This window comes from Nonomuraea insulae (genome assembly GCF_042656245.1).
On the sequence record NZ_JBHSPA010000047.1, the window covers coordinates 169115 to 226785 of the forward strand.

The following is a 57671-nucleotide window of genomic DNA, read 5'->3' on the forward strand; positions in this document are numbered from 1 at the left end:
AGGTCGACCGGGTCGAGCTGCTCGACGCCGAGGCGAAGTCGTACCACTCCCCCGGCACCTGCACCTTCTACGGCACCGCGAACTCCAACCAGGCGCTGATGGAGGTCATGGGCCTGCACCTGCCGGGCTCGACGTTCGTCAACCCGCACACCGAGCTGCGCCACGCCCTCACCGAGGCGGCCGGGCGGCGGGCGACGGAGATCACGGCGCACGGCTCGGAGTACACGCCGATCGGCGAGCTGGTCGACGAGAAGTCCATCGTGAACGCCTGCGTCGCCCTGCTGGCCACCGGCGGGTCCACGAACCACACGCTGCACCTGGTGGCCATGGCGGCGGCCGCGGGCATCGTACTGACCTGGGACGACCTGGCCTGCCTGTCGGAGGTCGTGCCGTCGCTCACCAAGATCTACCCGAACGGCCAGGCGGACGTGAACCACTTCCGCGACGCCGGTGGCATGCAGGTGCTCATCGGCGACCTGCTCGACGAGGGGCTGCTGCACGCCGACGTGCTGACCGTGGCGGGCCGCGGCCTCGACCGCTACCGCGAGGCGCCGTCGCTGATCGACGGCGAGCTGGTCTGGGAGCCCGTCAAGGGCGGCAGCTCCGACCTGGACGTGCTGCGGCCGGCCGCCGACCCGTTCTCGGCGGACGGCGGCATCCACATGGTCGAGGGCAACCTCGGCCGCGCCGTGAGCAAGGTGTCGGCGGTCAAGCCCGAGCACCTCGTCATCGAGGCGCCGGCCAAGGTGTTCGACGACCAGCTCGACCTGCTGAAGGCGTTCGAGGCGGGCGAGCTGAACGGCCAGGACTTCGTGGCGGTCATCCGCTACCAGGGACCCAGCGCGAACGGCATGCCCGAGCTGCACAAGCTCACCTCGCCGCTGGGCGTGCTGCTCGACCGCGGGCAGCGGGTGGCGATCGTCACCGACGGCCGCATGTCGGGCGCGTCCGGCAAGGTGCCCGCGGCCATCCACCTGTCGCCGGAGGCGGCCGACGGCGGGCCGATCGCGCTGGTGCGCGACGGCGACGTGATCAGGCTCGACTCGGCGGCGGGCACGCTGGAAGTGCTGGTGCCCGCCGAGGAGCTGGCCAGGCGCACGCCCGAGGGCCGGCCGCTGAGCGACGCGCAGTGGGTCGGCACGGGGCGCGAGCTGTTCGCCACCTTCCGCCGGATGGCCGGGCACGCCGAGCAGGGCGCGGGCATCTTCGGGGTGAGCGGCGCCGAGTCGCCGCACCACGGCCCCGGCCTGGGCTTCCCCGCAGAGGCGGGCTCCTCGCACCTGGAGACGGGCGCGCCGGTCGGCGCACCGGCCGGACTGGCCCGGTGACGCCCGCGTGGAGAACGTGAACGACCATGGCATCCTTCGGATGATGGCGAGCGATCTTGACGCCGCCCTGACAGCCGGAGGTATGCGGTGAGTGCCCTGGACCTGCCGTGGCTCGTCGCCGACATCGGGGGGACCAACGCCCGGTTCGGCCTGGTCACCTCGCTCGGAGCGCGCCCCTCGAACGTCGCGGTCCTGGCCGGCGCCGACTACGCCACCCTCCCCGAAGCCGTAGCCGCCTATCTCGCGGAACACTCGGGCGGAGTGCGGCCGGGGGCGGCCTGCCTGGCACTGGCGGGGCCGATCGACGGCGACCGGTACCGGCTCACGAACTCGGCGTGGGCCGGGTCCGTACGCGACCTCGGCGTGCCGTACGTGCGGCTGCTGAACGACTTCGAGGCGCTGGCCGTGTCGCTGCCCCACCTGGACGGCGACGACCTGATGTCTCTGGGCGGGCCGATGCCCTGCCACGGCGTCAAGGCGGTGCTCGGGCCGGGAACCGGGCTCGGCGTGGGCGGGCTGGTGCCCGCCGAGCACGGCTGGACGCCGATCCCCAGCGAGGGCGGGCACGTCACGGTGCCGGTGGTGGAGCGGCGGGAGGTCGAGGTCGTACGGGCGCTGCAGTCGCAGGGGCTGCCGCACGTGGTGGCCGAGCACGTGCTGTCCGGGCCTGGCCTGGTACGCCTGCACCGGGCGCTGGCCCAGGTCAACGGGGTCAGCGCGCCGGACCTGAACGCCTCCGACATCGTGGCCCGGGTGGACGACTCGTTGTGCGCGGAGACGGTCGAGGTGTTCTGCGGGATGCTGGGCAGTTTCGCCGGCGACGTGGCCCTGACCCTGGGGGCCCGGGGTGGGGTGTACCTGGGCGGCGGAGTGCTGCCACGTATCGTGGAACGCGTGCGTACCAGTAGCTTCCGGACGCGGTTCGAGGACAATCCCGACATGGCCGCCTATCTCGCGGCCATCGGAACCGTGCTGATCGTCGCGCCCCAGCCCGCCCTCACGGGCGCGGCGGCCTGGCTGAGCCAGCATGCGCGGCGGGAGCTGGTGGGGTGAACCCCGCCGCGACCCGCACCGGACGTCGCGCGGCGGCTCTCGGGCGCGTCCCGCGAGGCGGGCGCCCCGGAAGAGCGCCGGTCGCGGACATTTTGCGTTGTACATGACTAGACGGCCGTAAGCCTGGCCGACGAGGAGAAACCCATGAGCCTGCTCGATCTCGCCCCAGTGATCCCCGTCGTGGTGATCGAGGACGCCGGGACGGCCGTTCCGCTGGCCCGGGCGCTGGTGGCCGGTGGGTTGCCGGTCATCGAGGTGACCCTGCGCACGCCCGCCGCACGTGAGGCCATCGCCAGGATCGCCGAGGAGGTGCCCGAGGCGACCGTGGGCGCGGGGACGATCCGGACGACCGACGACATCTCTGCGTCCGTGGCGGCGGGGGCGAAGTTCCTGGTCTCGCCGGGCACGACCCTGTCGCTGGTCGAGGCGCTGGACTCGAGCGGTGTCCCGTACCTGCCGGGCGCGGCCACCGTGTCCGAGGCGATGGCGCTGGCCGAGCGGGGGATCAAGGAGCTGAAGTTCTTCCCCGCCGAGGCCGCGGGCGGCATCCCCTACCTCAAGGCGATCGGCGGCCCGCTGCCGGACGTACGGTTCTGCCCGACCGGCGGCATCCGCGTGAACACCGCCCCCGACTACCTCGCCCTGCCGAACGTGGGCTGCGTCGGCGGCACCTGGCTGACCCCGGCGGACGCGCTGAAGGCCGGGGACTGGGGCCGCGTGGAGAAGCTGGCCGCGGAGGCCGCGGCCCTCAAGTAACGCAGCATCTTGCACATGCCATGAGCCGGGTAGTCCTATGTCTCGGCTCATGGCATTATCTGCTCAGGAACGGCTTTGGGGGATTAGGTCGACCCGCGTGAGTCCACAGGATCGCAGAGTCTCGTCCAGTTGACGGACGTAGGTGGTGTTCGCCCAGGGCTCCAACTGGAGCTTCGCCTGACCAATCTCGTGGGCCAGACCACTCCATGATCCCTTTGAACTTCGTGCTATACCTGCCAGATAGGACTCGGCAGCCGCTATGACGTCTCGGGGCTGATTCAGCTGGACCAGCAAACCGGTCCTCCTTGATTCCACAGCCGTGGGCGAAACCCAATGCAGGAACGCCGGTTCGTTGTCCTTGGGCGCTTCCGCCGACGCGAGTGCTCTTTCGTGCGCGCGGACACTCCTCGCAGCATTTCCCTCGGCAGCGTGGGCGAGAGAGAACAGCGATTCGCACAACGGTGTCAGCAGCTTGCTCGGAGATCTGGCGGCCCAGCTCTGAACAGCAAGGGCGTGATCCCAGATGGCAGCCGTCCGGTTCTGGTCGGCGGCCATCCTGCCCATCCAGTAGTGCACGTATCCGACCAGCGTCGGGTCCCCGAGATCGAGTGCCGCGCGCAGGCCATCAGACAGTCGTTTTTCCGCTGCCGCGTAATCGCGCAGATCGTAGGCGAAGTAGCCAGACAACTGCGACATCTGGGCGTAGTTGTTGAGAAGCCTGTCACGCAGGCCCGGCAGCATCGCCTCCCGGGCCAACAGCCTTTCGACAGCGGCCCGCTGCCCGTGGATCGCGCTGGACAACGTCGCCGGGCCGGACACTTCGTCCACCTTGCGCGCGTGCGAGGTCAGCTTCTCGAACGTACTCACCGTGGCCTCGTCCAGTCGCCGGCTGTCGCGCAGCACTCCGGCCAGACGCTCTTCCTCCTCCGAGGTGAGCACCCTCAGCAGTTCGAGCGCCCCGCCCCCGCCGAACACCAGCGCCAGTTCGAAGAGCAGTTCCCTTCGCCTCATGTCGGTCTCCTCAACGTCGATGGCGCGCAGCAGCCGGACGCAGGCGGGCGCGTCCACTGCGGTCGTGCCCGGGAACGTGCTCCATTCATCCCCCTCCGCGGTGACACGACTGTCCCGGTCCGGCTTTGCGGGCCGGTTGACATCGAGGTGGTGGAAGTCCGCGCCGCTGATCAGTCCGCGATCACACTTCTTGTACGAGGCCACAGCCTCTTCGGGCAGCAGCCTCTGGGTGGCGGTCTGATAGATCCTCGCCAGCTCGACGAGCAGCGGTGCGGGCGGCCGGCGCCCCGCCTGCGGCCACCCCTCATAGTCGTAATGTCGCGAGTCCCGCAGCGCGGCCGTGCCCGCCGGATCGGCGTCGTTGACCACTCCCACCACATCAGCGGCGGTGCGGCCATGCGCCAGCCGGTAGAGCCGCAACGGATTCACATGGTGGGTGAGCGCGATCACATCGGCGATCTGATCCCATGTGAAGCCCTTAGGTCGGAGCTCACGACTCCAGGAACGAGCCTGAAGCAACACCCGATAGCCCTCACCGGACATCCGTATCACCCTTCCACGACCCGTTCCGCACTGGCGATCAGAGAGATCGACCAGGACCACAACGGTGATCCCGGCCGCCGGATGTTGCCCACGCCTCTTCGTGACCCTGTTGCGGCGACGCCGGCCAGCTCAAAACCGGTATGCGACTTCAAACCACCGCAGGGGCTTACGTCCAGATCACGGCTGCTGACGCCGCAACACCGATCGTCCGGACCAATTCGAAAATCCGGCGACCCGCCACATAGGCGGCGCATGACTGCATCCTTGCCATTTAATGCACATTAATCGCCTTTGTCTTAATAACTGCCACAGTTGCCGCAAATGGAAAACTTCGAATGACAGGAATTAAGACACGCCCCCAGCGACCATCATCTCGGCACGCAAATATCCTCCGCGTTGACACAGCGAACGCGATGTGTGAATTTACAGACGGAAGTGCTCCGGCAAGGCAAGGCGATTTGAGGGCATTGGTGGAAAAATACGCGTTCTTTTCCCGAGCGGTCGGCGCGGTGGCCGCCGCAGCCATCATCATGCTCGCGGGACACGTTGCCGTACCTGCATCCGGTTACGCAGTGGGGCCGAACGGGCAGCGCATCACCATCAAAAGCGGACGGGAACAGAGCCAGGCGAAAGTGTGCGGCAACAACGAACGCAACAAGCGTGTCTGCACGAATGCCTTCGCCCTCAACTCGGCAAATGGGAAAATACGCTGGACCCGCGTCCACGGCTATTACTGGAAGGGGAAGGTCGACATCGAGGTCGGGACAATCATGAGCCCCAGCGACCCGTTGGAATGGGGTACGTACAAACGTGATATCCCAGTCAGTTGGAACGGCGACTGGTACCCCATCGACGTCAGCTGATGTCGCGAATGGTCCACTGCACATTAAGCTGATGCCTCCGTGACGGTCGGCCGCCTCCAACACCGTGTGATCGCTCCACGGGTGATAACACACCTCCCCGGCGGCCGGTCCACATTTCCCCATCTCGACCGGAGGTAGTCACCGTGCGTGGGAAGGCCAGGCGGCGGGTGACCGTACCAGGGCGGCGGACGCCGATCCGGCGCCTCCTGCCGGTCGTGGCCTGGACGTGCGCCGTCCTCGTCACCGTCGCCGCGATCGCCCCGCTGGTGCTGCACTGGCTGACCAACCCGGACGATCAGCGACTGGTGGACCTGGCGGTCTACCGCGAGGGCGGGCAGAGCTTCTTGCAGGGCCGGGCGATCTACGACTACCTCACGCCCGCCCCGCAACTACTGCCCTTCACCTATCCACCTGTCGCCGCGCTGCTGGCCGCCCCGCTCGCCGCGCTGCCCTGGCCGGTGGTGCAGTGGCTCTGGACGGCGGGGATCTTCGCGTGCCTGGCGGTCGTCCTCGCCGTCGCCTTCCGGCCGTTCCTGCGCAAGGCCGGGCAGTGGCGGCCGGCGGCGTTCGCGGTGCTGTTCATCGCCTCGGCGTATCTGCTGCCCATGCAGTATCAGGTGCGCTTCGGCCAGGTCGGCATCCTGCTGACCATGCTGTGCCTGCTCGACTGCACGATCAAAGCCCCCTGGTGGCCACGCGGCGTGCTCATCGGCCTGGCCACCGCGATCAAGCTGACCCCCGGGCTGTTCATCATCTACTTGTGGATCACCGGCCGGCGGGCCGCCGCCGCGGCGGCGGGCGTCACCACAGCCATGCTCATGCTCATCCCCTTCGTGGTGATCCCCGACGACACGGCCCGCTTCTGGTTCGGAGCCCTGCTGGACAGCGGCCGCGTCGGCGCCAACAACGCCACCACCAACCAGTCGATCCGCGGCATGCTCCTGCGGCTGTACCTGGACAGCGGCCTCACCAGCATCCTGTGGACGATCCTGGTGACGGTGGTCGGCGTGATCGGCTTCCGCGCCGCCCACCTGCTCTGGTCCACCCGGCAGGAGATCGCGGCGGTCTCCGTCGTCGGACTGCTGACCGCGCTGCTGTCGCCGGTCGGATGGATCCACCACTACACGTGGATCATCCTCACCATCGCGGCACTCCTGCAAGACGGCACCTCCGCCAGACGCGACCTGGGCGCGGCCTCCCTCTGGCTCGCCTTCACCATCCCCATCCCCTACCTGGGCGTCGCCGTGCTGGCCGCGCAGCCGACGCAGGTGCCGGCGCTCGTCCTCGGGAAGATCGTGCAGGACGGCTACGGGCTCATCGCCGTCGGCCTGGTGGTCGTCACCTGGTGGCGGCTGAGGCCGGGGTTCCACGGCGACCGGTCGGTCACGTCGGCTGGGCTCACGGCGTACTAACTCCAGATCGACACGTGCACCGGAGGGCGGAAGCGGCTGCGGGGGATGCCGTCGTCCGGGGTGCGCATTGTCTGGGTGGCCGCCGGTGTGGTGAGGAAGTCGAGGAAGGCGCCCGCCACCGCCGACCGGTTCGGCGGTTCGAGGGTGGTGGCGTACCAGTACGCGGCCAGCGGGGTCGCGGGGGTCTCGATGGGGACCAGTGAGCCCTTGCGCAACTGGGAGGCGACCAGGTGAGCGGTGGCGGGGGCGACGCCGACGCCCTCGGCGGCCGCCTTCCAGGCCGCCGTCTGGTTCGCGAAGACGCGTACCTGGGACTCCTGCACCCGTAACAACCGCAGCAACCGGCTGGTGTCGCTGGCCGGGTCGGTGCCCGAGGGGCCGACGAGCCAGTGGTCGCGGCTGCCACGGGGGGAGCCGACGACGATGAGGCGGCAGCGCAGGATCGGGCGGCTGGCCAGCCCCTCCCCCGCCGTCTGCGCCCCGAGCGCGACGTCGGCCAGGCGGCTGGACAGCAGGAGCGGCACCTCGGCGGTGGCCGCGACGCCCGTGGTGGCGTCCACGGGCTTGCGCTGGGTGAAGAGGCAGAGCAGGGGGCCCGCGACGTACTCGGCCAGGCCGGCGTCCATGACCACGTGCAGCCGGGCGGGGTGGCCGGGCTGGACGGCGGCGACCGCCTCCGCGCCGAGGGCGACGATCTGGGAGGCGATGCCGAGCAGGCGGCGGCCGCCCTCCGTGAGCACCATCCGGTCGGCGGAGCGGGTCACGAGCGGGTCTCCGAGATGTCTGCGGAGCTGGGCCAGCGACTGGGAGACGGCGGGTTCGCTGACGCCGAGCGCGCGGGCCGCGGCCTTGACGGAACCGAGGCGGGCGACGAAGACGAACGCGCCGAGCTGGCTGAGGGTCACGCCTCTTTCATAGTTCTCCGGACCGTATTAAGGAATCCCTTATTTGTGGATTGTCGCGACAAATCGGTAACAGCAATGTGCTGTCATGCAGGTTCCCGCGAGATTCGAATACGAGAGAGCGGACAGTGTGCCGCACGCGCTCGAACTACTGGAGCGCTACGGCCCCGAGGCCAGGGTCGTCGCAGGCGGGCACAGCCTCATCCCGATGATGAAGCTGCGCCTGGCCCAGCCCGAGGCGCTGATCGACATCAATGGTCTGGCCCCTGAGCTGGGGCGGATCGCGGTCGAGGGCGACGAGCTGGTCATCGGTGCGCTGGTGCGGCACGCGGAGTTGCTAGAGAGCACGACCGCGACCGACCTTTTCCCGATATTTCGGGATGCTGAGCGCGTTATAGCTGACCCAATAGTACGAAATCGGGGGACCGTTGGCGGCTCCTTGTGCCAAGGGGATCCTTCTGAGGATTTGTCGGCCGTGTTCGCGGCCCTGCGGGCCACCGCGGTCATCCAGGGACCCGGCGGCACCCGTACGGTTCCGGTCAGACAATTCCACCAGGGTCCTTACGAGACCGCCGTCGAGCCCGGCGAACTCCTCATCCAGCTCCGCGTGCCCGTCGCGCCCGGCACCGGCAGCGCCTACGAGAAGGTCGAGCGGCGCGTCGGCGACTGGCCCGTGGCGGCGGCCGGGGCGGTCCTGCGGATCGCGGACGGCCTGATCGCGCAGGCGGGCATCGGCCTGACGGCGGTGGGGGCCGAGCACTTCTGCGCCCCCGAGGCCGAGACGTACCTGGAGGGCAGGCCCCCGGGTGAGGAGGCGTTCGCGCAGGCGGGCAGGATCGCCGCCGAGCACTGCGCACCGCACCCCGACCAGCGCGGGCCCGCCGACTACAAACGCCACCTGGCCGCCGAGCTGACCCGGCGCGCGCTGACCGACGCAGCGGGAAGGATCTGACATGCGGATCACGGTCACGGTGAACGGGCAGCCGTACACCAGGGACGTCGAGCCGAGGCTGCTGCTCGTGCACTTCCTGCGCGACGAGCTGGACCTGACCGGCACCCACTGGGGCTGCGACACCTCCAACTGCGGCGTCTGCACGGTTCAGCTCGACGGCGTGCCGGTCAAGTCGTGCACGGTGCTGGCCGTCATGGCCGACGGGCACGAGGTGACGACGGTGGAGGGGCTGGAGCGGGACGGCGACCTGGACGCGGTCCAGAAGGGGTTCGTGGAGTGCCACGGGCTGCAGTGCGGGTTCTGCACGCCGGGCATGCTGCTGACGGCGCGCGCGCTGCTGGACCGCAATCCCGACCCCGACGAGGGCCAGATCCGCGAGGCCATCTCGGGCCAGCTCTGCCGGTGCACCGGCTACGAGAACATCGTCCGCTCGATCAGGTGGGCCGCCGAGACGGAGGCGAAGTCATGAGCTATGGGCGAATGCACCGCAAAGAGGACGCGCGGTTCATCCGCGGTCGCGGCAACTACACCGACGACGTACGCCTGCCCGGCATGTTGTACGGAGCCATCCTGCGCAGCCCCCACGCCCACGCCGCGATCGTCTCCATCGACACCAGCGCCGCCGAGGCCCACCCCAAGGTCAAGGCCGTCATCACGGGCCAGACCCTGGAGGGGCTGAACCTGGCCTGGATGCCCACGCTGTCGCAGGACACGCAGGCGGTGCTGGCCACGGACAAGGTGCGCTTCCAGGGGCAGGAGGTCGCGTTCGTGGTGGCCGAGGACCCCTACTCGGCACGTGACGCGCTGGAGCTGATCGACGTCGAGTACGACCCCATCGACGCGGTCATCGACGCCAGGCGGGCCCTCGACCCGGACGCCCCGGTCATCAGGGACGATCTCGAAGGGCGTACGGGAAACCACATCTTCGACTGGGAGGCCGGGGACAAGGCGCGGACGGGCACGCTCTTCGCGCAGGCGGAGGTCACGGTCGCGCAGGACATGCTCTACCCGCGCGTGCATCCCGCCCCGCTGGAGACGTGCGGCGCGCTGGCGGACTTCGACAAGGTCACGGGCAAGCTGACCATCTGGTGCCCGACGCAGGCGCCGCACGCCCACCGGACGTTGTACGCGATGGTGGCCGGGCTGCCCGAGCACAAGATCCGGGTGATCTCCCCGGACATCGGCGGCGGCTTCGGCAACAAAGTCGGGATTTATCCAGGATATGTCTGCGCGATCGTCGGCTCGATCGTCACCGGCCGCCCGGTCAAGTGGATGGAGGACCGCTCCGAGAACCTGATGAGCACCTCCTTCGCCCGCGACTACCACATGCGCGGCGAAGTGGCCGCGACCCGCGACGGCAAGATCCAGGCGATCAGGGTGAAGGTGCTGGCCGACCACGGCGCGTTCAACGGCACCGCGCAGCCGACCAAGTTCCCGGCCGGGTTCTTCCACGTCTTCTCCGGCTCCTACGACATCGAGGCCGCCCACTGCGAGGTCACCGGCGTCTACACGAACAAGGCCCCAGGCGGCGTCGCCTACGCCTGCTCCTTCCGCGTCACCGAGGCCGTCTACCTGGTCGAGCGCATGGTGGACGTGCTGGCAGCCGAGCTGGGCATGGACCCGGCCGAGCTGCGCATGCGCAACCTGCTCAGGCCGGAGCAGTTTCCCTACACCTCCCCCACCGGCTGGGAGTACGACTCCGGCGACTACCCCAAGGCGCTGCGCCTGGCCATGGACATGATCGGCTACGACAAGCTCCGTGCCGAGCAGGCCGACAAGCGGTCCAGGGGCGAGCTGATGGGCATCGGGGTCAGCTTCTTCACCGAGGCGGTCGGGGCGGGCCCGCGCAAGCACATGGACATCCTGGGCCTCGGCATGGCCGACGGGGCCGAGCTGCGCGTGCACCCGACGGGCAAGGCGGTGCTGCGGGTGTCGTGCCAGTCGCAGGGCCAGGGGCACGAGACCACGTTCGCCCAGATCGTCGGGCAGGAGCTGGGCATCTCGGCCGACGACGTGGAGGTGGTGCACGGGGACACCGACCAGACGCCGTTCGGCCTGGGCACGTACGGCTCCCGCTCCACCCCCGTCTCCGGCGCCGCCGCGGTGATCGTGGCCAGGAAGGTACGCGACCGGGCCAAGATCGTGGCGGCGGCCATGCTGGAGGCGTCGCCGGACGACCTGGAGTGGGCCGACGGGAAGTGGTCGGTGGTGGGCGACCCGGGCACCGGCAAGTCGCTGGCCGAGATCGCGCTGGCCGCGCACTCGAACCTGGAGCTGCCGGAGGGCGTCGAAGGTCACCTGGACGCCGTCACCGTCTACAACCCGCCGAACCTGACCTATCCGTTCGGGGCCTACATCTGCGCCGTGGACGTCGATGCCGGCACCGGGCAGGTCAAGGTACGCAGGTTCGTCGCGGTGGACGACTGCGGCGTGCGGATCAACCCCATGATCGTCGAGGGGCAGATCCACGGCGGGCTGGCCGACGGGGTGGGCATGGCGCTCATGCAGGTGATGGCGTTCGACGAGGACGGCAACCACCTGGGCGCCTCGTTCATGGACTACCTGCTGCCGACTTCGATGGAGTGCCCGTCGTGGGAGCTGGGCGAGACCGTGACGCCCTCGCCGACGCACCCGATCGGGGCCAAGGGCGTCGGGGAGTCGGCCACGGTCGGGTCTCCGGCGGCGGTGGTCAACGCCGTGGTGGACGCGCTGGCGCCGTACGGGGTGCGGCACGCCGACATGCCTCTCACGCCCGCGAACGTGTGGCGGGTCATCCAGGGCGACCCGTTCCGCACGGACCTGGCGATCCCGTGAGCGACCCAAGGGAGCGAGCCATCAGACGCCGCGCCTCGGTCACAGGATCGACGAAGGAGGGCCTGTGACCGAATTCCTCGGTATGCCGTCTCGGCCGCGGCCGGTCGCCGACCTGGACACCCGGGTGGCGCGGCTGCGGTCGGGGCGGGAGCCGTACGTGCTGGCCACGGTCGTGCGCGCGCAGCGGCCCACCAGCGCCAAGGCCGGCGACCGCGCGCTGGTGCTGCCCGACGGGACGATCGAGGGTTTCGTCGGCGGCACGTGCGCGACCGACACCGTACGCGCCCAGGGCCTGCGCCTGATGCGCACCGGGCAGGCCACGCTGCTGCGGATCACCCCGGAGGCCGACGAGCCGCACGAGGAGGAGGGCCTGGTCGCGGTGGGCCAGCCGTGCCTGTCCGGCGGCACCCTGGAGATCTTCCTGGAGGCGGTGCTGCCGCCCACGCTCGTCCGCGTGCACGGCGACAGCCCCATCGCGCGGGCCTTCGCCGCGGTCGGGAAGGCGCTCGGGTACACGGTCGAGACGGGCACGGGACCCGGCGCCGAGCCCATCGCCGACGACACCGCGGCCGTGCTGGTCGCCTCGCACGGCGTGGGCGAGGAGCCGGTGCTGCGGGAGGCGCTGGACAAGGGCGTGCCGTACATCGGGCTGATCGCCAGCCGCAGGCGCGGCACGGCGGTGCTGGCGGGCGTGGAAGGAGGCGAGCGGGTGCACGTTCCGGCGGGTCTGGACATTGGGGCCAGAACGCCGGGCGAGGTGGCGGTCTCCGTGTACGCGGAGATCATCGCTCGTCACTGAGCGGGTATCACCGCGCGGCAGCCGGGTAGGCCAGCAATTGGAAAACCGCAGCCCCGGGAAGCCCCTTCCGCTACTCGGAGAGCGAAAGGGACATTGATGCCGACGGAAACGGCCAGCCAAGCACACATGGTTCCTGACGAGCGCCCCGCGTCCCAGCCAGGCAGCCTGGAGAGGGGGATCGACATCCTCCTCGCGCTCAGCGCGGCCTCCCGTCCGGTCACGCTGTCGCAGCTCTGCCGGAGCACGGGGCTGCCCAAGTCGACCGCGCACCGGATCCTGGGCGTGCTGTGCTCACGAGAGCTGGCCCGGCGGGTGGGGAACGCCTACCTGCCGGGCGAGCTGCTGGAGTCGATGGCGGGCATCACCCGCGCGAGCGTGCCGGGCACCCGCAAGGGGGTGCTGCCGTACCTGCTCTATCTGTACGAGACCACCCGTCAGACGGTGAACCTGGCCGTGCCCTCGGGCCTGGAGGCCCGCTACGTCGAGCGCCTGTACGGCCACAACCGCGTCGACTCGCGCTCCGACGGCCTCGACCGGGCGCCGCTGCACTGCACGGCGACCGGCAAGGCGCTGCTGGCCTTCGACCCGAAGCTGCGCCAGGAACTGCTGGCGCGCGGCACGTTCGAGCGGCTGACCCGCCGCACGATCACCACCCTGGCCGGGCTCGAACGGGAGCTGGCCCAGGTCCGCAGGTACGGCATCGCCTACTCGCAGGAGGAGTACACCGAGGGCGTGGCCTGCGTGGCCGCCCCGGTGTTCGGCCCCAGCGGGCGGATCTGCATGTCGCTCGGCGTGGCCGCGCCCGCCCACCTGGCGCCGCTGGCCAAGCTGGGCATCTCCGTACGCGGCGCCGCCCAGGCCATCTCGGCCAGCCTCCTGAGTGTGTGAGGCGTTCCGGTCATCGGAACACCGGCCGATCTTGAAGCCGGAAGTGTTCCATTGACCGAAACCCCGGATTGCGGTCGCGGGTCCCTGAGCGATCACATCGAGGCATGAACGTCCCACCCGCTCAGCGGGAGGCTCCGCGTGCCTAGGGGGTTGCCCAGGGCCACCGTGCTGGAGAGCCTGCGCCTGGCGGCCACCCTCGTCCCGCCGGGCACGCCGCACGCCACGCACGGCCGCGACCCGATGCGCGCCCGCGCGCTCCTGGCCGTACTGGAATCCCGCTTCGGCGGCCGTCCCGTGCTGGTGCGCGGCCTGCGCGGCCCGGCCCTGCTCGTCATGTCCAAGCGTGACGCCCTGCGCGTGTTGTCCCAGGACTCCTACGCGCCCACGCTGGAGGAACGCCCCTTCGGCCTGCCCACCGACGTGCTGCGCCCGCGCTTCATCGAGATCGCCGGGCAGGAGGCGAAGGAGCTGACCGGCGGCGTGGTGGACCACGCGCGGGTCAGCGCGTGCTGGCAGCGCGTGGCCAGGCGCTGCGTGTACGGCGAGGGCGCCGCCGAGGACGAGGAGCTCAGCCGGCTCCTGCGGCGCGTCACGCGGGCCGGCCGCTGGCGGGCGCGGCGGCGCAGGGAGATCCTCTCGGGCCGCTACGACACCCGCATCATCGACCACCTGCGCCGGGCGGAGCCGGGCAGCCTGGCCGGGCTGATCGCGGAGACGCCGGAGGCCGAGTCGCGCGGGCTCATGCAGGCCGCGTACTGGCTGATGGGCCTCGGCTCGACCGCCGCCGGCATCACCCAGACGCTGGCGCTGCTGGCCGCCCACCCGACGCACCGCAAAACGGCCCGCCGCGACCCGGAACACCTGCGCGCCTGCCTGCGCGAGGGGCTACGCCTGTGGCCGCCGGTGCCGGCGGTGTCGCGGGTCACGACCACCGAGACCGAGTGGTACGGCACCGCCCTGCCCCCCGGCACCACCGTGGTCGTGCCGATCGCGGTGCACCAGCGCAGCCCGCGCCTGCCGTACGCGAACACCTTCACCCCCGAGATCTGGCTGGACGGCACCGCTGCCGACGAGTGGTGGGCCAGGCCCGGCTGCGACGGCATGCACCTGACGCTCGCGGTCGGCACCGCCTTCCTCTCGGCCATCCTGCGCGCGGCCCGTCCCAAGCCCGTCGGGCGGCTGCTGTCACCCCACCGGCCCCTGCCGCACACGATCGATCTTTCGCGGCTCCGGGTGACGATGCGCCCGCCGCGGCGCGACCCTGCTCAGGGCTAGTGGCCGACGGGCAGCCCCTTCCTCCGTTAGAGTCTGGGGGTACAAACGGGATGCCGGGCGGCGGAAAGATGCGGGTTGCCACCCAGGCCGGGCCGGCAGGAGGAACGGTTCGGATTGAGACGGGATGACGACGGCGAGAGGACGGCGACGTTGGGGCGCTCCGGAGGCACTCCTCTGCAGCCGGAAGATCCGCCGGCGATCGGCTCCTATGAGCTGATCAGCCGTCTCGGCTCCGGCGGCATGGGGGTGGTCTACCTCGCCAAGCCCGCCGAAGGTCCCCGGGTGGCGCTCAAGGCCATCCGGCGCGACTTCACCGCCGACCCCGTCTACCGGGCGCGGTTCAACGAAGAGGTGTCCAACGCGCGCAAGGTGGCCTCGTTCTGCACGGCGCGCGTGCTCGACCACGGTGAGGACCGGGGTGTCCTCTACCTCGTCACCGAGTACATCGACGGCATCTCCCTGGAAGACCATCTCATCGAGCACGGCGCGCTGTCGCCGTCCGTGCTGCACGCCGCCGCCGTGGGCGTCGCCGCCGCGCTGACCGCGATCCACGCGGCCGGGCTCGTGCACCGCGACCTCAAGCCGGCCAACGTGATGCTGACGCTGGCGGGGCCGCGGGTCATCGACTTCGGGCTGGCCCGCTCGACGCACGTCAACGCCCGGCACACCAACGCCGGCATGGTCATGGGCACGCCCGGATGGATCGCTCCCGAACAGGTCTTCGAGGGTCGCACCAGCCCGGCGGGCGACGTGTTCGCGTGGGGGTCGCTGATCGCGTACGCGGGGCTGGGCGGGCATCCGTTCGGCGAGGGGGACGCGTACGTGATGGCGGCCAGGGCCCGCCAGGCGCCGCCGGACCTGCGGGGGCTGCCCGCGCCGCTCGACCGGCTGGTGGCGGCGGCCATCCACCCCGACCCGGCGCGGCGGCCGACGGCCAAGCAGTTGCTGCTGGAGCTGGTGGAGGCGGCCGACGAGCCGGCCGCGCAGCTCGCCGCCACCAAACACCTGACCAGCGCGTGGAACCCGTCGGAGTTCGGCCCGCTGATGCCGCCTCCGATGCCTCCCGACCGCACCGGCCACGCCCCCCGGCCGCCCCAGGCCCGCGCGCCCCAGCAGCCGCCCCCCGCCGAACGCACCGGTCCCCGGCCCGGGACATCGCGGAGCCCGCAACAGCCACCCCCTGCAGAGCGCACCGGTCCCCGGCCCGGGACCTCGCGAAGCTCGCAACAGCCGCCGCCCGCCGAGCGCACCGGGCCGTTGCCGGGGTCCGGCCACGCGCCACACCCGGCCGAACGCACGGGTCCTCCGCCCGGGACGTCGCGGGGCCCGCACCAGCCGCCGCCCGCCGAGCGCACCGGGCCGTTGCCGGGGTCCGGCCACGCGCCGCATCCTGCCGAGCGCACCGGGCCCGTGCCCGGGACGTCGCGGGGGCCGCAGCAGCCGCCGTCCCCTGAGCGCACCGGGCCGTTGCCTGGCAGCGGGCGCGCGCCCCAGAGGCCGCGGCCCGCGCAGGTGCCGCCGCCGCACGCGGCCGGCCAGATGCCGCTCCCTCACCAGACGGGCCAGGGACCGCTCCCCCACCAGACGGGCCAGGGGCCGCTGCCGGGCTACCGGCCGGGCCGCCCCAAGCGGGGCGTGTTCTCGGGCTGCCTGACCGTCGTGGTGATCGCGGTCGTGGTGATGGTGGTGCTGCTGGCCCTGGTCGCCTGGTTGCTCCGCTCCCCGGCCGTCGGGGAGGACGGGCCGGTGCAGGACGGCAAGCTGCGTTTCGCCGTGACGAGCACGAAGTGCCCCAAGCCCGCCGAGGAGGCGCAGAAGCGTACGTGCCAGGTCGGCGTGCAGGTCAGGAACATCGGCGAGGAGGCCAGGGTGCTCTACCCTGGCCAGCAGAAGCTGATCGACGAGGACGACGAGCTGCACGGCGGCACCAAGCTGCTCGACAAGGGCGGCAAGGAGATCACCCCGATCCGCATCGAGGCGGGCCAGTCGTTCACCGGCGCGCTGGTGTTCGACCTGCCGAAGGACCTGGAGCCGGCGGGCATCGAGGTGCACGACTCCGGCCTGAGCAAGGGGGCCAGGCTCAACCTGGGCTAGCTCAGAAACCCTGTGCCGGGGAGACCACGCCCTCCAGCGGCGCGCCGTCCTGGAAGCGGCGCACGTTCGAGGTGACGCGTTCGGCCAGGCCGCGCCAGTAGGCGGGGCGGGGGTTGGCGCTGTGGGGGGTGATGAGGACGTTGTCCAGGTCCCAGAGCGGGTGGCCGGCCGGCAGCGGCTCGGGGGCGGTGACGTCGAGGGCCGCGCCGCCGATGCGGCCCGTACGCAGGGCGTCCACCAGGTCGTCTGTCACCACGAGGCCGCCTCTGGCCACGTTGACGAGCCAGGCGTCCTGGCGCATGAGCTCGAACTCGCGGGTCGCGAACATGCCTTTGGTGCCCGGCGTGGCGGGTGCCGCGATGACCACGTAGTCGGCCTCGGGCAGTGCCTCGCGGTAGCGGGCGCGCGGCACGACCTGGGCGGCGCCGGGCACCTCGCCGCTGTCGCTGACGGCCACCACCGTGCAGCCGAACGGCTCCAGCAGGCGGATCAGCGCCCGGCCGATGCCGCCGCAGCCGACGATCGCGACCGTCGAGCCGGCGAACTCCTTGGAGGTGTTGGGGCCCCACTCCTTCGCCCTGGCCAGCCGGGGCAGGCCTCGGGCGGCGGCCAGCATCATGGCCAGGGCGTGCTCGGCCACGGGCCGCCCGTAGGAGCCGGTGGCGGCGGTGAAGACGGGGTGGCCGGTGATGACCCCGGCCGCGGCCCACCGTTCGATGCCCGCGTGCGGGAGCTGCACCCAGCGGATGCCCTCGTGGAGCATCGAACGCACCTCGTCCGGGTCGTCGTTGCCGAAGTAGACGATCGCCTCGGCCTGCTCCAGGGGCACGACGCGGGCGCCGGCGCGGTGTACGGCGTCGATGAGCGCGGGCACGGGCTCGGGACCGACGTGGACGGCGACGGTCATCGGGTGATCTCCCCGTAGGTCATGGGGTGGGAGGGACATATGGCTCACCCTTTAGACGATGTTGACATGTCCGAATTATTGTCGCACCACCGGGGACGGGGTGGTCAGGGACGCGAGCTGTTCGTTGGACGCGCCGCCGCCATGTTCCTGGGCGCGGTGGTGGCGATGGTCTCCGGGCGGTTCGCCGTGTCCGGGCGGCCGGCCTCGGAGACGACCACCACCACGATCACGTGAGCGCGCAGGCGCCTCCTTCGAGGAGGTTTTCGACCTCGGTGCGGGCCGACTCCACGATCGACCGGAGCGCCTGCGCCGCCTCGGCCCCGTGCCCGGCGGCCACCGCCTCGGCCACGTCGAGGTGGCCCCGTACGGCGGCCGTGTCGAGCTGCTCGGGCAGCAGCAGGAGATCGCGCCTGGCCACGAGCAGTTCCTCGGTCACCTCGGCGAGCTGGGCGAACATGCCGTTGCCCGACGCGGTGAGCAGCACCCGGTGGAAGGCGGCGTCGGCCGCCACGAGCCCCTTGACGTCACCGCCCCCCGCCGCGCTCAGCAGGGCCTGGGCGTGCGCGATGAGCCGGCGCCGCACGTCGGGATCGGCGTGGACCGCGGCCAGCGCCGCGGCGGCCGGCTCGACCGCCACCCGCAACTCGGCCAGCTCCCGCAGTTGCACCGCGCGCCCTGGCGAGGTGAGCCGCCAGCGGATCACCTGCGGGTCGTAGAGGTTCCAGGCGCTCATCGGGCGCACGGTGACGCCGACCCGCGGGCGGCTGGTGACCACCCGTTTGGACTCCAGCACGCGTACGGCCTCCCTGGCGACCGTGCGGGAGACGCCGAACCGCTCCTGTACGTCCTCCAGGCGCAGGACCTCGCCCGCGCGCAGCTCCCCGGACGCCAGCGACCGGCCGATCCTGTCGACCACCTGCCCGTGCAGCCCCTGAAGCTCCATACCGCGCTCCCGTCAGCGGGCGTCGGCGAGTTTGGCGAGCAGCGTGGTGACCCGCTCCCCCGCCGCCCGCGCGCCGCCCGAGGTCAGCGCCGAGCCCATCCCGCAGGCCACGGCGCCGGCCGCGATCCACTCCGGCGCGTTGTCGATGCTCACGCCTCCCGTGGGGATCGCGGGCGCCTGCGGCAGCGCGGCCCGCACGTCCCGGAGCCACGACGGCGACACGGCCGAGGCCGGGAAGATCTTCACGGCGTCCGCGCCTTCCTCCAGCGCGCGGACGATCTCGCTCGGCGTCGTCACGCCGGGGAAGACCGGCACGCCGTAGCGGTGCCCGGCCCGGATCACCTCGGGGTTCAGGTTGGGTGAGACCAGGAAGCGCGCCCCCGCGCGTACGGCGGCGCCGGCCGCGGCTTCGTCGAGCACCGTGCCGGCCCCGATCAGCGCGTCCGGCCGCTGCTCGGTGAGGCGCTCGACGGCGGACAGCGCGCGCGGCGTGGTCAGCGCCACCTCGACAGCCTGCAGCCCCGCGTCCAGCACGGCCTGCGCGGCGGCCACCGCCTCGTCGGGCCCCGCGCTCCTGACGATCCCGAACACGCGTTGCGCGGTGACGGCCTGGACGATCTCCCAGCGGTACATGACTGCCTTTCTAGCGGTGTACGGTCTCTCCGGCCTCGGTGAACGCGGCCAGCGCGCGGTCCAGGCCGGCCCGGTCGGGCAGCCCGTCGGTGTCGTTGGGGCACTGCACGACGAGCGCGGCCACGGCCGCCGCCTCGCGCAGGCACACGTCGTACGGCCGCCCGCGCAACATCCCGGACAGGAACCCGGCCGCGAACGCGTCCCCAGCCCCCACGGGATCGGCCACCGGCACCGGGTAGGCCTCCTGCCGCAGCTCACCGCAGCTCGCCGACTTGTCGCGGTGCTTGACCACGACGAGTCCGGGCAGCTTGTCCGGATCGACGCCCAGGAGGTCGAGCTCGTCCTCCCCCGCCAGCACCACGTCGGCGCGGTCCAGCAGCGGCGCGACCCGCTCCCGCCACCGCTCGGGCGGGCCCAGCTTGAGCCGGATGTTGGGGTCGAAGGACACCAGCGCGCCCGCCTCCCGAGCCAGCTCCAGCAGGCGCAGTGTGGCCTCGCGGGCCGAGCCGGACAACATCGGCGTGATGCCGGTGACGTGGACGAGCCGGGCGCCGCTCACCATCCCGGCCGTCAGCTCGTCGGGGCCGAGCAGGGAGGCGGCCGACCCGGCGCGGTAGTACTGGACGTCGATCGCCCGGGAGGGATGGCTGTCGCGCAGCAGCAGCCCGGTCGGGGCGTACGGGTCGATGACGGCGTGGCGGGTGTCGATGCCCTCGGCCCGCAACATCGCCAGCACGGCCTTGCCCGCCGGGTCGGCGCCGAGCCTGCCCAGCCAGCGCACCTCGTGGCCGAGCCGGGCCAGGCCGGCGGCCACGTTGGACTCGGCCCCCGCCACGGAGCGGCGGAAGGCGATCGCCCGTTCCAGCGGGATGCCCGGCTCGGCCAGCATCAGCAACATCGCCTCGCCGCACACCACAACGCTCACAGAGCGAACTCCTCAAAGAAACGTCCTAATCGTACTATTAAATCACGATTTGACCCTATCTTGACCGTCTGACGACCATCGGCAACTCTGAAGCGGAGGAACATCGCCGGGGGCTGTGCGCGTGAGGCGTCCATACATCACCTTGTTGTCCGCCAACGCACTTTCCGTCACGGGAAACATGCTCTCCATCCTGGCCGTCCCGTGGTTCGTCCTGGAGACCACCGGCAGCGCCGTGCTGACGGGTGTGGCCTCGTTCGCCACCACCTTCCCCATGGTCATCTCGGCCGCGTTCGGCAGCACGCTGGTGGACTGGCTCGGGTACCGCGCGGCGAGCGTGCTGTCCGACCTGATCAGCGGCCTCATCGTGCTGGCCGTGCCCGCGCTGTTCCTGACCACCGGGCTGAGCTACCCGCTCCTGCTGCTGCTCCTCTTCCTGCGCTGGCTGACCGCCACCCCCGGCGAGACCGCCCGCAAGGCCATGCTGCCCGACCTCGCGACGGCGGCCGGCGTGCGGATCGAGCGGGCGACGGCGGCCTACGACGGGGTGTGCCGGGGATCGGCGATGGTGGGCGCGCCGCTGGCCGGAGTGCTGATCCTGTGGATAGGCCCGAGCATGTTGCTGCTGGTGGACGGGGTGAGCTTCCTGCTGTCCGCGCTGCTCGTGGCGGCCGGGGTACGGCGGACGGCGCGGGGCGAGCGCGACCCCGGCGGGTACCTGAACGACCTGCGGGCTGGGCTGACCTTCCTCTGGCAGGACCGGCTGCAGCTCAGCGCCACCGCGATGGTCGTGGTGGTCAACCTGCTCGACACGGGCGTGACGCAGGTGCTGCTCGCGTTGTACGCACGGGACGTGGTGGGCGACCCGCGGGCGTTCGGGCTGCTCACAGGGGCGCTTGGGGCGGGCGCGGTGCTGGGGACGATCGTGTACGGGGCGGCCGGCGCACGATTACCGATGCGGCTGACGTACGGGCTGTGCTTCTTCCTGGCCGGGGTCCCGCGCGTGCTGGTGCTGGCACTGGGCGCGCCGTTCCCCGTGGCGCTCGCCGTCACCGCGCTGTCCGGGTTCGCGGCGGGCGGGATCAACCCCATCCTGGGCATCCTGCAGTACGGCCGGATCCCCGCTCCGCTGCGGGCGCGGGTGATCGGCGCCATGACGGCGGCGGCGTACGCGGGCATGCCGATCGGCGGGCTGCTGGCCGGCTCGCTCACCGCGCTCACCGGCCTCGGGGCCACGCTCCTGGCCTTCACCGGGGTCTACGCGGTGATCTCGCTCCCGCCGTTTTTCTGCCGGGCCTGGCGGGAGCTGGATCTAGATCGAAGCCCTGGTGAGCAGCAGTGACTCGGTGATCGGGGACTCGTGCGTGCCGGTGACCGCGCAGGCGTGCGCCCCGGCGATCGCCCCCATGCGCACGCACTCCTCCAGCGGCCTGCCGCGCAGCGTGCCGTACAGGAATCCGGAGACGAACGCGTCGCCGGCGCCGTTGCTGTCGGCCACCGGGCCGGGCAGCGGCGCGGCGGGGAAGGCGCGCGCGCCGGAGCCGCGGGTCATGACGAGGCAGCCGTCGGCGCCGCGCGTGCACACGACCGTGTGGGCGCGCCCGCGCTCAATGACGTCGCGCATGACGGCGGCGGGCTCAGGCAGCGCGGCGGCCGAGAGGAACACCAGGTCGGAGTGGTAGGCGAAGTCCTTCTGGTAGTCGGCGGCGCCGTCCCAGTCGTGCAGGTCGGTGGAGATCGGCACGCCGTCGAGGTCGGGGTAGACGTGGCGGCAGAAGTCCATGATCGACACGTGGACGTGGCGGGGGCGCACGTCCGCGTACAGCTCTCTGGGCAGGCGCTCCTCAGGCGTGAGCTTCGCGTCGTAGAACGAGGTGCGCCGCCCGTCGGGCCCCACGAGCAGAACGCTGCGCCGGGTGCCCGCCTCGGCCGGGCCCCAGCGGCAGTCGACCTCGCGCAGCGCGTGGCGGATGAGCGCGCCCTGCGGGTCGTCGCCGATGAGGTCGGCGAAGGCGACGCCGAGCCCGAGCGCGTGGCACCCGAGCGCCACGCCCGCGCCGGTGTTGCCGATCCGGTCGTCGACCGGCGGCACGTGGTAGGTGTCCTTGTACGGCAACGGCAACTCGGGCACGTAGACCGTCGTGTCGACCCCGGCACCGCCGAGAACCAGAAGGTCCCGCGTCACGTGTTCATGGCCTCCACTTCGCGGAGGCGGGCTCGGTCGCCAGATGCCGCCGTCTTCCCCCGCTCTGGTCGCTCCTCCAGACGACGGCACTCCCTCACCGGTTGACCAGGGGGCCTGAGCCGGTGGAGCCGCGGACGACGAGCTCCGGCTGGAAGATCAGCTCGACGTGCTTGGCGGGAGCGCCGTTGACCTCTTCGAGCAGGGTCTGCACGGCCGCCGACGCCATCGCGCCGATCGGCTTGCGTACGGTGGTGAGCGGCGGATCGGTGAACGCGATCAGCGGCGAGTCGTCGAATCCCACCACGGACACATCCCCCGGCACCGACAGCCCCTTCTCCCTGATGGCGCGGATCGCGCCCAGCGCCATCAGGTCGCTCGCGCACACGATGCCGGTGCAGCCGCGGGTGAGCAGTTGCGCGGCGGCGGCCTGCCCGCCCTCGACCGAGAACAACGAGTGCGAGATCAGCTCATCGACGTCGGTCGCGCCGAGCAGTTGCACCATGGCCTGCCGGTATCCCTCGATCTTCCTGATCACCGGCACGAACCTGCGCGGCCCCAGCGCGATCCCGATCCGCTCGTGGCCGAGGTCGACCAGGTGCTGCACGGACAGCTTGGCGGCCAGGCGGTCGTCGGGCGAGATGAACGGGGCGTCGATGTGCTCGCTGTAGCCGTCGACCAGCACGATCGGCAGCCCGCGGTCGGTCAGGCGGGTGTATCGGTCCATTCGCGCGGTCGTGTCGGCGTGCAGCCCCGAGACGAACACGATGCCGCTCACGCCGCGATCGACGAGCAGCTCGGTGAACTCGTCCTCGGGCGCGCCGCCGGGAAGCTGGGTGCAGAGCACGGGCGTGTAGCCATGCTGCGTCAGCGCCTTCTCGATGGCCTGCGCGAACGCGGGGAAGATCGGGTTGTCCAGCTCCGGCGTCACCAGGCCGACCAGCCCGTTGCTGCGCTGCCGCAGCCGGGGCGGGCGCTCGTAGCCCATGAGGTCGAGCGCGGTCATCACCGCCTGACGGGTGGCGGCGGAGACTCCCGGTTTGCCGTTGAGCACCCGGGAGACCGTGGCCTCGCTCACCCCGGCCTGGGCGGCGATGTCGGCTAGGCGAGCGTGACCATTCATGGCACACACTTTACTTTCCACCAGGCCGTCGAATCCGCTGCTCCGGCGACATCGGAGGCGAGCAGGAGTTCTCCGTCGAGCCCGAAGTCCACGGCCGTTCCGCCGACATTGACGGTGCAGACGAACTCGCCCCTGGAGAAGACGAGCGTGCCCTCCGGCGAGTCGTGCCAGACCAGCTCCCCTTCGAGGTCGCGGCGCAGCCGCAGCGCCTGCCGGTACAGCTCCAGCGTCGAGCCGGGCACACCCTGCTGGGCCTGCACGCTCAGCCCGGCCCACTCCTCAGGGATCGGCAGCCAGGGCTCGTTCCAGCCGCCCTCGTACGTCCACGGCAGCGGCACCCGGCACCCGTCGCGCCCGCTGTCGGGGTCGCGCAGCCGCTGCGGGTCCTGGCACACCTCCTCCGGCAGGTCGAGCACCTCGGGCAGGCCCAGCTCCTCGCCCTGGTAGACGTAGGCCGAGCCGGGCAGCGCGAGGGTCAGCAGCGCGGCGGCGCGGGCCCTGGCCAGGCTGCCGTAGCGGGTGACATGCCGCTTGACGTCGTGGTTCGAGAGCACCCAGGTGGCCGACGCGCCGACGGAGCCGGAGGTGGCCAGCGAGGAGTCGATCGCCTCGCGCAGCCCGGCGGCGTCCCAGGGGGCGAACAGGTAGTGGAAGTTGAAGGCCTGGTGCAGCTCGTCAGGGCGTACGTACATGGCCAGGCGCTCGGCGGTCGGCGCCCACGCCTCGGCCACGCCGATCCGCTCGCCCGGGTAGGAGTCGAGCACGCGCCGCCAGGCGCGGTGGATCTCATGGACGCCGTCGTTGTCGAAGAACGGCACCGGCTCCCTGCCGACCATCGTGGCCTGGTTGCCGCGTCCGATGTCGGGCAGGCCGGCCGGCTTGACCATGCCGTGCGCCACGTCCACCCGGAAGCCGTCCACGCCCAGGTCGAGCCAGAAACGCAGGATCGACTCGAACTCGCCGCGCACCTCCTCGTCGTCCCAGTTGAGGTCGGGCTGGGAGGGGTCGAACAGGTGCAGGTACCACTGCCCGTCCTCGACCCGCGTCCACGCCGGGCCGCCGAAGATCGACTCCCAGTCGTTGGGCTCGTCGCGGAAGATGTAGCGCCGGCGGTTCTCGCCGCGCAACGCCTGCTGGAACCAGGGGTGGGCGGAGGAGGTGTGGTTGGGGACGACGTCCACGATGACGCGCAACCCCAGGCCATGGGCCTCGTTGATGACCGCCTTGGCATCGGCGAGTGATCCGAACAGCGGGTCGACATCCCTGTAGTCCGCCACGTCGTAGCCGAAGTCGGCCATCGGCGAGGTGTAGAACGGGGTCAGCCAGATGGCGTCGACGCCCAGACCGGCCAGATACGGCAGGCGATCGCGAACGCCGATCAGGTCGCCGACGCCGTCGCCGTCGCCATCAGCGAAACTGCGCACGTAGACCTGGTAGATCGCGGCGTTGCGCCACCAAGCGGTCATGGTCTCCCCCGTGTCTCCCCCGTACGGTCCCGACTATGAAAGCCCTTTCCGCAAGTTTACGCAAGCCCTTCCAGGCTACCCAGATACGGAAATTTCGGCGTACGGATGCCCAAAACTCCCGACCGAAACGCATGCCAAGGAGAATATTTATGTCAAGGGTGGACATGTATCGTTAAGGCGCGATGTACTACCTCTTCTATCAGCCTCGTCACAGGTGACACGCGCGCAAGGTGTGAGCCCATGAGCTCGGTCGTTCTCGACAAAGTGACCAAGGTGTATCCGGGCGACTACCTAGCAGTCGACCGGCTGAGCCTGAGGGCGGAGGACGGCGAGTTCCTCGTCCTCCTCGGCCCTTCCGGATGCGGCAAGTCCACGTTGCTTCGCATGATCGCGGGCTTGGAGGAGATCACAGAGGGGGATCTCTGGCTGGACGGTCAGATGGCCAACCATCTGGCGCCGCGCGATCGGGATGTGGCGATGGTGTTCCAGAACGGGGCGCTCTACCCGCACAGAACCGTACGCGGAAATATCGCCTTTCCCCTGGAAATCGCCAAGGCCGACCCCGCTCTGGTACGTGAACGCGTCACCGAACTGTCCAAGGCGTTGCACATCGACGAGACGCTGGAGCGGCGGCCGGGCACGCTCTCGGGTGGGCAGCGGCAGCGGGTGGCGATGGGCCGGGCGATCGTGCGGCAGCCCAAGTTGTTCCTCATGGACGAGCCGCTGTCGAACCTGGACGCCGGCATGCGCACCGAGTTGCGGATGGAGATCTCCTCGCTGGTCAGGTCGCTCGGCGTCACCACGATCTACGTGACGCACGACCAGGTGGAGGCGCTGACGCTGGCCGACCGGATCGCGATCCTGAATCGCGGCGTCCTTCAGGACGTCGGAACTCCGGCCCAAATTTACAACGATCCAGCGACGGCTTTCGTGGCGGCTTTTCTCAACTCCCAGCAGTTGAACCTGTTGGCGGCCGATGTCAGGACGCCGCAGAACCAATATGTGATGCTCGACTTCGGTCCTCACCAGTTGACGATGGCGTGGAGCGATCCCAGGGCGTACGCCATCTCGCAGCACACGGGCGGGCAGGTCCTGGTGGGGATGCGGCCGGACGGGCTGGCGCCGGTGCCGGAGTCCTACGAGGGGCCGTCCTTCTACGGGCGGGTGCGGGCGCTGGAGTACCACGGGCACGAGTGGCTGGCGTACCTGGAGTGCGGGATGCCGGCCGCGCCGGTGCCCGAGCCGCCGGACCCGCGCGTCCGGACCAACGGCGTCAAGAACGGCTCGGGCAAGGTCTCGGGGCTGGTACGACGGCTGTTCTCGCATCCCCAGGAGGAGCGGCAGGAGCAGGAGCACGTGGGCCAGCACGTGAACAGCGGCATCCACCGCCGCTCGGACCTGATCATCCGCCTCGGCGGCCGCCCCGTCTGGCGCGCCGGCGACGCCGCCAAGGTGGGCGTGGACCTCTCCCGCATCATGATCTTCACCTCGGACGGCGCCCGCATCGACCCCCCGCGCCGCTGATTCCCCTTCCGAGGCCGCGCACGGGCACCGCCGGTTTCCCCATGCCCTTCTGAGGCCGGGCGCCGGTTGCCGCCTCAAGCCCTTCTTTGCCCTCGGCCCTTTCCTGCCTCCGCCCGCCCTTGACCAACCGGACCGCAGTCCATATCTTTGACTCTCGTAAGCGGACCACAGTCCGGAAAGTCGAAGGGACCACACCACCATGAGCCGCCTGCTGCACATCTCCGCCTCACCGCGCGGAACCGAGTCCATCTCCCTGGCCATCGCGCAGACGTTCACCGAGGAGTACCGATCCACCCACCCCGGCGCCGTCGTCGACCACTTCGACCTGTGGGACGGCACACTCCCGGAGTTCGGCCCCGCCGCCGCGGGCGCCAAGATGACCGTCTTCGGCGGCGGCACCCCGGTGGGCGAGCAGGCCGAGGCGTGGGCGGCAGCCGTGCGGATCTGCGAACGGTTCACCGCCTACGACCGCTACCTGTTCAGCGTGCCCATGTGGAACTCGGGCGTGCCGTACAAGCTCAAGCAGTTCATCGACGTCGTCAGCCAGCCCGGCATGGTCTTCGACGTACACCAGGAAACGGGCTACCGCGGCCTCCTGACCGGCAAGCGCGCGACCGTCGTCTACACCAGCGCCGTCTGGGGCCCGGGTCTGGGACCGGAGTTCGGGGCGGACTTCCAGTCCGCGTTCTTCGGGAGATGGCTGCGGTGGGCGGGCGTGGCGGACGTCCAGGAGATCCGGCACCACCCGACGTTGACGGGATCGTACGAGAACGAGCGCAAGCAGGCCGACGAGCGGGCCCGCGAGATCGCCAGAACGTTCTAGCGACGAAGCCCGGCGAGCGTGGCGGGATCGAAGGAGACTGGGAAGGGAACCCCGATCGTCAGGATGTCCCCCGCCTTGACCTCGGCGACCAGCTCGTATCCTTCGGCGCCCAGATTGAAAACCTCAACCCGCGGTGCGCCGTCGCCCATGAGCTCAACCCGAAGAAAGACGGGGATGCCACCTGCCGCGTATTTGGGCGGCTTGATCTCATAGTCGCGACGATGACTACTCTTGCCAGGACTGACGATCTCAACGACGCAGACGACCTCGCTCGAGGAGAGCTTGGCGACCCCCGAAAGCATTGCCTCGGCATGCCCCACCACGATGTCGGGAATCAAGCCATCCTCGCCGACCTCAAGATTGCCCGTCTCCACCACCTCGTAGTCCTCGGGACGGGCGTCATCGAGGATGCGGAGCAGGCGCTTGGCCGCGATCGCGTGATCGTAGCCCGGCATGGGACTCACCAGAAAACTCCCGTCGATCAACTCTATGCGCTCCCCTGTTTCGGGGAGCTTGAGCCAGTCCTCGACGGTGTAGTCGCCCATGTCGTGCGGCACGGAGAAAAGCCTGGCACGACCTGGCGGCGGATGAGAATCCAGCCAGCCGTCATCCGGCAGAGCAGTCATCGCCTCATCGCCTTCCATGAATGAGAGTCTCGCACGCACGCCCGGCGAAATCCAAGCGTGTCTGTGCGAGCACGTCGAGTGACGAGATCACATTATCGTGCCTTTACTGTCACGGTCAGTTATCGGCGAAACTTCCTCTTCCAAGGTCTAAGAGACCGAAGTCCAGCGGGGCCCGTCCGGGGTGTCCTCGACCATGACCCCGCCCCGCGCCATAGCCTCCCGCAGCGCGTCGGCGACGTCGTAGCAGCCCTTCCCCCGCAGTTCGGCCCGCAGTGCCAGCAACGGCAGCACCAAGGCAGGGAGGTCCTGGGAGTGCTGGCTCGCCGTCGAGGCCAGCTCTCCGAGGCGGGCGATGAGCAGCCGCATCAGCTCTCTGGCCTGCTCCACCCCGCCCGAGTCCTCCTCGGTGTCGGCGGCCCACTTGACGAGCTCCACCTCCAGGTCGAGCACCGCCTGCGCGGCCGCCACCATGTCGGGCCCGGCCGCGGCGGCCTTGAACGACTCCTCGCACGAACGGATCGACTCCTCCAGCGTGACCTCGGAAAGAGCGGTCTCCGGTGAGGAGGAGGGCTGGGGCGGGGCGGGGGTGCCGGCGCGGCCCTCGGCCAGGCGGCGCAGCTCGGCCAGGTCAGTATGGGTGCCGGCCGGCAGGACCGTCAGCGTGCCCGGCCGGCGCACGGTCAGGCCGCCCCGCCCCGCCACCCGCACCGACTCGCTCTCCAGGTCGATGACCAGCGCCGTGTGCTCGTCGAGCCCGAGGACCGCGGTGCCGGGGGGCAGGTCGCGTTCCATGCGGGACAGCCGGCTCTCACCGAGGTAGCAGTAGCGGGTGTCGTGGGTGCCGCCCTCGGCGTTGTCGAAGTGCGGGATCAGCACGGCCTGCAGCCCCAGCGCCTCCAGCAGGTCGATGCCCTCCCGCCAGGCCGGCTCCGCGCCCACTTTGTAGATCTCGTAGACCGGCACCGTGGCCAGGCCCGCCGTGCAGGCCGCCGCCGAGGCCAGCACGGTCACCCCCTCACGGGCCCGGACCCTGGCCCGCAGGTCGCCCGCCACGCCCGAGTCGGCCCAGCGGTCCAGCGCGTACGTGGGGCTGCCAGGACCGGAGAAGACCCAGTCGGCGCCCGTGATCGCCGCCGCCACCTCGACATCCAGCCCGACGCTGTGGGCGAAGTATCGGCACGCGCGGGCGGAGATGTCGGCACGGTTTTCCTGGAAGGCGTAGGGAGTGTCGAGCAGCACGGCTCGCGCCCCCGCGCGCAGCGTCCGCGCCGCGGCGCGGTGGATCTCGACCATGGTCGGGCTCGTCTCGCCCGACCCCATCAGCACCAGCAAACCGGGCATGGTTGTCGGCCTCTCTCTCGCACGCCATCGACTACAACCCGGCCCACCGTGATGTCGCAAGAGCGGATGACAATATGCCTATGGAACGCAGTTGCATATGACTGGCAGTAAGTTATGGGTGGTGACGGGAAGACACGTGGTCTCGGTTGAGACGCTCATGCTACGGGTGGGCACTGACAATCGCTGGTCATACCGGCATGCCATTACCCGGCCGCTACGCGGGGAAAGCCCTGACGAGGCGGCGCGGCGGCTCAGCGGCGTCGCGCCGGGCGACCCGGACACCGTCCTGCATTCCACGAGCTGGCGGTACGAATCGGGCGGCGAGATCGTTCTTACCTATGCGATTTGCCCTGATCCAGAGCCTTGGCTGCCCGCGGCCGCGGTGCCGGTGCTGGAGATCGCCCGCGGCCAGGCCCCCGCGACACCGTCACCGGAGCGGGTCGACCTGGGCAACGTGGTCGCGCACGCGGTCAGGCACCTGGCCTTCCTCATGGCCGAGGACCCCGTGGTCGCCCGCGCCCTGTCCCGCCACCCCCGTGTCGCCTCCGCGCTGGAGCCCGCCACGATATCGGCGTGAGACGCGGCGGCCCAGCGCCTGCATGGGCCGCTCGACGTACCGGTAGCTGAGCGCGCTGACGCCCAGGATCAGCGCCACGGCCAGCGCGGCCATGCCCAGCTGGTACGGCACCTCCGCCCGCCGCAGGTCACCGCTGATCTGCACGAAATACTTCAGCAGCGGATGATGGACCAGGTAGAGCGAGTAGCTGATCAGCCCGAACCACACGAGCACCCGGGGCAGCCGCCGCCCGCGCAACGCCATGCCGCCCGCGAACGTGGCCCCGGCCAGCACGATCGTGGTGATCCACACATCGGCCTGCACCCACCACCAGCCGCTCTCGATGGCCCACAGGGGCGAGATCGCGACCAGCGCCGTGGTGACCGCGACCGGCCACAACCGGCCGGTGCCGCGCTCCCACCGATGGATGGCCGTGCCCGCGAACATCACCGCCAGCACCGCCACACCCAGCCACGGCACCCGGCTGCTCATCAGCAGCAACACCACCGCCATCAGGCCGAGCACGCAGGCCGCCGCCGTACGGAACCTGCCCAGCACCACCCCCGCCAGCGCGACCACGAACACCGCGCACGACACGTACGCCGGCCACCCGCCCGCCAGCACCGCCCCCGACGAGACCAGCCCGACCACCACGGCCGCGGCCGCGAACACCATCGACAGCAGCCCGCTGCGTTCGTGCCCGCGCGTCAGGAACAGCGCCGTGACCAGCAGATAGAACACCATCTCGTACGACAGCGTCCACATCGTGTCGGCCACCCCGCCAACGCTGACGACGTCGAGCAGCATGGTCGCGTGCGCCGCCACCGAGCTGCCGTCGCGCGGCACCGCCTCCCGCACCGGCACCCACCAGGCCAGGGCCAGCATCACGACGATGACGGCGAGGTAGAGCGGGTAGAGGCGGAAGAAGCGGCTGATCCAGAACGCGCGCACGTCGCCGTGGCGTTCCAGGGACGTGGGAATGATGTAGCCGCTGACCAGGAAGAACACCAGGATGCCGTAGATGCCCAGGTTGAACCAGTAGGGGCGCAGGCCCGGCAGGAACCAGGGAAGCAGGTGCTCGGCCACCACCGCCAGCGCGCCTATGCCCCGCAGGGCGTCCAGCCAGGCGAGCCTCGCCGACGGGGTCGTGGGTGTGCGGGCAGGCTTGGCAGGCAGGGCGGCGGCGGACACCCAGCCCAACTTACCCGTTTCGGGGCGGGTGATGCGGCGGGTACGCCGGTGGTCACTCCCCTTTCCGACATCCGCCGCTCAGGGGGTGCGGTGGGCGGTGAGGGAGGCGTGGTGGTCGGCGCCCTCCGGGCCGTCGGGGTCCGTGTGGACGGTGGCCGCTCTCAGGCGGGGCAGGTCGTGGATGAGCCGGTGCTCCGCCTCGACCGCCACCTTGTGCGCCCGCACCACCGACATGTCGTGGCTGACGAGGATCTCCACCTCGGCGTGCAGCGCGTGGCCGATCCAGCGCAACCGTACGGACTCCACGTGCCGGACCCCCGCCACCCCGGCGAGGATGCGTTCGGCCTCGTCCACGAGATGGGGGTCGACGGCGTCCATGAGCCGGTGGTAGATCTCGCGCGCCGCGTCGCGCAGGACGAAGCAGATGGCGACCGTGATCAGGAGCCCGACGATCGGGTCGGCGAGGGGGAAGCCGAGCGCGGCGCCACCGGCTCCCAGGAGGACGGCGAGCGAGGTGAACCCGTCGGTCCTGGCGTGCAGGCCGTCGGCCACCAGGGCGGCGGAGCCGATCTCCCTGCCCACCTTGATGCGGTAGCGGGCCACCCACTCGTTTCCGGCGAACCCGACCACCGCCGCCGCGGCCACCCAGCCCACGGCCCTGATCTCCTGGGGATCCAGCAGCCGCCGGACGGCCTCGAACCCGGCCAGGGCGGCCGAGGCGGTGATGAGCAGGACGATGACGATGCCCGCCAGGTCCTCCGCGCGGCCGTACCCGTAGGTGAATCGGCGGGTGGCGGCGCGGCGGCCGAGCGAGAACGCGATCGCCAGCGGTACGGCGGTGAGGGCGTCGGCCAGGTTGTGCAGCGTGTCGCCGAGCAGCGCGACCGAGCCCGAGGCCACGACGGTGACGGCCTGGATCGCGGCGGTGACCATGAGCACGGCGAACGAGATGGCCAGCACGCGCATGCCCCGGCTGCTGGACTCCAGGGCGCTGTCGGTCTTGTCCGCCGTGTCGTGACTGTGCGGGGCGACGGCGTGCATGACCCTGCTAAGCACCGCCCCGATCCCCCGACGCCGCGAGCCCCCGCGCCCATCCTCAGGACCGTGACCGTGGCCGTGGCCGTGGCCGTGATCGGGGCCGGGGTGGTCTCGCTGGTCAGACATGCCGTCCCTCGCTTGCGCAATTCGTCCCTTCGACCAGGATATGGAGGCAGGTGCGGACGCCCCCGACCAGGCCCTACCAGCCGACCTTGCCCTTCCCGGAGATGAGCGCACGCGCGATCACCATCCGCTGAACGTCGTTGGTCCCCTCCCCGATCGCCATCAGCGGCGCGTCCCGGTAGAGGCGCTCGACCACGAACTCCTGCGAGTACCCGTAACCGCCGTGAATCCGCATGGCCTCCAGTGACGCCTTCAGAGCCACCTCCGAGGCGAAGTACTTGGCCATCCCCGCCTCCATGTCAACCCGCTTGCCCCCGTCGGCCTGGGACGCCGCCCAGTACGTGAGCAGCCGGGCGGCCTGGATCTCCGTGGCCAGGTCGGCGAGCTTGAGCTGGATGGCCTGGAAGTCGGAGATCGGCTGCCCGAAGGCCGTGCGCTCGCGCGAGTAGTTCAGCGCGGCCTCGTACGCGGCCTGGGCGACGCCGACGGCGCGGGCGGCGATGTTGACCCGCCCGATCTCCAGCCCGCCGAGCACCTGCTGCATGCCGCGCCCCTCGACGCCGCCGAGCAGGCACGACACCGGCACCCGCACCTCGTCGAGCACCACCTCGCAGGTCTCGGTGCCCTTGTAGCCGAGCTTGGGCAGGTCGCGGCTGACGGAGAAGCCCGCGAGCGTGGGGTCGACGAGCAGCACCGACATGCCCTTGTGGGCCGGTTCGACGACGGAGGTCTTGACCAGGACGGGCAGCGGGTCGGCGTGGCGGGCGTTGGTGATCCAGGTCTTGGTGCCGGTCACGACGTAGTGGTCGCCGTCGCGTACCGCACGGGTCTGGATGCCCTGCAGGTCGGTGCCCGCGCCGGGCTCGGTCAGCGCGATCGCGGTGCGGCGCGCGCCGGTGGCGAGGTCGGCGAGGTGCAGGCGTTTCTGCTCCTCGGTGCCGTGCCGGGCGATCATCCAGCAGGCCAGCGAGTGGGAGCCGATCGTGCCCGCCACACCCATCCAGCCCCGCGCGATCTCCTCGAAGACCAGCGCGAACGACACCATGTCGGCCCCCATGCCGCCGTACTCCTCGGGCACGGACAGGCCGAACAGCCCCATCTGCTTCATCTTGTCGATGATCTCCGTGGGATAGCGGCCGGAGTGCTCCCACTCGGTGGCCACCGGCAGGATCTCCTTCTCCACGAACGCGCGCAGGGCCTCGCGGAACGCCTTCTGCTCGTCGGTCAGCTCGAAGTCCATGTGCCTCTAATCCTCAGAGCGGGCCGGTCTTGGCCTGGGGGAAATAGCCTTTGTCGTACGGGGCGTCGCGTTTGTAGACCATGACGGTCCGCGTCCAGGACATGATCTCGTCGCCGTCCTGGTTGAGCCCGCGCGTGTAGCAGGTGACGATCCCGGCGTACGGGCGCGAGTTGGACTCCCGTTTCTCCGTCACCTTGGACTCGGCGTACAGGGTGTCGCCGACGAACACCGGGTGGGTGAGCTTGATGCCGTCCCAGCCCAGGTTCATGATCGCGGTCTGGCTGACGTCGATGACGGAGATGCCCAGCACGATGGCCACGGTCAGCCCCGAGTTCACGATGATCTTCCCGGTGGGGGCCTTGGCGGCGAAGTGGGCGTTGAAGTGGTTCTGGTTGGTGTTCATGGTCAGCAGCGTGAACCAGGTGTTGTCCGCCTCGCTGATCGTCCGTCCCATGGGGTGCTGGTAGACGTCCCCGATGGTGAAGTCCTCGTAGTAGCGGCCGACACTGGGCTCGTGAACGGTCAAGGGCTGCTCCTGTTCACCACGATCAGACCGTTCACGTTAGTGACCAGATGATTGTTCGGTCAATCACCTACGCCCGTGCGGCCATCTTGGAGACCACGTCCACGATGCGGGCGGCGCGTTCCACCTCGGCGCGGTGGAACACCGGCCCGTCCGCCCGCGCGACCACCACGTGCAACCCGGCCGTGACCACGGGCAGCAGCATGAGCTGCAGCTCCTTGGCGCCCACCGTGATGGCCCGCGGCGGCGGCTCGGGCAGCTCGATCTCGGCGGGCGCGGCCAGCGAGGCATGCCGTACGGCGCCGTCGGCCACCGCCACCGACCACTCCGCGCCGCACAGCCCCGGCAGGGCGTCCACCAGCGTGGCGAAGCCCCTGGCGGGCTCGGTGGCCACGTGCATGAGCAGGTCGTAGTCGGGCGCCGAGCCGGGCATCTCCCGGGTGGGCCACACGCCCTCCACCCGGATGCCGGGCACGGCGGACAGCCGCTCGCGCGCCTCGGCCGCGCTCATCTGCCCTGGCCAGGAGACGGTGAAGTCGTCCACGGCCCGCCCTGCCTCGCGTTCGAGCACCGTGATCTGCAGGATGTCCGCTCCCAGCGTGCCCAGCGACTTCGCGACCTGGCCCAGGCCGCCCGGCCTGTCGGGCAACGACACCCTCAGTCGCAGCAGCATTCGCTGCCCCCTTTCCAGAGGCTCCCACAGTGCCGTGGAAAGGTTTCCAGCATGTTCCACGGATATGTCACACATGCTGCGGTTATATCCAAGAATGAAGGGTTAAGTCCGAATTGTCGATAAAGGACAGTTGGGGTTTTCCGCAGGTCATCGTATGGTTCTTCCCCATGGTCCGGCTCGTCGGTGTTTCCTAGCGTTGCCCCATGATTCTCACGAAGACCGTGGCCATCACGCTCGCCTTGACCACCCTCAGCCCCGCCAATGACACGCTCAAGCAACAACTCGACGCCCTGGTGAAGACCAAGGCCGCCGCGGCCGTGCTGGTCCGGGTCAGCGCGGACGGCAAGGACTGGACGGCCGCCGCAGGTTACCGCGACATGACCTCCCGCCGACCGGCCGACGCGCGGGGCCACTTCCGGATCGGCAGCGTCACCAAGTCGTTCGTGGCCACCGTCGTGCTGCAACTCGCCGACGAGGGCAAGCTGTCGCTCGACGACCAGGTGGCCGAACATCTGCCCGGCGCGCTGCCCGAGGGCAGCACGATCACCGTGCGGCAGGTGCTCGGCCACACCAGCGGCCTGTTCGACTACGCGGGCGCGGGCATCCCCGGCTGGTCGATCAGGGACTTCCGCCCGGTGGAGACGCTGTACGACCAGATGCCGCAGGAACTGCTGGCCGTGGGCCTGTCCAGGCCGCCCTACTTCAAGCCGGGCGGCGGCTGGCACTACTCCAACACGAACTACGTGGTGGCGGCCATGCTGATCGAGAAGCTCACGGGCGGCACGTACGCCGACGCGATCAAGTCCAGGATCCTGCGCCCCCTGGGCCTGACCCACACCTACCTGCCCGGCCACGACACCTCGATGCCCCGCCCGTACGCCCACGGCTACGCCCTGGTCAAGGGCAAGGCCGTGGACGCCACGCGGGTCAACCCGTCCCTGGAGTACGGGGCGGGCGAGATGATCTCGACGACGGCCGACCTCGCCCGCTTCTTCGACGCGCTCCTGTCCGGCAAGCTGACCAGCGCCTCCGCGCTGAAGCAGATGCGCACCACCCGGCCGGCGGGCGAGGGCATGGGGTATGGGCTCGGCCTGCAGGAGTTCGAGGTCTCCTGCGGCAAGAGCGTCTACGGCCACAGCGGCGGCGTCTTCGGCTACCTCACCTACGCGCTGCGCTCCGACGACGGCCGCACCCTCGTGCTCTCGGCGAACCCGTACACCGGCGAAGTCCCGGCCGACGCCCTGGACAAGGCGCTGACCAGCGTGTTCTGTTAGGCGAACACGTCCTGCTGGTAGCGCCCCTCCGCCTCCAGCCCGGCCAGCCACTCGGCGCCGTCGCGGCCGGTCCTGTCCCGGTGGAGGTCCAGGAGTGCCTGCCTGACGGCGGGCGCCATGCGCAGGCCGTCGCCGCAGACGTACACGTGGGCGCCCTGCGACAACAGCTCCCACACCTCGTCCGCGCGGGCGGCGACGGCGTCCTGGACGAACCGGTACGGATGCCCCGCGACGGCCGAGTAGGCCTCGTGCACCGTCACCCCGTCGGCCTCGCCCCACGCGGCCAGCTCGGCCCCGTACAGCAGGTCGTGCTCGGGGTGGCGGCACCCGGTGAACACCTCGGCGCGCCCGGTCGCGCCGCTCAGCGCGCGCTCCTCCAGGAAGCCGCGCAGCGGCGCGAACCCGGTGCCGGGGCCGACCAGGACGACCGGCGTGGCGGGGTCGTCCGGCAGGCGGAACGGGGGCGCGGGCACCCGGATGTAGCCGTAGAACCGCTCGCCCTCCTTCAACCCCGCCAGGTACGCCGAGCACATGCCCTGGTAGGTGCCGGTGCCGGACAGGGCTGGGCCCTCGACGAGGCCGACGGTCAGTCGCACCAGGCCGGGCTCGGCCAGCGGCGAGGAGGAGACGGAGTAGTAGCGCGGCTTGATCGGACCGGCCATCTCCAGGAACGCCGGCAGCGGCAGCTCGATCGCCGGGAAGCGCTCCAGCAGCGCCAGCGGGGAGACGCGCTTGGCGAGGATCTCGTCGGCGTAGTTCCCGGTCAGCTCGGCGAGCTGGCCCGTGGTCCACGGGCAGGAGGTGTGGGCGGCCAGTGCCTCCAGGTCGGAGCGGGTGGCCACCTCCTGCAGCTCGGCGAACTCGCTCAGCAGCAGCCCGGCCGTCACCGGCGTGTCCACCGGCAGGTGGGTGTTGCCGGCGGCGCGCAGCCGTACGACCTGGTCGCGGGGGACGCGCAGGCAGCGCAGCGCCCACTCCACCAGCTCGGGGTCGTTCTTGGCGAAGACGGCCACGTGGTCACCGGCCGAGTACGTCACGCCCTCGGGCAGCCGAGCCACGATCGAGCGCACGCCGGGGCGCGGCGCCTCGATCGAGAAGTCCCAGAGCCCGGCCGGGTCGCCGGTCAGCTCCTCGTTGGAGACGACGGTCAGCGGGAAGGCCCGTTCGGAGACCACCGACGGCCTGACCTCGGCCTCGGTGAGCACCTCCATCTCATAGCGCGGCCCCACGCTGCCCGCTGACGCGCTGTACTCCTCGGCCAGCGCCGCCCACAGCCGCGCCGTCCAGGCGGACACGTCGCCGTCGAAGTCGCCGTCGGTGTCGGCCTCGCCCCGCTCGATCAGCGGCACGGCCCCCGCCGCGGTCAGCTTCTCGAACGCGCGCCTGGGGAAGTCCTGGTACGTCGGCCACTGCGTGTTCCCGCAGCCCAGCACGGCCAGCCGCACGCCGGCCAGATCGGGCACCGCCTCCAGGGCGTCGAAGCGCTGGGCGTTGTCGGGGGCCTTGCCGTTGTAGGAGGAGGCCACCACGACGAGCAGGCCTTCCGCGGGCGGCTGGAGCTCGTCCAGCGTGGTCAGCGTGGTGGCGAACCCGGCCCGCCCGGCGCGCTCGGCCAGCCGTTCCGCGAGGTCGGCGCTGGTGCCGAGGTTGGAGCCGTAGGCGACGGTGAGCGGCACGCCGGTCACGGCGACGTCCTGCTGCTCGTTGTCCTGCTCGACCTGCTCGGCCACCGTGGCCCGCTCGTGGGCGCGCCGCTCGCGTACCCGCAGGGTGAACCCGTCCGGCTTGAGGGTGAGCGTCTGCTTGATCTTCATGCGGTAGACGCTCGGGTCGGACAGGGCGAAGCGCCGCAGGATCATCGCCAGCGCCAGCCTGGCCTCGGTGATCGCGAACTGCCGGCCGATGCAGGCCCGCTCGCCGTTGCCGAACGGCTTGTACGCGCCCGGGTGGTGCTCCTTCTTGTTCTCCGGCAGCCAGCGGTCGATGTCGAACTCCTCGGGCCGCTCCCACGCCTTGGCGCTGCGGTGCAGCGGCGGCAGCAGCACGGCGACGCCCTGGTCCCGCGGGATGAGGTAGTCGCCGATCATGGTGTCCTCGATGGCGCTCACCGCGAAGACGGGGATCGGCGACCAGAACCGCAGCGTCTCGTCCAGGATGCGGGGGATGACGTCCAGCTTCATGATCGCCTCGTACGTGGGCGGCTCGTCGCCCGGCAGCAGGCGGTCCACCTCGTCGTAGGCGCGGGCCAGGGTGTGCGGCTCGCGCAGCAGGTTGTACAGGGCGAAGGAGAGCAGGCCGCTGGTGGTCTCGTGGCCGGCGATCAGGAAGGTGAGCACCTGGTTGCGGATGTTCTCATCCGACAGCCGCTCGCCGCTCTGCGGGTCCGACGCCTCCAGCATGAGCCCCAGCAGGTCTTTCGCGCCCCCGCCGCCCTCGGCGCGGCGCTGCTTGATCACCTCGTCGACCAGCGCCTGCATGGTGGCGATGTCGCGCCGGTAGCTCTCCTCGTGCTTCTTCTTCAGCTTGGTGACGAACGGGAGCTGCTGGTTGCGCAGCATGGCCTCGGTCAGCGCGCCGCCCATGGCCTTCAGGAACGGGTGCAGCTCCGGCGAGTCGAACGAGTGGAACCGGTAGCCGAACCCGGTGAGGGAGATCGTGTCGAGCGTCAGCCTGGTCATGTCGTCGGCGACGGGCAGGTCCTCCCCCTGGCGGCCGGCCCACGACTCGACGAGCTGGTCGGCGACTTCGAGCATCTGGGGGTAGTACGCCTTCATCGAGCGCTGGCTGAAGGCCGGCATCAGAATGCGGTGCGCCTGGCCCCACACCGGCTCGTGCAGCTCGGCCGTGAACAGGCCGTCGCCGCCGAAGTCGCGCACGATCGACAGGGGGGCGTTGATCCGCTTGACGAACCGGCTCTCGTCGCACACCTCGGCGACCAGGTCGGGGTCGTAGACCAGCACGACCCGGCGACCGGCGATCTCGAGCTGGAAGATGCCCTCCTCGTAATCCGAGGCCACCTTCATGAAGTGTTGCACCGGCGAGTGTGCGGGGATTTGCAGCGTGTTGCCCACGATCGGCAGGCCCTGCGGGGCGGGGATCCTCGCCATGGTTGCTCCCTTCCTCAGCCATACGGTGTATGGCTGACGCTACCATACGGTGTATGGCTGCGAGCGCGCGCAGGGGTGCCCCCCTGACCCTGGAAGAAATCAGCACGACGGCACTGCGCCTGATGGACGAGGGCGGGGTGGAGGGCCTGTCCATGCGCAAGCTGGCGGCCGAGCTGGACGTCAACCCGATGTCGCTCTATCACCACGTCGAGAACAAGGACGCGCTGATCAGGCTCATCTGCTCCACGGCGGCCCAGCGCATGCAACTGCCGCCGGACGACGGCTCACCCTGGCAGGAGCAGCTCAGGGCCCTGGCGATGGCCTACCACCGGCACGTAGGGCAACACCCGGCCATGTGGTCCTACCTGCACAACCACCCGGAGCTCATCGCCGACCGCGAGCTGATCATCTGGCAGACGCTCTACCGTGTGCTGCGCCTGGCCGGGGTGCCGGAGTCGGAGTTGCGGCGGACGAGCGACGTCCTGCACGCGTTCGTCACGGGCTTCGTCGTCGCCGAGACGCACGGGCACCTGCCCGACGACCCCGAGGAGGTCAAGGCCGACTTCGACGCGGCCGTCCGCCTGATGATCCACGGGGTCGCGGGCTTCACCCGTTGAGGGTCACTCGTCGCCGGGGCTCTCCCGCACCACCCAGCCGTTCCCGTCGAGATCGTTGAAGAACACGAACGACTTCCACCAGCAGCCCTCGCCGTCGGCCAGGCCGCCGTCCTCGCCGTGGTGCTCGACCTCGCTCACCTCGACGCCGCACCCGGCCGGCTCGGCCCGCGTGTTCCGCGTGGCCCGCGCGGCCCGCGTGGCCTCGATGTCGGGCACCACGAGCCGCAGCCGCTCCGCCACACCTTCGAGCTTCCAGTCCATTTCGGGCCCGTTCCTCTCACGTGTCGCGTGCGAACCTGTCACCGACACGTCGATCGGGCGGCCCCGGAATCGACACGCTCCTCAGCCGGCCGCGTCCCAGACGGCCTCGAACGACTCCGGCGGGATCTCGGTCAGCTCCCAGATCTCCAGCGGCTGATCGGTGAGGAAGCCGTGCTCGTCCTGCAGGTGCCGCCACCAGTAACGGCGGGCGGCCCGGTCGGTGCCCACCTCGACCTGCCGGACGGCCCAGTGCTCGCCATCGCCCTCGACGCCCTCGAACAACCAGGCCCGCCCGTCCTCGTCGCCCATGTGCCAGTAGTGGCGGGGGGCGTCGGACTCGGCGAGCTGCCGGACGAGGGGCAGGCGTACATCAGGAAACACATCGCTCACTCTAGAGCGTCGGACGGCGGGATCGGTTCCAGGCGCCAGTGCTCCCTGATCCGGCACAGCACGGCCCTGGCCTGGTGGTCGGCGTTGCCGATGCGGCTGCCCGCCCTGGCCAGCGCGGCGAACGAGCGCTCGGCCACGGCCGCCTGGACGCGCTCGGCTGTCAGGTCCGCGGAGAAGACGCCGAGCACCGTGTCGAGGAAGAACAGCCGGTTGGCGATCGTCAGGTCGGCCACCTGCTCCCCCAGCTCGCGCAGCCGCCCGTACTCGATGCTGAACTCCTCCTGCATGATCCCGAGGGCCTCCGCCGGGATCCGGCTGTCGCCGCTGCCGACGATCCTGTCCAGCTCGCGGGCCACCAGCCGGCGCGCGGTGTCGGGCAGTTCCTCGTCGTGCGTCCGCTCGGCGAACAGGATCGCCGCCCTGGCGATGCGCAGCAGGTCGCGCGGGATACCGCCGGCCAGCGCGTTGAACAGGGCGGTGAACGCCGTCGGAAGCCCGATCACCCGCTTGGCCAGCAGCCGCTCGGCGTCCTCCTGACGCAGCGGCTCGACCCTGACCACCTCGTCGATGGCGCTGTCGAAGACATCGCGCCCACCCACCGGCGCGAGGTCGGCGGCGCGCAGCGCCTCGTCCGACACCGACAGCAGGAACAGGCAGCCGGGTACGTCGAAGATGACCTTGAGCTCGTTGAGGAAGTCCTGGGCGGCGGTCGCGGGCTGGATCCGGTCGAGCTCGTCGATGCCGATGACCAGCCGCCGCGGGGCGGCCAGTTCCAGGCCCACCCGCCGCAGGAACTCCTTCAGGTCGTGCACGATCTCGGGGTAGCTGAGCGGCTGGCGGGCCCTGTTCCTGCCGCGCCTGAGCGACAGGCCCACGCCGGGAACGTTCAGCGCGGCCTCGGCGGCGTGCGTCTGCAGGTACCAGATCTGCCGCAGGTGCTGACCGGCCGGCCTGCGCAGGGGCCGGGGGCCGTCCTCCATGACGCGTTTGCACACCTCGGCGAACAGGTGCAGGGCGAAGTCGCGGCGGTCGTACAGGACGGGCGCGACGACCACGACACTCAGCCGCGTCGCCTCCTCGCAGTACGCCGTCAGCAGTTCGGTCTTGCCGACCCCGCGTGGCCCGGACAGCGCGATGCTGCCGTCGTCCATGCCGCCGGCCACCTTCTCCAACCGCTCCTCGGCGGGGGTGCCGACGTGCCCCTCTCCGCGCACCCGCTTCAGGCTCAGCGTGCCGTGCACCGACAGCCGGGTCGCCTCCAGGCGTTCCGCGGCGGCTTTGACGTGTGGCCGCAGGACCTGCAACATGGCCTCGACCAGCTCGTCCATGGCGAGCCTGCGCTGCACCTCCAGCCGTTCCCTGTCCCTGGCGGCGGCGCGGGGGCTCACCAGGCTCAGCCACCAGGTCCGTACGGTGGCGGCGAACGCCGCCGCCCAGACCCCTCCCGCCACGGCGAGCGCCAGGACCGCCCAGCCGGCGCCGCCCGCCTGGTAGCTGAGGAACGTCAGGCCGCCGGTCGTGACCAGGGAGGTCAGCGCGACGGGCGCCAGGAACATCGCGTCGGGCGGGCCCCCGGCCGGCACGCGCCGCCACACCAGCCACGCCGCCCCCGACACCAGCAGCCCGGCCAGGAGCAGCACGAGCAGCGCCACGCCCGCGCCGGCCAGGGTTGAACCGCTGGAGGTCAGGCCGGTCGCGGTGGTCCACCCGTACAGCAGGCAGGTGGCGGCCGTGACGGCGGCGCACAGCAGCAGGACGACGGGGCGGGCGATGCGGAGCAACGGCCCGTCCGCGGGCACGCGGGCGGCCGTCTCGCGATAGTCGTCGCCGAGCCCGCTCGTCAGCGCCTCCCTCTCACTGTCCAGCGTGGCGCGCAGTTCCTCGGCGGAGGGCTGCGCGTCCTGCTTGCGCGCCTCCTCCAGCGTGGCCTTGACCGCGGTGACGCAGGCGGCTTCGAAGAGGTCGTCGAAGGGGTTCATGTGGTTCGGTACGGTTCGAAGTTCGCCGGCAGGCCCTGGGGGACATCCCTGGCGATCTGCTTGATGGGAATGACCCGGCCCACCGCCCTGCCCAGGGCCATGGTGGGGAAGGAGAGATCGCCCGAGGCGCCGCGCGCGGCGTAGGCGAGCACGAGGTTGCCGAACTGCGCGGCGACGTCGGCCGGCTTGGGCACCGGCGGCCCGAGCCTGGCGGCCACCGCCAGCACGGCCAGGGCGTCGTGGTGGGCCATGGCCATCCCGTCCTTGAGGTCGTCGCTGGGGAAACCGTGGCCCCGGTAGGCCGTCTGGAAGAACCCGAATCCGTCCGGCGGGTCCGACCGCTCTTTCGGCCAGTCCTCGCCGTCGCCGGAGGTGGCGTAGATGACGGAGACGTTGCCCTCCTCGAGGTCCTTCGTGTAGGGGTCGGTGGAGGCGAACCCGGTTGCCGCGGCCAGCACGGTGAGCGGGGTGCCGACACACGACCGGGTCTTGAGGGCCTGGGCGAAGTAGGCGAAGTCCGCGCCGCGGCCGGCGTACAGGACGGTGTCGAGCGGATTCTGGCGGGAGTTCACGGCGGTGCAGAGGTTGGTGACGACCGCGGCGAAGAGATTCGGGGTGCCGGACTGGTCGATGGTGGCGCCCACATACGACAGGTCAGGAAATTTCACGTATCCGCTGAGCTCATTGCGAAAAGCAGTGAAAAGCGAATTGGTGTACGGATCGCGGTTACGGTCATAGACCACGATGGCCGATTTCAGCGTTTTACGCGTGTCCAGATAATGCCGCAACGCCTTCACGTACTGAATGTTGCTCGGCGACACGCTCCAGAACATCGGCAGCCCGGTGAGGCTGTCGGCCGAGGTGATCGCGCTGACCATCGGGATGCGCCTGGCGCCGAGCCACCTGACCGCGCTCTCGGTGCTCGGCACGCTGGAGCCGAGCCCGAGCACGCCCACCAGCGGGTGCTCCTCCTCCGACACCTCCAGGACCTTGCCGAGCAGCCGGTCCCCCGCGTCCTGCCTGCTGCCCTGGTTGGCCAGCAGCAACTGCAGCCCGACCTGCCTGTAGTCGCCGAAGACGGTGGTGGTGTTGGCCCGCACCAGCGCCGTGTACGTGCCCTGCAGCGCGTGCTCGATCTGCTCCAGCGTGATGGCGGACAGGGTGTTCTCGGCGTTGGAGACGGTGAGCGGCATGAGCAGGACGGCTTTGACGTAGGCGCCCTGCCGGGCGACGCGCTGATTCTCCTGCTGGATCTTGCCGTGGATGCGGTTGATCCGCTCCATGACGGCCCTCTTCGCGCCCGGCGCGCCGGCGGGGTCGTTGAACAGGACGCCGCCGTCCGTCACGCCCAGCAGTTCGTTGTGCGGATCGCCGCTGGACCACGTCTGCCGGCGATCGCTCACGACCCTCCAGGCGACGATGAGCACCACGATGGCCACGACGCCCACGAGCAGCGCCAATAATCTCTTCGACGGCGAAGTTGCCACATCGATATTGTGGCTCACTATGCGAATGAGAAAAGGCAGATATAGGCACTAAACCCTGTCTTATCCCATCAGCTTTGGTATGCCCCCGCGTCCGGCGACCCCGGCAGTGCCTTGCCGGTGATGTCCTTGCCGAACGCCTTGCCGCCGTACCACCTGGGGGTCAGGGGCACGCCGCGCTTCAGCGCCGGGGAGCCCGGGCGCAGGTGCAGGTCGGTGCGGGAGACGAACTTCGGGTCGGCCATGACCGACTTGGGGCCGAGCTTGAACTTGGCCGTGCGGCCCTTGTAGACGCCGCCGTCCTCGTCGGCGCCCGAGCCGTCCTCCCAGCCCGCCTCCCCGCCGACCATGACGACGTTGTTGCGGAGCTTGAGTATGGACGGCGCGCAGCCGTCGTGGCAGGACCAGCCGATGGTGTCTCTGGCCGGCAGGTAGACCGAGTTGTGCACGGCGATCGTGCCCTTGACGGGGCCGACGACGTGGTGGGAGCCGCGGGTGATGAGGAAGGAGCCGCGGCTGCGGGCGGAGGTGACGACGTTGAAGGCGAACACGTTGCCGGTGGCCGTCTTGCCCTTCCGTGCGCCGAGTTCGGTGAAGGTCTCGTTGTTCCTGGAGGTGTTGTGGGTGACGCGGTTGCGGTCGCCGTTGAAGATCTCGACGGCGGCCCCGTCGGTGCCGTAGTCATCGCTCTTGGCGTAGCTGCCGGTGATGGTGTTGCCGGTCACCACGTTGTCGTCGCCGTTGAGGAGCACGCCGAACGCGCCGGAGTCGTTGTCGCCGCCCTCGTCGTTGACGCTCATCCGGTTGTTGTCGGTCAGGACGCTGTCGCGGATGGTGTTGCGGGAGCCGGCCGGCGTGACGTAGACGCCGGCGACGTTGCGGTCGGCCTGCACGCCGTTCAGCTCGTTGGAGTCGCCGTCGAGCAGGAAGCCGGCCCAGCGGCAGCCGGAGGCGCGCAGGCCGCTGACCCGCCAGTGGTCGCCCTTGACGACCACGCAGTCGTCGCGGGTGCCGCTGATCTTGGCGAGCGCCCCGGTGCCGTACGCCTGGATCTTGATCGGCTGGGCGGCGGTGCCGCTGGCCTTCAGCCTGAGCGGGCCGGTGAAGCCGCTGCCGCGCTTGACGGAGATCGTGTCGCCCGGCTTGAGCGCGGCGGCGTTGACCTTGTCGAGACTCTTCCACGCGGTGGCCGCGCTGGTGCCGGCCGCCCCGTCGTCACCGGCGCGGGAGTCGACGAAGTAGGTGGCGCCCGCCCGAGCGCCCGCATGCGTGGACGCCATGGACGCCGTGGACGGTACGGCAGACAGGAGCGTGGCCATAACGGCTACGGACAGCGACCTCATGCGGGCACACCACTATCTGCTCGGGGAGAACACGGAAAAGCAGCAGAGGCCACCGTAGCGTGATCACCGTGTGACGCGCCACACACCCAGCGAAGGTCCTTCACCGGGGATGACGTCGCCGTCCGGAGCGCCGTACAGGCCGGTGGCGTGCGTGCCGAGGGCGAGCGGCGCGCCCGGGGCGCGGCGCGCGCAGACCACGATCGACTCCTCGTAGGTCTCCCGCGCGAACACCAGGCAGTCGGCGTCGGCGTGCAGCCAGCGCAGGCCGCCGTGCCGCAGGGCGGGCTCGGCCCGGCGCAGCCCGAGTAGCTCTCGGTAACCGGCCAGGGTCTTCAGGTCCTGGTCGTGGGGCCGGTTCCAGGGCATGGGGGTGCGGGAGTGCTCGCCGTTCACGCCGGTCAGGCCGAACTCGCTGCCGGCGAACACCATCGGCGTGCCCGGCAGCGTGGCCTGCAGCCCGAGGGCGAGCAGGTGGCGCTCGCGCGAGCCGGTCACCGTGCGGATGCGCGGCGAGTCGTGCGAGTCGAGGAGCTGCCAGGAGTGCACGAGCGAGCGCCACGACATCTGCGACCCGAACGACCTGAACGCGGCCAGCGTGGCGGCCCCGTCGCGGGCGGGCACGCCGCCCGGCACGCCCAGGAAGTGCTCCAGGTCCAGGTCGGGCCCGCGCAGCCAGGACCAGACGGGCCGGGTGAAGCCGCCGTAGTTCATGGTGCCGTGCCAGCCGTCGCGGTCGAGGTCGCGCGTGGCGTCGTGGTTGTGCTCGGCGATGAAGGCGGCCTCGGGGCCGAGTTCGGCGCGCAGCAGGGCGGCGGCCTCGTGGGCGTGGTCGTCGCCGCCGCGCCTGCCGGTCATGTTGGCCACGTCCACGCGCCAGCCGTCGAACGGGCCGAGCCACTTCGTCAGCACCGCCTTCATGCCGGCGCGCACCAGCGGGCTGCCCCAGTTGAGCTTGGGCAGGCTCTTGAAGCCCCACCAGGACTCGTAGTCGCCGGTTTCGGGGTCGAAGTAGAACATGTCGCGCTCTGGGGCGTTCACGTCGGAGACGGCCGCGGTGAACCATTCGTGGGTGTCGCCGCAGTGGTTGGTGGTGATGTCGCCGAGCAGGCGCATGCCGCGGCCGTGCAGCGCGCCGGACAGCCGGTGCAGGGCCTCGTCGCCGCCGAGCAGCGGATCCACGCGCTCGAAGGTCGAGGCGTTGTAGCGGTGGTTGGAGCGGGCGGGGAAGATCGGCGTGAGGTAGACGGTGTCGGCGCCGAGGCTCTGGATGTGGTCGAGCCTGCGGCCGATGCCGTCGAGGTCGCCGCCGTAGAACTGGCGGGAGGTGCCGGGGCCGCTGGGGATCACCGGGTCGCGGTCCCAGTCGCGCGGCAGCGCCCAGTCGGGCAGGCCGGGCACGTCGGGCGCGTCGGGCGCGTCGGGCGCGTCGGTCAGGGGCGGCCCCGAGCGCTCGAAGCGGTCGGGGAAGATCTGGTAGACGATCGCGTCGGGCATCCACGACGGCGGCGGCTGGTGGCAGACGAGACGGAAGTCGCCGGCGTCGGTGAGGTCGTGCGCGGCGAGTCCCGCCCCGGTCAGCCAGTACGCCTGCCCGCTCCCGGTGTGGAGCAGGAAGCGGTAGGGGGTGACGGGGTTGACCGCGGTGATCTCGGCGCGCCACCAGACGTCGGTGCCGCCGTACCCGCCCGCGGCCCGGCGCGAGTCGTCCACGGACGCCTCGGCGTAGCGGGGCTCGCCGTCGTGCACGACGCGCACGTGCACACCGGTGACCCCGGCGGCCAGCGGCGCCCGCAGCCAGAGCGTCACCCGCGAGCCGAGCGCGGGCCGCTGGTCGGATACGTACAGGGCCGAGCCGTCGTGATGCGGCTCCGCGAGGTAGCGCAATGTCCTATCCCTTGACAGCGCCGGCGGTCAGGCCGGAGACGATGTACTTCTGCAACCACAGGAACACACCCACGGTGGGGATGGCGGTGATCAGCGTGGCCGCGGCGAACATGCCGAAGTTGGCGTTGCGGTGGTCGCCGGCGATCATGCCGTACATGCCGACGGCCAGCGTCTTGCTCTCCGGGTCGCGCAGGAACACGTTCGCCATGAGGAACTCGCTCATCGTGCCGATGAAGGCCAGCATCGCGGTGACCGCGAGGATCGGCGTGACCAGCGGCATGATCACCCGCCAGAAGATCTGGGCGTGGGTGGCGCCGTCCACGGTGGCGGCCTCGTCCAGCTCCTTGGGGACGCTGTCGAGGAAGCCCTTCATCAGCCAGGTGTTGGCGCCGAGCGCGCCGCCGAGGTAGAGCAGCAGCAGGCCCCACACGCCGTCGAAGCCGAAGGCCGGGTAGAGCTCGGTCACCCTGGTGAAGATCATGAAGATCGTCACGATGGCGAGGAACTGCGGGAACATCTGGATGAGCAGCAGCGCCATCAGCCCGGTGCGGCGGCCTCTGAAGCGCATGCGGCTGAAGGCGTAGGCGGCCAGCATCGACAACAGCAGGCTGGCGGACGACGACATCAGCGCGACGAACACCGAGTTGAGGAACCAGCGGGCGAACGGGTAGTCGTCGGAGGTCAGCAGGTGGACGAAGCCGGCCGGGCTCGCGCCGGTCGGCAGCAGGTCGGTGGAGGCCAGCGTGCCCATCGGGTTGATCGCGGCCGAGAGCACGAACAGGATCGGGAACACCGCGAACGCGCACACGGCGAGCACGAGGATGTGCCGCAGCGCCATCTTCAACGGGGCCGTTCTCACGCGTAGACCTCCTCCTGCTGCCGGGTACGCCGGAAGGCCACGGCCGAGATGACGGCCACGATGGCGAAGATGAACACCGAGATGGCCGCCGCGAAGCCGAACTGGGCGCCGCTCGGCCCGAACGCGAGCCTGAAGGTGTAGGTGATGAGCAGGTCGGTGCTGCCCACCAGCGGGTTCTCGGCGGGGAACGGCCCGCCCTCGGTGGTCAGGGCGATGGCGTTGTAGTTGTTGAAGTTGAAGGCGAACGACGAGATCAGCAGCGGCGTGAGCGCGACGAGCAGCAGCGGCAGCGTGACCCGGCCGAACGCCTTCCACGGTGTGGCCCCGTCGATGGAGGCGGCCTCGGTCAGCTCGCGCGGGATGGACTGCAGCGCGCCGGTGGTGACGAGGAACATGTACGGGAAGCCGAGCCACAGGTTGACCAGGATCACCCCGAGCCGGGCGGTCGTGGGCTCGCCGAGCCAGTCGATGTTGGCGCCGAGGAGCTGGTTGATCAGGCCGAAGTCCCGGTTGAACATGTCGCGCCAGACCAGCAGCATGGCGAAGGCGGGCATCGCGTACGGCAGGACGAGCACGATCCGGTAGATCTTGGTGCCGCGCATGCGCGGGTGGTGCAGGGCCAGGGCGACCGCCATGCCGAGCCCGAACGTGCCGAGCACGGAGGTCAGGGCGAAGACGAGGTTCCAGCCCAGAACCCCCGCGAAGTATCCCGAAATAGTGGGATTTGTCAGGACTCGGAGGAAGTTGTCCAGGCCGACGTTGACCTGCCAGCCCTGCGCCAGATGCTCGCCCCCGGCGTTGACGAAGTAGCCCTGCCCCTCGTCGGCCGTCCAGGTGCCGCCGTCGCCGCGTACGCAGTCGCAGCCGGCGTCGTACACCAGCGCGGCCCTGCCCTCGACGGCCCGGCTGAGCCCGTTCGCCTTGATCAGGCCGCCGCCGGTCGGCACGGAGAACGCGGAGCTCTCCTGGCCGCGGGCGGCGGCCTCCGGCGCCTTGAGCACGGTCAGGCCGGGTGCGGCGAGCACCTTGCCGGTGACGCCGACCCGCGCGCCGTCCAGCCGCGACAGGCCCTCGGCCGTTCCCAGGCTCGCCTGCTTGGTCGCCGGATCCACCAGCAGGAACACCAGGTCGCCTTCGCGTAGCGCCACGGTGAGCGCGTACTCGGGCGAGCCGGGCGCCTGGCGGACCGAGCCGGTCTCGATGGCGGTGACGGCGGTGGCCTTGTCGCCGCGGTGCCCGTCGCCGAAGTTCGTGAACGCCGTGGTGACCGTGTAGAGGACGGGGAACACCTGGAAGGCGATCAGGAACACGGTGCCCGGCACGAGGTATTTGGCCGGGATGAAGCGGCGGGTCAGGTAGAGGTAGGCCAGGCCCGCGCTGAGCGCGCCCAGCAGCGCCAGCCAGACCCAGGAGCCGGCGGCGACCAGCGGCGGCACGGCGTACAGCAGGATCGCGGACGCGACGGCGAGCACGACGATCCTGCTCACCACGAAGGCGGTGGTGATCTCCCGGCGGGGCCGTGGAGGAGCCTTGTCCTCCACGGTCTCGCGCACGTCCAGGGCCATGTCAGTTCTTGAGCGAGCCGTCGATGGCCTTCTGCGCCGCCGTGGCGGCCTTGGCCGCGTCGCCGCCCTTGACCACGGCGTTCTCCGCGATGCCGAACGGCTCCCAGATGGCCGCCATCTCGGGGATGGCCGGCATCGGCAGGCCGTCCTTGCCCGCGTCCATGAACTTGGCCGCGTCGGGGTCGCTCGCCTGCACCTCGTCGAGGGCGGCGGTCAGCGCCGGGGGCCGCGGGTCGGCGTCGTAGAGCGCCTTGGCGACGTCCTTGTTGGTCACGTAATTGGCGACGAACTCCTGCGCCAGGGCCTTGTTCTTGCCCTTGGAGGCGACGAAGAAGCTCTGCACGCCGACGAACGGGGTGGCGGGCCTGCCGCCCTCGAACGGCGGGACGGGCGTGATGTCGTAGTCGATGCCGCCCTTCTTGACCTCGCTGATCGCCCACGGGCCCGAGACGAGGTAGGCGCACTTGCCGCCGGCGAAGTTGACGATGTAGTTCTCGTTCGTCAGCGAGGTGCGCAGGCCGCCCTCGCCCTTCTCACCGAGCTCCTTCAGCTTCCCGAACGCCTTGACCGAGTCCGCCGAGCCGAGCAGCACCTGCTTGGGGTCGGGGTCGCCGCCGGCGGTGGTGCCGAACAGCGCGCCGCCGCCGGAGGCGAAGATCGGGTAGACGTGGAAGGCGTCGCCCTTCTGGCCGACGGGGATGCAGAGCACCTCCTTGACCTTGCCGGCCTTCTTCAGCTCCTTGCCCTTCTCGATCAGCTCCTCGATGGAGGCGGGAGCGTCGGGGGCGAGCTCGGTGTTGCGGATGAGGGCGATGTTCTCCACCGCGTACGGGGCCCCGTAGATCTGCCCGTTGAACGTCACGGCCTGGATCGCCTTCGGGGAGAAGGCCGCCTTCTGCTCCTCGGTGAGAGTCACCGGGTCGATGGCGCCGTTCTGCACCAGATTGCCGATCCAGTCGTGGGCGCCGATCATGATGTCCGGACCGCTGCCCTGCTGGGAGGCCGTCAGGAAGGTGATCTGGTTGTCCTTGCTGATCTCCTTCACCTCGACGCTCACGCCGTTCTCGGTGCCGAACTGGTCGGCGAAGGGCTTGAGCGGCTTGACCCGGCTGGGGTCGGCCCAGATCACCAGCGTGCCGCCGCCGCCCGGCGACGAGGCCGCGGCCGACGCGCTGGGTGCCGCCTGGGGGGAGGACGGGGATTCGCCGCACGCCGTCGCGGCGAACGCGAGAGTCGCGAGAGCTGCCACACCCAGAGCCCGGATGCGCATGGGGGACCTCCTGAGGTCACCGAGGACGGGCGGCGCCACACGCGCCGCCGCCGGAGAAGAATGCCGGAACGTTTCCGGGACGTTAGCCGCTCTTTGCAAGAATTGGAAGAATTTGCGAAAGAGCGTTACCTGATCCAGATTGACCCCGCACCACCTGACCTGGCGGGCACTCCGGACGATCGCCGATGGTGAAATCTGCAACTTTCCGAAACTTGCGCTTGACCATCTGCGGACGATCACGACATCGTTGGCCAGAACACCACCCGACATCTCGGGTCACCCGGGGGAAGGACAGCCATGCTCGGCAACGACGACTGGTGGCGTGACGCCGTCGTGTACCAGGTCTACCCGCGTAGTTTCGCCGACGCCGACGGCGACGGCACGGGAGACCTCGCAGGCGTGCGCGATCGCCTGGGCTACCTGTCGGAGCTGGGCGTGGACGCCATCTGGCTGAGCCCCTTCTACACCTCCCCCATGGCCGACGGCGGCTACGACGTGGCCGACTACCGCGACGTGGACCCCATGTTCGGCTCGCTGGCCGACTTCGACGCGCTCGTCGCCGACGCGCACGCCCGAGACATCAGGGTCATCGTGGACCTGGTGCCGAACCACTCCTCCGACCGGCACCCCTGGTTCCAGGCCGGGCTGCGTGAGCGCTACATCTTCCGCGACAAGCCCAACGACTGGGAGTCGATCTTCGGCGGGCCCGCGTGGACGCAGGTCGAGGACGGCTCCTGGTACCTGCACCTGTTCGCGCCCGAGCAGCCCGACCTCAACTGGGACAACCCCGAGGTGCGCGCCGAGTTCCGCGGCATCCTGCGGTTCTGGCTCGACCGGGGCGTGGACGGCTTCAGGATCGACGTGGCACACGGCATGGTCAAGGCCGAGGGCCTGCCTGACGTGGGGCAGAAGGACGGGCCGCAGGCGGAGATGCTGGGCGATGAGCAGGTGCCGTACTTCGACCAGGACGGGGTGCACGAGATCTACCGCGAGTGGCGGCCGATCCTCGACTCCTACCCCGGCGGGCGGATGGCGGTGGCCGAGGCGTGGGTGTCCTCGCCGGAGCGGCTGGCCCGCTACATCGGCCCGCAGGAGTTGCACCAGGCGTTCAACTTCGAGTTCATGATGGCGGACTTCCACGCCAAGTCCTTCCGTGCCGTGATCGAGAAGTCGCTGAAGGAGGCCGAACTGGTCGGCGCGCCCACCACCTGGGTGCTGTCCAACCACGACAAGCCGCGCCACGTCACCCGCCACGGCGGCCTGGCCCGCGCGCGGGCGGCCACGCTGCTCATGCTGGCGCTGCCCGGCTCCGCCTACCTCTACAACGGTGAGGAGCTGGGCCTGCCGGAGGTGCTCGACCTGCCCGACGAGCTGCGGCAGGACCCGGCGTTCCTGCGCCGGGGCCAGAGCCGCGACGGCTGCCGGGTGCCTCTCCCGTGGACCTCCGCCGACGGGCTCGGCTGGCGCGACCCGTGGCTGCCGATCCCCGCCGAGTGGGCGGAGTTGTCGGCCGAGGCGCAGCAGGACGACCCCGGCTCCACGCTGAACCTCTACCGGGCCGCGCTGAAGCTGCGCAAGCGGCACCCGGCGCTCGGCGGCGGCACGCTGAGGTGGCTCGACTCGCCGAAGGACGTGCTGGCCATCGAGCGCGACCCCGGGCTGATCGTGGTGCTCAACACGGGCGAGGAGCCCGCACGCGTCGATCTGCCGGGCGAGGTGCTGCTGTCCAGCGGCCCGCTGATGGAGGACGGGGTGATCCCGCCGGACACCACCGTGTGGCTGCAACGATGACGGGTTGGGAGAAACTTTCCCGTTAACCAACAAATACCCGACATATCACTGCAATCACGCTCGGTAACCTCGGGGGGTGGCACCCTGGTGGGCCAGGTCCCTGCGCGGACGCGTGACCCTCATCGCGACGGCCGTAGCCGCCCTCGTGCTCATGCCCGTGGGCATAGCCGGAGTCATCGCGGCCAGGACGCTGGTCACGGCCAGCGTGTTCAGCGACACCAGGGACACGGCCGAGCGGATCGCGTTCGAGATGCGCGGCGGCGCGCTGCCCATGGGCGCCGCCATCCCGGTGCCCATCCCGTCGGTGGACCTGATCCAGGTGGTCGGCCCCGACGGGCGCTTCCTGGCCACGAGTGACGCGGCCAGGAACCTGCCGCCGCTCAGCGACGTGCGCCCCACCGCCAAGAACCGGGTCATCAACACCACGAGCTGCCTGCCGACCGAGTGCGTGAACCTGACGGCGGTACGCGTCAGCGTGTTCGCCGACTCCCCCATCGTCTACGCGGGCCGCAGCACGCCCGAGGTGCTGGCCGGCCATACCCTCGAGATCGTCGTGTTCGGGGAGGTGGCCCTGCTCATCGCGCTGGCGGGGTGGGCCACGTGGCTGGTCACCGGGCGGGCGCTGCGGCCGGTGGCGACCATGCGGGCGGAGCTGGACGCCGTCTACGCCGGGGACCTCAGCCACCGCGTCACGCAGCCGCCGGGCGACGACGAGGTGTCCCAGCTCGCCCGCTCCGTCAACGGCACGCTGGCCCGGCTGGAACGCTCCGCCCAGCAGCAGCGCCAGTTCGCCTCCGACGCCTCGCACGAGCTGCGCACCCCGATCGCCGGGCTGCGGGCGCAGTTGGAGAGCGCCCAGCTCTACCCGGACGACACCGACGTGGGCACGCTGGTGGAAAGCGCGCTGCGCGACACCGACCGACTGGAGGCCATCATCACGGACCTGCTGCTGCTGGCCAGGATCGGCTCGCGGGTGGACGTGGCCAAGGAACGCATCGACCTGGCCGCGCTGGTGCGGCAGGAGCTCGCCGTGCGCAGTGACAAGCTCCCCGTGCGGGTGGACCTGGACGAGGGGGTGGTGGTCGAGGGCGTACGGCTCCAGCTCGCCCGGGTCCTGACGAACCTGCTGGACAACGCGCAGCGCCACGCCGAGCACGCGGTCCGCGTCTCGGTGTCCAGGTCGGACGGGACGGCGGTGCTGGCGGTCGAGAACGACGGCATGGAGATCGCCGAGGGCGACCGCGAGCGCATCTTCGAGCGCTTCACCCGCCTCGACGCCGCCCGCAGCCGCGACGCGGGCGGCACGGGGCTGGGCCTGGCCATCGCGCGCGACGTGGCGATGGCGCACCGGGGCCAGATCAGCGTGGAGGACTACGTGGGTGGCGCCCGATTCGTCCTGCGGCTGCCGACGGTGGATTTCCCGCGCCGCTGTAGTGGATCATGATGGTATGACCGAAGAGGCGCCGCAGAGCGTGAACCCCCACATCCCCAACGCGGCGCGGATGTATGACTACTTCCTCGGCGGCAAGGACACTTCAAGGCCGACCGGGACCTGGGTGACCTGGTGATGGGCTGGCCGACCCGGACCGGGTGGCCATGGTCCTGGGCGACGCCCGCCGGCCGGAGGAGATCCTGGCCGCTCCCGAGGTGCGCGAGCTGCTGGACCTCGACCGGCCGGTGGCCGTGCTGATGATGTTCGTCCTGCACCTCATCGGCGACGAGGACGACCCGCGGAGCTTCATGGCCGCCTACCGCTCCGCGCTCGCGCCCGGCAGCTACCTGGCGATCTCGCACGTGACCAACGACGTGGCCACCGAGCGCACGGCCCAGGTCACCGGCTTCTACCGCAAGGCCAACGCGGACTTCACGCCGCGGCCCGGCAAGGAGATCGCCGCCTTCTTCGGCGACTTCGAGCTCATCCCGCCGGGCCTGGCCACCGGCCTGCCGACCCACCAGGTCTGGCCGTTCGCCGACCCGGTCGACCCGATCCTCGTGGACGACGACCTGGCCCGGATGGCGTACGCGGGGATCGGCCGCAAACCCTAGGCGGGCGACATCTCCTTGGCCGGCTCGCGCGGCGGCTCGTCCTCGTCCGAGCCGTCAGTGCCGTCGGTGCCGCCGTCGTCCAGCAGCGTGGCCTCGTCGAACGGCGCCTGCCCGGCCAGCACCAGCTCCGCCCGGTCCCGGTCGAACTCGCCCGTCCAGGTACCGACGAGCACGGTGGCCACGGCGTTGCCGGCGAAGTTGGTCAGCGCCCGGGCCTCGGACATGAACCGGTCGATGCCCACGATGAGGCCCACGCCGTCCACCAGCTCCGGCCGGTGCGCCTGCAGGCCGCCGGCCAGCGTGGCCAGGCCCGCCCCGGTGACGCCCGCCGCCCCCTTGGAGGCGATCATCATGAACAGCAGCAGCGCCACCTGCTCCCCGAGCTCCAGCGGCGCCCCGGTGGCCGAGGCGATGAACAGCGTGGCCATGGTCAGGTAGATCGCGGTGCCGTCGAGGTTGAAGGAGTAGCCGGTCGGCACGGTGATGCCGGCCACGGTCTTGCTCACGCCCAGGTGCTCCATCTTGGCGATGAGCCGGGGCAGGGCGGTCTCCGACGAGGACGTGGACAGGATCAGCAGGAACTCCCTGCCCAGGTAGCGCAGCAGCGACCACAGGTTGATCCGGGCGAACACCCACAGGACCGTGCCGAGTACCACGCCGACGAACAACACACACGTCACGTAGAAGGCGATCATGATGATGGCCAGGCTCTTGAGCGCCTCGATCCCGGTGGCGCCGACGACGGCCGCCATGGCGCCGAACGCGCCCACCGGCGCCGCCCACATGACCATGGCCAGGATGCGGAACACCAGCCGCTGGAAGTGCTCCACACCACGCAGGATCGGCGCGCCCTTGGGCCCCATGGCCTGCAGCGCGAACCCGGTCAGCAGCGCGACCAGCAGCGCCTGCAGCACGGAGCCGTTGGTGAGCGCCGAGACCACCGTCTTGGGGATGATGCCGAGCAGGAAGTCGACGGTGCTGGCGTCCGCGCCCTTGGCCGCCTCCGCCTCGGCCGCCGCCCTGCCGGTCTCGGTGAGCTGCAGGCCCGAGCCCGGGTCGATGATGTTGCCGACGACCAGGCCGATGAGCAGCGCTACCGTGGACATGACGATGAAGTAGCCGAGGGCGAGCCCGCCGACCTTGCCGACCTGGGCCGCCTGACGCACCGAGCCGATGCCCAGCACGATCGTGCAGAAGATGATCGGGCCGATCACCATCTGGATCAGCGCGACGAAGCCGGTGCCGATGGGTTTGAGCTCTTTGCCCACGTCCGGCCAGACGAAGCCGACCAGGATCCCGAGCAGGACCGCCACAATGACGGCCAGGTAGAGATAGCGAGTGCGATCGCGCATAGGGGGGTCTCCGGCGTTTTGGAACGACCTTCTGTTTGTGCGACTATGCGCCTCACGGGTGATGCAGGTCACTATTGCGTAAGTTTCGTTCATGGGGGTGACGGAGATGCGGGGCTGGAGCCTGGCGGGCCAGATGCTGGTCCTGCAGCTGCTCGTGGTCGCCGTCACGGTGACGGGCGGCGCGGCGCTCGCCCTGGTGCAGGCGCACGAGCTGCTCACCGAGGAGGCGGGCGCCACCGCCACGGCCGTGGCGGTCAGCGTGGCGGCCTCGCCTGACGTGCTGGACGCCCTGGACCAGCCTGACCCGACCGTACGGCTGCAGCCGTACGCCGAACGCGTGCGCGGCGCGACGGGCGTGGACTTCGTCACCATCATGAAGCCCGACGGCACCCGCTACACCCACCCGACCCGCGGCGAGATCGGCAAGCGGTTCCTCGGCCACACCGGCCGGGCGCTGGCCGGTGAGACCTTTACCGAGACCTACACCGGCACGCTCGGCGCCTCCAAGCGGGCGGTGACGCCGGTCATGGTGGACGGCCGGGTCAGGGCCCTGGTCAGCGCCGGCATCACGATCGACCGGATCAGCGCCAGGCTGCGCGACCGGCTCGCCTGGGGTGCCCTCGTCGTCGCGCTCGCGCTCTCCCTGGGCGCGGCCGGCACCTGGCTGGTCACCGCGCGGCTGCGCCGCCAGACGCACGGCCTGGGCCCGGTCGAGCTGGGCCGCATCCACGAGCACCACGACGCGGTCCTGCACGCCGTCAGGGAGGGCCTGCTGCTGGTCGGCAGGGACGGCACGCTGACGTTGTGCAACGACGCGGCCCGGCTGCTGCTCGGCCTGCCCGCCGACGCCGAAGGCCGGCACGTGCGCGAACTGGGTCTCGAGGAGGTGCTCGCCGACGACGAGGAACGCGTCCACCTGGTCGGGGACCGGGTCCTGGCCGTCAACAGCGCGGCCAGCAGGCTCGGCACGGTCGTCACCGTACGCGACCACACCGAGCTGCAGGCGCTCACCGGGCAGCTCGACGCCGAGCGCGGCTTCGCCGACTCGCTGCGCTCGGCCGCGCACGAGGCGGCCAACCGGCTGCACACGGTGATCACGCTGGTGGAGCTGGGCCGTACCGAGCAGGCGGTGGCCCTGGGCACGGCGGAGCTGCGGGCCGCGCAGGAGCTGACCGACCGGGTGGTCGGAGCGGTGCGCGAGCCGGTGCTGGCGGCGCTGCTGCTGGGCAAGTGCGCCGAGGCGGCCGAGCGCGGCGGCGAGCTGGTGATCACCGACGACAGCGAGCTGGACGACCTGGGCCTCGACCCGCGCGAGCTGGTCACGATCGTGGGCAACCTGATCGACAACGCCATCGACGCGGCCACCCGGGTGGAGGCGCACCTGAGCGCCGACGAGCGCGGAGTGGTGATCAGGGTTTCCGACGACGGTCCCGGGCTGACCGGCAAGGACGCGTTCGAGAAGGGCTGGACCACCAAGGGCGACGGGCACGGCCTGGGCCTGGCGCTGGTGGGGCAGGCGGTGCGGCGGCTGGGCGGCAGCATCGAGGTGGCGGGCTCGGCGTTCACGGTGAGGCTGCCGGTGCCATGACCGTCTCAGTGCCGGGCTCGGGCTCGATCATATCCGTGCTGGTGGTCGAGGACGAGGAGATCACCGCCGAGGCCAACCGCATCTACGTCGAGAGGGTGCCCGGCTTCGCGGTGGCCGGGGTGGTCAGGTCCGGCGGGGAGGCGCTGCGCTTCCTGCGCGGGCGGCCCGTGGACCTCATCCTGCTCGACCTGTACCTGCCGGACATGCACGGCCTGGAGGTGTGCCGGGCGGTGCGGGCGGGCGGCCTCATGTGCGACGTGATCGCCGTCACCTCCGCGCGCGACCTGGCCATGGTGCGTTCAGCGGTGTCGCTGGGCATCTCCCAGTACCTGCTCAA

The 57671-nt window shown here is 70.6% G+C and carries 50 protein-coding genes (2 of these 50 running past the window's edge); 23 read left to right on the plus strand and 27 right to left on the minus strand.

Translation table 11 applies throughout. The features are described from left to right. The 3 genes from edd to eda all read left to right on the plus strand — a co-directional run. Positions 1 to 1328 carry the 3' portion of a phosphogluconate dehydratase gene (gene edd, locus ACFPZ3_RS38000; protein ID WP_379519176.1) on the plus strand. The gene continues 613 nt to the left of window position 1, outside the view, so 1328 of the gene's 1941 nt are visible here — the last part of the coding sequence; its start codon lies off the left edge, out of view; the stop codon is at positions 1326 to 1328. An 87-nt stretch (positions 1329 to 1415) separates the two neighbouring features. Beyond that, positions 1416 to 2381 carry a glucokinase gene (gene glk, locus ACFPZ3_RS38005; RefSeq protein ID WP_379519177.1) on the plus strand — a complete coding sequence of 322 codons (966 nt, stop codon included), beginning with the start codon at positions 1416 to 1418 and terminating at the stop codon, positions 2379 to 2381. Between the two features lie 144 nt (positions 2382 to 2525). Next, the gene (gene eda / locus ACFPZ3_RS38010) at positions 2526 to 3137 is read left to right on the plus strand and encodes a bifunctional 4-hydroxy-2-oxoglutarate aldolase/2-dehydro-3-deoxy-phosphogluconate aldolase (protein ID WP_379519178.1); all 612 of its coding nucleotides are present in this window, start codon (positions 2526 to 2528) and stop codon (positions 3135 to 3137) included. Between the two features lie 63 nt (positions 3138 to 3200). Here eda and ACFPZ3_RS38015 read toward each other — a convergent pair whose 3' ends face one another. Continuing rightward, complete coding sequence (locus ACFPZ3_RS38015; protein ID WP_379519179.1) at positions 3201 to 4691, minus strand: hypothetical protein; 1491 nt, start codon at positions 4689 to 4691, stop codon at positions 3201 to 3203. 470 nt (positions 4692 to 5161) lie between these two features. On the opposite strand from ACFPZ3_RS38015, the gene ACFPZ3_RS38020 reads away from it, so the two are divergent. Then, on the plus strand, positions 5162 to 5554 hold the full coding sequence (locus ACFPZ3_RS38020; protein WP_379519180.1) for a hypothetical protein: 393 nt from the start codon (positions 5162 to 5164) through the stop codon (positions 5552 to 5554). Positions 5555 to 5697: 143 nt separating this feature from the next. Next, complete coding sequence (locus tag ACFPZ3_RS38025) at positions 5698 to 6966, plus strand: glycosyltransferase 87 family protein (RefSeq protein ID WP_379519181.1); 1269 nt, start codon at positions 5698 to 5700, stop codon at positions 6964 to 6966. Here ACFPZ3_RS38025 and ACFPZ3_RS38030 read toward each other — a convergent pair. Beyond that, entirely contained in the window at positions 6963 to 7871 is a 909-nt protein-coding gene (locus tag ACFPZ3_RS38030; protein WP_379519182.1) for a LysR family transcriptional regulator, read from the minus strand. The two genes, ACFPZ3_RS38025 and ACFPZ3_RS38030, sit on opposite strands and share 4 nt — an antisense overlap. A gap of 85 nt (positions 7872 to 7956) precedes the next feature. Between ACFPZ3_RS38030 and ACFPZ3_RS38035 the strand changes: the two genes are divergently transcribed. The 7 genes from ACFPZ3_RS38035 to ACFPZ3_RS38065 all read left to right on the plus strand — a co-directional run bounded on the left by ACFPZ3_RS38035 (position 7957) and on the right by ACFPZ3_RS38065 (position 16690). After that, on the plus strand, positions 7957 to 8820 hold the full coding sequence (locus ACFPZ3_RS38035) for an FAD binding domain-containing protein (protein ID WP_379519183.1): 864 nt from the start codon (positions 7957 to 7959) through the stop codon (positions 8818 to 8820). Between the two features lies 1 nt (position 8821). After that, complete coding sequence (locus ACFPZ3_RS38040) at positions 8822 to 9289, plus strand: (2Fe-2S)-binding protein (protein WP_379519184.1); 468 nt, start codon at positions 8822 to 8824, stop codon at positions 9287 to 9289. Next, positions 9286 to 11634, plus strand: a complete 2349-nt coding sequence (locus ACFPZ3_RS38045) for an aerobic carbon-monoxide dehydrogenase large subunit (protein WP_379519185.1) — start codon at positions 9286 to 9288, stop codon at positions 11632 to 11634. Before ACFPZ3_RS38040 ends, ACFPZ3_RS38045 begins: the two co-directional genes overlap by 4 nt. Before the next feature lie 64 nt (positions 11635 to 11698). Then, positions 11699 to 12433, plus strand: a complete 735-nt coding sequence (locus tag ACFPZ3_RS38050; RefSeq protein ID WP_379519186.1) for an XdhC family protein — start codon at positions 11699 to 11701, stop codon at positions 12431 to 12433. Between the two features lie 126 nt (positions 12434 to 12559). Further along, on the plus strand, positions 12560 to 13321 hold the full coding sequence (locus ACFPZ3_RS38055; protein ID WP_379519187.1) for an IclR family transcriptional regulator: 762 nt from the start codon (positions 12560 to 12562) through the stop codon (positions 13319 to 13321). A 138-nt stretch (positions 13322 to 13459) separates the two neighbouring features. Continuing rightward, a complete protein-coding gene (locus ACFPZ3_RS38060) occupies positions 13460 to 14596 on the plus strand; it encodes a cytochrome P450 (protein ID WP_379519188.1) in 1137 nt (378 codons plus the stop codon). 114 nt (positions 14597 to 14710) lie between these two features. Further along, positions 14711 to 16690, plus strand: coding sequence for a protein kinase domain-containing protein (locus ACFPZ3_RS38065; protein ID WP_379519189.1), 1980 nt, complete (start codon positions 14711 to 14713; stop codon positions 16688 to 16690). A gap of 1 nt (position 16691) precedes the next feature. On the opposite strand, the gene ACFPZ3_RS38070 is transcribed toward ACFPZ3_RS38065, so the two are convergent. Next, positions 16692 to 17597, minus strand: coding sequence for a D-isomer specific 2-hydroxyacid dehydrogenase family protein (locus ACFPZ3_RS38070; RefSeq protein ID WP_379519190.1), 906 nt, complete (start codon positions 17595 to 17597; stop codon positions 16692 to 16694). Between the two features lie 66 nt (positions 17598 to 17663). On the opposite strand from ACFPZ3_RS38070, the gene ACFPZ3_RS38075 reads away from it, so the two are divergent. Then, positions 17664 to 17831, plus strand: coding sequence for a hypothetical protein (locus ACFPZ3_RS38075; protein ID WP_379519191.1), 168 nt, complete (start codon positions 17664 to 17666; stop codon positions 17829 to 17831). On the opposite strand, the gene ACFPZ3_RS38080 is transcribed toward ACFPZ3_RS38075, so the two are convergent. From ACFPZ3_RS38080 to ACFPZ3_RS38090, 3 genes are read right to left on the minus strand one after another with little or no spacing between them, the layout of a single operon-like run. After that, a complete protein-coding gene (locus ACFPZ3_RS38080; RefSeq protein ID WP_379519192.1) occupies positions 17824 to 18540 on the minus strand; it encodes a FadR/GntR family transcriptional regulator in 717 nt (238 codons plus the stop codon). The genes ACFPZ3_RS38075 and ACFPZ3_RS38080 overlap by 8 nt on opposite strands. Before the next feature lie 12 nt (positions 18541 to 18552). After that, on the minus strand, positions 18553 to 19173 hold the full coding sequence (locus ACFPZ3_RS38085; protein WP_379519193.1) for a bifunctional 4-hydroxy-2-oxoglutarate aldolase/2-dehydro-3-deoxy-phosphogluconate aldolase: 621 nt from the start codon (positions 19171 to 19173) through the stop codon (positions 18553 to 18555). A gap of 10 nt (positions 19174 to 19183) precedes the next feature. Further along, positions 19184 to 20098: a sugar kinase gene (locus tag ACFPZ3_RS38090; protein WP_379519194.1), complete on the minus strand. Its 915-nt coding sequence runs from the start codon at positions 20096 to 20098 to the stop codon at positions 19184 to 19186. A 121-nt stretch (positions 20099 to 20219) separates the two neighbouring features. Here ACFPZ3_RS38090 and ACFPZ3_RS38095 point away from each other — a divergent pair, with 121 nt between their 5' ends. After that, positions 20220 to 21437: an MFS transporter gene (locus ACFPZ3_RS38095; protein WP_379519195.1), complete on the plus strand. Its 1218-nt coding sequence runs from the start codon at positions 20220 to 20222 to the stop codon at positions 21435 to 21437. Here ACFPZ3_RS38095 and ACFPZ3_RS38100 read toward each other — a convergent pair. The 3 genes from ACFPZ3_RS38100 to ACFPZ3_RS38110 all read right to left on the minus strand — a co-directional run bounded on the left by ACFPZ3_RS38100 (position 21408) and on the right by ACFPZ3_RS38110 (position 24866). Beyond that, positions 21408 to 22280, minus strand: coding sequence for a carbohydrate kinase family protein (locus ACFPZ3_RS38100; protein WP_379519196.1), 873 nt, complete (start codon positions 22278 to 22280; stop codon positions 21408 to 21410). The two genes, ACFPZ3_RS38095 and ACFPZ3_RS38100, sit on opposite strands and share 30 nt — an antisense overlap. Before the next feature lie 94 nt (positions 22281 to 22374). Then, entirely contained in the window at positions 22375 to 23400 is a 1026-nt protein-coding gene (locus ACFPZ3_RS38105; RefSeq protein ID WP_379519197.1) for a LacI family DNA-binding transcriptional regulator, read from the minus strand. Next, on the minus strand, positions 23397 to 24866 hold the full coding sequence (locus ACFPZ3_RS38110) for a glycoside hydrolase family 13 protein (RefSeq protein ID WP_379519198.1): 1470 nt from the start codon (positions 24864 to 24866) through the stop codon (positions 23397 to 23399). Before ACFPZ3_RS38110 ends, ACFPZ3_RS38105 begins: the two co-directional genes overlap by 4 nt. A gap of 240 nt (positions 24867 to 25106) precedes the next feature. Here ACFPZ3_RS38110 and ACFPZ3_RS38115 point away from each other — a divergent pair, with 240 nt between their 5' ends. Next, a complete protein-coding gene (locus ACFPZ3_RS38115; protein WP_379519199.1) occupies positions 25107 to 26390 on the plus strand; it encodes an ABC transporter ATP-binding protein in 1284 nt (427 codons plus the stop codon). Between the two features lie 199 nt (positions 26391 to 26589). Beyond that, on the plus strand, positions 26590 to 27213 hold the full coding sequence (locus tag ACFPZ3_RS38120) for an FMN-dependent NADH-azoreductase (protein ID WP_379519200.1): 624 nt from the start codon (positions 26590 to 26592) through the stop codon (positions 27211 to 27213). Here the strand turns inward: ACFPZ3_RS38120 and ACFPZ3_RS38125 are convergent. The 7 genes from ACFPZ3_RS38125 to ACFPZ3_RS38155 form a co-directional block, all read right to left on the minus strand. After that, positions 27210 to 27857: a Uma2 family endonuclease gene (locus ACFPZ3_RS38125; protein ID WP_379519201.1), complete on the minus strand. Its 648-nt coding sequence runs from the start codon at positions 27855 to 27857 to the stop codon at positions 27210 to 27212. The genes ACFPZ3_RS38120 and ACFPZ3_RS38125 overlap by 4 nt on opposite strands. 129 nt (positions 27858 to 27986) lie before the next feature. Further along, positions 27987 to 29180, minus strand: coding sequence for a CysS/YqeB C-terminal domain-containing protein (locus tag ACFPZ3_RS38130; RefSeq protein WP_379519202.1), 1194 nt, complete (start codon positions 29178 to 29180; stop codon positions 27987 to 27989). Positions 29181 to 29607: 427 nt separating this feature from the next. Then, on the minus strand, positions 29608 to 30927 hold the full coding sequence (locus tag ACFPZ3_RS38135) for an acyltransferase family protein (RefSeq protein ID WP_379519203.1): 1320 nt from the start codon (positions 30925 to 30927) through the stop codon (positions 29608 to 29610). A 78-nt stretch (positions 30928 to 31005) separates the two neighbouring features. After that, on the minus strand, positions 31006 to 31983 hold the full coding sequence (locus ACFPZ3_RS38140) for a cation diffusion facilitator family transporter (protein WP_379519204.1): 978 nt from the start codon (positions 31981 to 31983) through the stop codon (positions 31006 to 31008). Positions 31984 to 32164: 181 nt separating this feature from the next. Next, the gene (locus ACFPZ3_RS38145) at positions 32165 to 33328 is read right to left on the minus strand and encodes an acyl-CoA dehydrogenase family protein (protein WP_379519205.1); all 1164 of its coding nucleotides are present in this window, start codon (positions 33326 to 33328) and stop codon (positions 32165 to 32167) included. 13 nt (positions 33329 to 33341) lie between these two features. Then, a complete protein-coding gene (locus ACFPZ3_RS38150) occupies positions 33342 to 33854 on the minus strand; it encodes a MaoC family dehydratase (protein ID WP_379519206.1) in 513 nt (170 codons plus the stop codon). Positions 33855 to 33921: 67 nt separating this feature from the next. After that, complete coding sequence (locus ACFPZ3_RS38155) at positions 33922 to 34524, minus strand: ACT domain-containing protein (RefSeq protein WP_379519207.1); 603 nt, start codon at positions 34522 to 34524, stop codon at positions 33922 to 33924. A gap of 203 nt (positions 34525 to 34727) precedes the next feature. On the opposite strand from ACFPZ3_RS38155, the gene ACFPZ3_RS38160 reads away from it, so the two are divergent. Next, positions 34728 to 35798: a serine hydrolase domain-containing protein gene (locus ACFPZ3_RS38160; RefSeq protein ID WP_379519208.1), complete on the plus strand. Its 1071-nt coding sequence runs from the start codon at positions 34728 to 34730 to the stop codon at positions 35796 to 35798. Here the strand turns inward: ACFPZ3_RS38160 and ACFPZ3_RS38165 are convergent. Then, entirely contained in the window at positions 35795 to 38905 is a 3111-nt protein-coding gene (locus tag ACFPZ3_RS38165; protein WP_379519209.1) for a bifunctional cytochrome P450/NADPH--P450 reductase, read from the minus strand. The genes ACFPZ3_RS38160 and ACFPZ3_RS38165 overlap by 4 nt on opposite strands. A 53-nt stretch (positions 38906 to 38958) precedes the next feature. Here ACFPZ3_RS38165 and ACFPZ3_RS38170 point away from each other — a divergent pair, with 53 nt between their 5' ends. Next, positions 38959 to 39522, plus strand: coding sequence for a TetR/AcrR family transcriptional regulator (locus ACFPZ3_RS38170; RefSeq protein WP_379519210.1), 564 nt, complete (start codon positions 38959 to 38961; stop codon positions 39520 to 39522). Between the two features lie 3 nt (positions 39523 to 39525). Here ACFPZ3_RS38170 and ACFPZ3_RS38175 read toward each other — a convergent pair whose 3' ends face one another. The 9 genes from ACFPZ3_RS38175 to ACFPZ3_RS38215 form a co-directional block, all read right to left on the minus strand. Then, on the minus strand, positions 39526 to 39783 hold the full coding sequence (locus ACFPZ3_RS38175) for a hypothetical protein (RefSeq protein WP_379519211.1): 258 nt from the start codon (positions 39781 to 39783) through the stop codon (positions 39526 to 39528). A gap of 81 nt (positions 39784 to 39864) precedes the next feature. Continuing rightward, positions 39865 to 40164 (minus strand): hypothetical protein, encoded by a 300-nt coding sequence (locus ACFPZ3_RS38180; protein WP_379519212.1) that lies wholly within the window; start codon positions 40162 to 40164, stop codon positions 39865 to 39867. 5 nt (positions 40165 to 40169) lie between these two features. Further along, positions 40170 to 42152 carry an AAA family ATPase gene (locus ACFPZ3_RS38185; protein ID WP_379519213.1) on the minus strand — a complete coding sequence of 661 codons (1983 nt, stop codon included), beginning with the start codon at positions 42150 to 42152 and terminating at the stop codon, positions 40170 to 40172. Beyond that, on the minus strand, positions 42149 to 43639 hold the full coding sequence (locus ACFPZ3_RS38190; RefSeq protein ID WP_379519214.1) for an ABC transporter substrate-binding protein: 1491 nt from the start codon (positions 43637 to 43639) through the stop codon (positions 42149 to 42151). The genes ACFPZ3_RS38185 and ACFPZ3_RS38190 overlap by 4 nt, the downstream gene beginning before the upstream one ends. 68 nt (positions 43640 to 43707) lie before the next feature. Continuing rightward, positions 43708 to 44916, minus strand: a complete 1209-nt coding sequence (locus ACFPZ3_RS38195; protein ID WP_379519215.1) for a NosD domain-containing protein — start codon at positions 44914 to 44916, stop codon at positions 43708 to 43710. A gap of 126 nt (positions 44917 to 45042) precedes the next feature. Beyond that, positions 45043 to 46863: a glycoside hydrolase family 13 protein gene (locus ACFPZ3_RS38200; RefSeq protein ID WP_379519216.1), complete on the minus strand. Its 1821-nt coding sequence runs from the start codon at positions 46861 to 46863 to the stop codon at positions 45043 to 45045. 4 nt (positions 46864 to 46867) lie between these two features. Continuing rightward, complete coding sequence (locus ACFPZ3_RS38205) at positions 46868 to 47701, minus strand: sugar ABC transporter permease (protein WP_379519232.1); 834 nt, start codon at positions 47699 to 47701, stop codon at positions 46868 to 46870. 17 nt (positions 47702 to 47718) lie between these two features. Beyond that, entirely contained in the window at positions 47719 to 49287 is a 1569-nt protein-coding gene (locus ACFPZ3_RS38210) for an ABC transporter permease subunit (protein ID WP_379519217.1), read from the minus strand. Position 49288: 1 nt separating this feature from the next. Then, positions 49289 to 50557 carry a sugar ABC transporter substrate-binding protein gene (locus tag ACFPZ3_RS38215; protein ID WP_379519218.1) on the minus strand — a complete coding sequence of 423 codons (1269 nt, stop codon included), beginning with the start codon at positions 50555 to 50557 and terminating at the stop codon, positions 49289 to 49291. A 297-nt stretch (positions 50558 to 50854) separates the two neighbouring features. Between ACFPZ3_RS38215 and ACFPZ3_RS38220 the strand changes: the two genes are divergently transcribed. The 3 genes from ACFPZ3_RS38220 (at position 50855) to ACFPZ3_RS38230 (ending at position 54394) form a co-directional block, all read left to right on the plus strand. Then, a complete protein-coding gene (locus ACFPZ3_RS38220; RefSeq protein WP_379519219.1) occupies positions 50855 to 52348 on the plus strand; it encodes a glycoside hydrolase family 13 protein in 1494 nt (497 codons plus the stop codon). A 76-nt stretch (positions 52349 to 52424) separates the two neighbouring features. Beyond that, positions 52425 to 53792, plus strand: a complete 1368-nt coding sequence (locus ACFPZ3_RS38225; protein ID WP_379519220.1) for a sensor histidine kinase — start codon at positions 52425 to 52427, stop codon at positions 53790 to 53792. A gap of 152 nt (positions 53793 to 53944) precedes the next feature. After that, a complete protein-coding gene (locus ACFPZ3_RS38230) occupies positions 53945 to 54394 on the plus strand; it encodes an SAM-dependent methyltransferase (RefSeq protein ID WP_379519233.1) in 450 nt (149 codons plus the stop codon). Here the strand turns inward: ACFPZ3_RS38230 and ACFPZ3_RS38235 are convergent. Next, positions 54391 to 55746, minus strand: a complete 1356-nt coding sequence (locus ACFPZ3_RS38235; protein WP_379519221.1) for a cation:dicarboxylate symporter family transporter — start codon at positions 55744 to 55746, stop codon at positions 54391 to 54393. The genes ACFPZ3_RS38230 and ACFPZ3_RS38235 overlap by 4 nt on opposite strands. Before the next feature lie 91 nt (positions 55747 to 55837). Between ACFPZ3_RS38235 and ACFPZ3_RS38240 the strand changes: the two genes are divergently transcribed. Beyond that, positions 55838 to 57334 (plus strand): sensor histidine kinase, encoded by a 1497-nt coding sequence (locus ACFPZ3_RS38240; RefSeq protein WP_379519222.1) that lies wholly within the window; start codon positions 55838 to 55840, stop codon positions 57332 to 57334. Beyond that, positions 57331 to 57671 carry the start of a response regulator gene (locus ACFPZ3_RS38245; protein ID WP_379519223.1) on the plus strand. Its footprint extends 355 nt past the window's final position, so only the first 341 of its 696 coding nucleotides appear in the window; it begins with the start codon at positions 57331 to 57333; its stop codon lies off the right edge, out of view. Before ACFPZ3_RS38240 ends, ACFPZ3_RS38245 begins: the two co-directional genes overlap by 4 nt.

Bases quoted from the DNA above. Each gene is read 5' to 3' on its own strand.
- eda (WP_379519178.1), top strand. From the start codon at position 2,526: ATGAGCCTGCTCGATCTCGCCCCAGTGATCCCCGTCGTGGTGATCGAG.
- ACFPZ3_RS38015 (WP_379519179.1), bottom strand. From the start codon at position 4,691: ATGTCCGGTGAGGGCTATCGGGTGTTGCTTCAGGCTCGTTCCTGGAGT.
- ACFPZ3_RS38035 (WP_379519183.1), top strand. From the start codon at position 7,957: ATGCAGGTTCCCGCGAGATTCGAATACGAGAGAGCGGACAGTGTGCCG.
- ACFPZ3_RS38040 (WP_379519184.1), top strand. From the start codon at position 8,822: ATGCGGATCACGGTCACGGTGAACGGGCAGCCGTACACCAGGGACGTC.
- ACFPZ3_RS38045 (WP_379519185.1), top strand. From the start codon at position 9,286: ATGAGCTATGGGCGAATGCACCGCAAAGAGGACGCGCGGTTCATCCGC.
- ACFPZ3_RS38055 (WP_379519187.1), top strand. From the start codon at position 12,560: ATGGTTCCTGACGAGCGCCCCGCGTCCCAGCCAGGCAGCCTGGAGAGG.
- ACFPZ3_RS38070 (WP_379519190.1), bottom strand. From the start codon at position 17,597: ATGACCGTCGCCGTCCACGTCGGTCCCGAGCCCGTGCCCGCGCTCATC.
- ACFPZ3_RS38075 (WP_379519191.1), top strand. From the start codon at position 17,664: ATGTCCGAATTATTGTCGCACCACCGGGGACGGGGTGGTCAGGGACGC.
- ACFPZ3_RS38080 (WP_379519192.1), bottom strand. From the start codon at position 18,540: ATGGAGCTTCAGGGGCTGCACGGGCAGGTGGTCGACAGGATCGGCCGG.
- ACFPZ3_RS38085 (WP_379519193.1), bottom strand. From the start codon at position 19,173: ATGTACCGCTGGGAGATCGTCCAGGCCGTCACCGCGCAACGCGTGTTC.
- ACFPZ3_RS38105 (WP_379519197.1), bottom strand. From the start codon at position 23,400: ATGAATGGTCACGCTCGCCTAGCCGACATCGCCGCCCAGGCCGGGGTG.
- ACFPZ3_RS38110 (WP_379519198.1), bottom strand. From the start codon at position 24,866: ATGACCGCTTGGTGGCGCAACGCCGCGATCTACCAGGTCTACGTGCGC.
- ACFPZ3_RS38115 (WP_379519199.1), top strand. From the start codon at position 25,107: ATGAGCTCGGTCGTTCTCGACAAAGTGACCAAGGTGTATCCGGGCGAC.
- ACFPZ3_RS38120 (WP_379519200.1), top strand. From the start codon at position 26,590: ATGAGCCGCCTGCTGCACATCTCCGCCTCACCGCGCGGAACCGAGTCC.
- ACFPZ3_RS38125 (WP_379519201.1), bottom strand. From the start codon at position 27,857: ATGGAAGGCGATGAGGCGATGACTGCTCTGCCGGATGACGGCTGGCTG.
- ACFPZ3_RS38130 (WP_379519202.1), bottom strand. From the start codon at position 29,180: ATGCCCGGTTTGCTGGTGCTGATGGGGTCGGGCGAGACGAGCCCGACC.
- ACFPZ3_RS38145 (WP_379519205.1), bottom strand. From the start codon at position 33,328: ATGGACTTCGAGCTGACCGACGAGCAGAAGGCGTTCCGCGAGGCCCTG.
- ACFPZ3_RS38155 (WP_379519207.1), bottom strand. From the start codon at position 34,524: ATGCTGCTGCGACTGAGGGTGTCGTTGCCCGACAGGCCGGGCGGCCTG.
- ACFPZ3_RS38160 (WP_379519208.1), top strand. From the start codon at position 34,728: ATGATTCTCACGAAGACCGTGGCCATCACGCTCGCCTTGACCACCCTC.
- ACFPZ3_RS38165 (WP_379519209.1), bottom strand. From the start codon at position 38,905: ATGGCGAGGATCCCCGCCCCGCAGGGCCTGCCGATCGTGGGCAACACG.
- ACFPZ3_RS38170 (WP_379519210.1), top strand. From the start codon at position 38,959: ATGGCTGCGAGCGCGCGCAGGGGTGCCCCCCTGACCCTGGAAGAAATC.
- ACFPZ3_RS38175 (WP_379519211.1), bottom strand. From the start codon at position 39,783: ATGGACTGGAAGCTCGAAGGTGTGGCGGAGCGGCTGCGGCTCGTGGTG.
- ACFPZ3_RS38185 (WP_379519213.1), bottom strand. From the start codon at position 42,152: ATGAACCCCTTCGACGACCTCTTCGAAGCCGCCTGCGTCACCGCGGTC.
- ACFPZ3_RS38195 (WP_379519215.1), bottom strand. From the start codon at position 44,916: ATGGCGTCCACGCATGCGGGCGCTCGGGCGGGCGCCACCTACTTCGTC.
- ACFPZ3_RS38205 (WP_379519232.1), bottom strand. From the start codon at position 47,701: ATGGCGCTGCGGCACATCCTCGTGCTCGCCGTGTGCGCGTTCGCGGTG.
- ACFPZ3_RS38210 (WP_379519217.1), bottom strand. From the start codon at position 49,287: ATGGCCCTGGACGTGCGCGAGACCGTGGAGGACAAGGCTCCTCCACGG.
- ACFPZ3_RS38215 (WP_379519218.1), bottom strand. From the start codon at position 50,557: ATGCGCATCCGGGCTCTGGGTGTGGCAGCTCTCGCGACTCTCGCGTTC.
- ACFPZ3_RS38220 (WP_379519219.1), top strand. From the start codon at position 50,855: ATGCTCGGCAACGACGACTGGTGGCGTGACGCCGTCGTGTACCAGGTC.
- ACFPZ3_RS38230 (WP_379519233.1), top strand. From the start codon at position 53,945: ATGGTCCTGGGCGACGCCCGCCGGCCGGAGGAGATCCTGGCCGCTCCC.
- ACFPZ3_RS38235 (WP_379519221.1), bottom strand. From the start codon at position 55,746: ATGCGCGATCGCACTCGCTATCTCTACCTGGCCGTCATTGTGGCGGTC.
- ACFPZ3_RS38240 (WP_379519222.1), top strand. From the start codon at position 55,838: ATGGGGGTGACGGAGATGCGGGGCTGGAGCCTGGCGGGCCAGATGCTG.